The sequence below is a fragment of the Hymenobacter psychrophilus genome (assembly GCF_900107135.1).
GTDB classification, from domain to species: Bacteria; Bacteroidota; Bacteroidia; order Cytophagales; family Hymenobacteraceae; genus Hymenobacter; species Hymenobacter psychrophilus.
Genome location: NZ_FNOV01000007.1, coordinates 240349 through 294529 on the forward strand (window position 1 = coordinate 240349; position 54181 = coordinate 294529).

The following is a 54181-nucleotide window of genomic DNA, read 5'->3' on the forward strand; positions in this document are numbered from 1 at the left end:
AAAGAGGAGTGATAAAAAAGCACGTCATTCTGAGCATGTGGCGCATAGAGCCAGTGTCCGGAGAATCTCTACCGCTTCGTTGCCGCCGCTATGCTTACCATTGCTAGAGATTCTTCGGTTTCGCCTCCGGCTACACTCAGCATGACGTTCGCTCCCTAATCCCTAATCCCTAATAAATGACTGACCTCCCCCTTTATGGCCTGCGCGTGCTGGAACTGGCCTCGGTGCTGGCCGGCCCCCAGGTGGGCCAGTTTTTGGCTGAGCTGGGGGCCGACGTGCTGAAGATTGAAGCGCCGGCCGGCGACGTAACCCGTACCTGGCGCACGCCGGCCGAAGCCCCCGACGCGCCCATTTCGGCCTATTTTAGCGCGGCCAACTGGGGCAAAACCAGCCGCGTACTCGACCTGACTGCCGCTACCGGCCGCGCCGAACTGCATGCGCTGGCCGCCCGCGCCGACATCGTGCTGGCCTCCTACAAGCCCGGCGACGCCGCGAAGCTGGGGGCCGACTACGCCACGCTCGCGGCCCTGAACCCGCGGTTGCTGTACGGTTCCATTACCGGCTACGGCCCCGAGAGTAGCCGCGCCGGCTACGATGCCGTGCTGCAGGCCGAAACCGGCTTCATGCACCTCAATGCTACCGGCCCCGGCCAGCCAGCCCAGAAAATGCCGGTAGCCCTCATCGACCTGCTCACCGCGCATCAGCTCAAAGAGGCGCTGCTGCTGGCCCTCTACCAGCGCGAACGAACCGGCCGCGGCACGTTGCTCGAAGTATCGCTGCACGACAGCGCCCTGGCTTCGCTGGCCAACCAGGCCACCAGTTGGCTGGTAACGGGCCACGAGCCCCAGCCGCTGGGTTCGGGCCACCCCAGCATTGTGCCCTACGGCACCGTGTACACCGCCGCCGATGGCACCCGGCTGCTGCTGGCGGTGGGGTCCGATGGGCAGTTTCGCCAGCTCTGCACGGTGCTCGAACAGCCTGCCTGGGCCACCGACGCCCGTTTCAGCACCAACCCCGCCCGTGTGGCCCACCGCCAGCAGCTGGAGGAGCTGCTGCGCCGGCGGATAGCGCAGGTAAGCGGGGCGGAGTTGCTGGCCGAGCTCGAAAAGCGGGTTGTGCCGGCCGGGGCCGTGCGCACGGTGGGGGAGGCCCTAACCCAACCTGCGGCCCCGGCCATGCTACTACCGCCCACGGCTGATTTTCCGCACTCGGGCCTGCGCACGGTGGCTTTTCGGAGCAGCACCTGGCCCGTAGCGGAGGTACTGCCGGGGCCGCCGCGGTTAGGTTGCAGCTAAGTTACCAGCCGCCGTTTTGTGGGCGGAATGGCCGGTCGGCTGCACCAAGAACAGTGAATTTTGCGTAAGTAGGGCATTCCCACTTGATTTCCATCCGCGCTTCCAGTCGCGCCTCAATTTTTCTCTGCTGCATGGACGACGAAATTTCCCGCCCCACCAAGCTCACCCTCTCCCCGGGCCCACCGCCCACCAGCGCCCGCAAGCCCATCCGGACAACGGCCGATGCCAGCCTGGCCGGTGCGCCCAATACCGACGGGATGGAGCCCCAGGCCCCCGGCGACCCGGCGGCCGCCCCCGCCGACCGCCTGAACCAGATTTTTGAGGGACTACGGCAAAAATCCTCGGCCAAGCAGGCAATCTATCGTCAGACGCAATCAACCTTCGAGCTGCTGCGGCAGGCCTCGCAGCTGCTGGTTGAGGAGCTCAGCAACAAGGTGGCCGCCATCGATTCGACGGTGATAGTTGAGTATCGACCGGTTAACGAGATGGAGTTTCACATCCGCTTCAGCGGCGACTTGCTGGTGTTTGTGCTGCACTCCAACATCGTCACTTTCCCCGACGATTACGGCCCCATGCCCACCAAATACGTGGAGGAGGACTTCCGGCGACGGTTTTTCGGCCACATCATGGCCTACAACTTCATGGCCGACAGTATCAAATACCAGCGTCTCAACGACCCAGGCTACCTGGTCGGCCGCCTGCTCATCAACATCGACCGGCACTACTTTCTTGAAGGCGTGCAGCAACTCGAACTGCCCGACAACGATATGTCGGACAACCTCGTGACGGAGGATGCGCTGCGGCTGTTCGTGGAAAGCGCCATGATTGCGGCCGTCAACAACGACCTGATTGCCCCGCCCATGACCGATATCCAGAAAATCACCGTCAAGCAGAAGCTGGAAAACCAGCAAGTGAGCCGGGGTAGCAAAGTTGGATTCAGCTTCGGCAACCAGCAAAAAACCTACAACATCGACGGCCTGCCATACTGATTCGAGCAGCAAGTGGCCTGTCATCGTGCGCTTACTTTGGATAACAGGCCGCTTGCTGGTTACCGCGGCGAGTAGCCTACTTTTTCGCGCACTTTGTTGAGTACGCCGGTACCGTAGGCTTGGGCTTTGCTAGCCCCCTCGGCCAGTTTCTTATCCACTTCGGGCAGGTTCTGGCTGAAGAAGGCGAACTGCTCGCGCTCCTGAGCGAAGCGGGTGCGGATGGCCTCGAACAGTGCCTGCTTGGCATGGCCGTAGCCGTAGCCACCATTCAGGTAGTTCTGGCGCATTTCGGCCACTTGGTCGGCACCAGCTACCAGCGAGAACAGCTTGAAGGTGGTGTCGGTATCGGGGTTTTTGGGCGCTTCGAGCGGGGTGCTGTCCGAAACGATGGTTTTGATGGTTTTGAGCAGTGTTTTATCATCCACGAAAATGTCGATGGTGTTGCCGTAGCTCTTGCTCATCTTCTGGCCATCCACGCCGGGCACCAGCATCACCTGCTCATCCACCCGCGGGCGGGGCAGCACGAAGGTCTCGCCGTAGCGGCTGTTGAAGGCCTGGGCCATGTCGCGGGCAATTTCGAGGTGTTGCACCTGGTCTTTGCCCACCGGCACAATGTCGGCGTCGTAGAGCAGGATGTCGGCGGCCATGAGCACGGGGTAAGTAAACAGGCCCGCATTTACGTCGCTCAGCCGGTCGCTCTTGTCCTTGAAGCTGTGGGCGTTGGCCAGCATCGGGTAGGGCGTGAAGCAGCTCAGGTACCAGGTCAGCTCCGTTACCTGCGGCACATCCGATTGCCGGTAGAACAGATTTTTGTCGGTGTCGAAGCCGCAGGCCAGCCAGGCGGCGGCCACGGCGTAGGTGTTCTCGCGTAGCAGTGCCGGGTCGCGCACGGTGGTGAGCGAGTGCAGGTCAGCAATGAAATACAGCGAGTCGTTGGCCGGATTTTTCGACAGTTCGATGGCGGGCAGAATGGCGCCGAGCAGGTTGCCTAAATGAGGACGGCCAGTGCTCTGGATGCCGGTAAGGATGCGGGACATGGGAGGGAAAGGGGTTAGTACAGCTGGCTGGCTGGTAGTATCGGGGCTTTATAAGGCTCTCCACTATTGAGGGCGCGCACAAACGGGGCCAGATTTTCAATAGAAATTTTACGGTCGGCGAGCAGCTTTTGTAAATCGGGACGAGCGGTAATAAAGGGCGTCAGAATTTCACGAAAGTTCTTGCCGGCCCCGCTGAGGCGGTTGGCAGTCACCACTGTAAATTCCTGCTCGCCCGGGCGCTGCAGTAAATGCACCGACGTCCAGGAGGCGCCGCCCCCATATACCATACCGCCACTGCCGGTTCTGGGCGGATTCGAAACGTAGTAACTGTATTCGTACAGCTTTACTTGGCCGCTGTCGAGAACTTCGGCAAAGCCGCGTTGTACGTCGGTACCCCCCAGCCCTTTCTTAACATGAAAGCCGCCAATGGGAACAAACTTCCGGTTGGCCACCTGAAACCAGAGCACCTCTTCCAGGTCTATTTTTTCCTTTTTGCTATTGCCTTCCTTAATAAGAAGCGTGTTTTCATCGCGTAGCTTTAGTTTGGCCGAATAGCGCACCTGACGGTTGTCTACCAGTACATACGTGCCTGATTCGTAAGATCCGAACTGCGCAAAAAGGGCCTGGGGCAGGAGTAGGGCAACGAACAGTACTAAAAAACGAATCATAGGGTCAGTAGAAAAACAGTAGTTATACACTCACATCGGCCTGGGCCTGTTGCTGGAGTACCTCGGATTCGTCCTGGCCCAGGTACCGGTCGATGAGGTAGTGGGCGAGGTAGAGCACGGGCGTAAGCAGGATGGCCGCCGCAAATTTATACCAGTAATTGGTGTTGGCCACGGCCAGCACCTGATTCAGCGTCCAGTTGCCGAACACGTAGAAGGCCACGAACAGGACCACCACCGAATCGACGAGCTGGGAAACGAGCGTGGAGCCAGTGGCCCGCAGCCAGATGTAGCGCCCGCCCGCCACGCGCCGGAACCACTGGAAAATGCTGGCATCGAGCACCTGCCCGATAACAAAGGCCACGAGCGAGCCGATGATAATGCCTAGTCCCTGCCGAAAAATGCTGTGGTAAGCAAAGTCGATATCAAACGGCCGGCCCTGCGAGTCGGTGCGGTTTACATCGAGCCAGAACTGGGCCGGTGGCAGCTCGGTGGTGGCCAGAATCACGAGGAAGGCGTACAAAATCAGGCCCACCGTGAGGAAGCTGATGCGCAACACCCCCGCGCGCCCAAAGTACTCGTTGATGATGTCGGTGGTGATGAACACCACGGGCCAGATGATGACGCCCGCCGTGAGGTTGCCGGGCAGCCCCATCAGCTTATCAACCGAAAAAATCTTCACCCCAATGATTTCGGCCAGCAGCGCATTCACGATAAAAATACCGCTGAGCACCAAGTAGAGCTGCTGTTTTTTGTGCGCGAAGGTTTTAGCGGGCATGGGGGGTAGAATGAAAAAAGGGCCCGGCCGGAGGCAGCCGAAGAGCAGGACCGGGCGAGTGCTTAACCAGGCAGGGGAGAAGCTAAGGCCCGAAGGTATAGTCCTTAGCCAGCATCGTGCGTAGCTGCTTGGCCACGCTGGTTTCGTCTAGGGGCTCGTGCTCGATGGGGGACGTGTGGCAGTAGTAGACAATGGCTCGCTGTTGGGCGTCGTACACGAACACCCCAATTTCCGACCTAGCCTTCACCGAAACGGGTACCAGCATCCCCATCGTCAGCAGGCCCACGCCGATGCTTTTGGCTACCTGGCCACCGTAGTTACCGGGGCTGCGGGTGAAGCCTCGCGCCGCCGTAACGAAAACGTAGCGCTGGCCCTGTTGCTGCAACAAATAATCGAGTACCGGCAAATTGGCCCCGCCCCCCAACTGCGGCCGGCTGTTAAGCGCCGCCACGGCCCGGCCAATTTCCTGCTCGGCCTGAAGACGCAACGAGTCCGGAATTACTAGTTCGCCGCTCAGACGCAGTCCGGCTTGCTGGGCCCGCAGCTGCCGACGCAGCAGCCCCACCGAAGCGCGGGTTGCGGCACTGTCGAATACTACTTGGTTGCCGCGCTGGATAGAGCCGATAGCCGATATGGGCGTAGTAAACGGCATGGCCGGGGCTTCGGTGGGCTGAAAACCAGCTTGAGTGAGGCTATGTGCCGAGGCACAACCAGCCAGCAGCAGAGCCAGCAGGTAATACAGCAAACTTCTAATCATAAGTAGCGGGAGCCGTTCATAAAAGCCGGCCTGAAGAAGCAGATCTAAAGTAGATAAATCAATTCACTTCAAACCCCACCAACGGCTGGGGGCAGCCTCCGGCCCGCCGAGTACTACTCAGCCACCGAAAACGTGCTGCCTTCTATGGCCAGGCTGGTCCAGGGAAACTGGGTGCGCGCCTCGGTTAGCAGCGGTTCCAGGTCGCGGTAGCGGCTGCTGAAGTGGCCGATGATCAGGCGTTGCACTTCGGCGCGGCGGGCCAGCAGGCCGGCTTGGCGGGCGGTGCTGTGGTGGGTGGTGGCGGCCCGCTCACGCATATCGTCCAGAAATGTAGCCTCGTGGTAGAGTAAATCTACTCCGTGCACCAGCTCGGACAGGGTTTCGGTGTAAAGTGTGTCGGAGCAGAAGGCGTAGCTGCGGGCGTGCTTGGGCTCGGTGGTAACGGCCGCGTTGAGGGCCAGCACCTGGCCGGCCGCGTCGCGCACATCTTCGCCCAAGGTAAGCGCCGTAAGCTGGGCGGGCGTCAGGCCGGCGGGCAGCTGTTCGGCCAGCAGCCGGCGCCGCTTGGGTTTCTCGCGGAACATGTAGCCGCAACACGGAACGCGGTGGCGCATGGGCAGCGAGTGTACCGTCAGATTTTTATCCTCGAAAATAAGCCGGTGCTCAGTGGTATCGACGGCCGTGAATTCGAGCGTAAAGTTGAGGTGGGTATGCGAGTGCCGGAACTGGGTGGTCAGGATTTCGTCGAGGCCGGCCGGGCCGAACAGGTGCAGCGGCTCGGTGCGGCCAGTCAGGTTCATGGTACCCAACAGCCCAAACAGCCCGAAAAAATGGTCGCCATGCAGGTGGCTGATGAAGATGGTGTGCAGCCGCTGGGGCCGCAGCTTGTACTCCAGCAGCCGCCGCTGGGTGCCCTCGCCACAGTCGATGAGGTAGGGCGTGCCGTTCACACTCAGCAACTGGGCCGTGTGGTGGCGGTCGGGAAACGGGGTGGCCGAGGCACTGCCCAGAATTTTCAGCTCAAACTCCAAAATTTTCAGCTATTAGCTGACAGCTATTGGCTGTTAGCTTTTTTGTGAGGGTAAGGAATGGGCAGTGGCCGCTTTGCAAGCAACCATAAAAAAGCTGTTGGCTGTTGGCCGTCAGCAAAAAGCTAACAGCTAACAGCCAACAGCTAATAGCTTACCAAGCGCTATTCTTTGCTGGTGAGGTCGCGCTCGATGGCGTGCAGGAAGATGCGGTCGATACCTTCTTCCACGGTGGGCAGAATGTGCAGCACCGATTCGAGCTTGCTGATGGTGATGAGCTTCATCACGTGGTCCTGCAGGCCGGTCATTACCAGCAGGCCGCCAGTGGAGTTGCACAGGCGGTTGGCAATCAGAATAGAGCTCAGGCCCGACGAATCGGTATACTTCACGTTGCTCAAATCCAGAATCAGGTTGTTGATACCCTCGGCGTTAAGCTTCACGAATTCCGATTTCAAATCGGGCGCAACAGTGGTGTCGAGCTTTTTTTCGTCAATCGTGATGATGGTGTAGGTCTCTTTTTTATCGATGGAGTACTTCATACCGCAGGTCGGTTCGGTTGTTTTGGGAGTAGTTGCGAAGGTAGCAAAAAAAGCCGTTGGGTGTGAATCCTGGATGAAGTCCCAAAAAGGGTCTGACAAACGCTACAACCGGGCTTTTCCCGGTAGTCCGAAGGTCAGCGTGCTCCAGGTGCTCTGCCAGTCGGCTCCGGCAGCGGCCGGCGCACTCTCCATGCGCACGGTGCTGACCAGATACTGGCCGGGGCCGGACAAATGTAACAACACCCGACCGTTTTGGTTGCTGCGGATTTTTTGCAGCAGCGCCTGGGGCTGTGCGCCGCGCCGCCACAGCACCACCAACTGGCCCGCAACGGGCTGTCCGGCCCGTAGCACGCGCACCGTCATCGGGGCCTCGGGAGCTAAATGATAGGGGTTTTGCTCGGGCACCAGCTCCAGGGGCAGGCCCACCGGCCGGGCCCAGGCGCGGGCGGTATCGGCGGGGTTGGGCGGACCGGCCTGCACCAGCGTTTTGGCGCAACGCCGGTAGGCCTCGCGGCCGGGCTCGGTGGTCTGGCCCCGCTGTTCGCGCAGGGCCAGCACGTTATCGAGCCCTTCCTGCTGCAGATATGCAGAAAACCTAGCGGCTTCCAGCGTGATGATGGCATTATTGGTGACCAGCGCCACGAGGTGAGTGCCGGGCTGGTGGAGCGTAACGGTGCTCTGGATGGTATCGGTAGTGGCGGTAGGGTTGGCAGCAGAAGCGGAAGCAGTCAGTAAATCGAGGAAAGGCGCGCCGGGGGCGTAATGGCGTAGCAGTTCGAGGCGGGCGCGGCGGCCAGCCCAGGGTTGGCCGCGGAAATCTTCGCCCGACAGCCGCCGCAGATGCACGCGCGCGCCCGGCGCCACCACAAACCGCGTTGGTTCCAGCCAGAACTCGTTGGCTAGCAATGCAGTGCTGGCCGTTAGCAGCAGAACCAGCAGAACAGACAGGAGGTGTTTCATGCGGCGGGACTCAGGTGGGACGGCTGACTGCAAGATAATCGACTTTGATCGGGCGGGCCCGGCAAATTGTGCGGAACCGTTGGAGTAGAATATTTTTAATCAAATATTAATGTATCAAGATATAACAAAATTAAAAGTGGGCCGTTAATGATGGCAAATGTTTAATCTTTTCACCCAAAAACTTAAACAAATGCACACGCCCTTCCTTTCTTTCCGTCTGGTTCGAGGTCTGCTCGCTATGGTGGCTCTCGCTTCTGTCACTCTCCTCACATCGTGCGACGACGATGACGATAACAACGTCATTCCCGCGCAGAACATCGTGCAGGTAGCGCAGGGCGATGCCCGGTTTTCGACGTTGGTAGCGGCCGTTACCAAGGCCGACCTAGGCACCACGCTTGCGGGCACGGGGCCGTTTACGGTATTCGCGCCCACCAACGATGCCTTTGCCAAGCTGGGCTCGCCCTTCAACTCGGCCGCCAGCATCACGGCCATTACCGATCCGGCCCAGATTGCCACACTGAAAGATATTCTGCTCTACCACGTAGTAGCCGGCGACATAAAGGCGGCTGATATTTCAACCGGTGCCAGCTCGCAGAAAACCGCCCGGCCAGCCAGCTCTGCCATTGTCAACGACAATACGATTTACCTTACCAAGAATGCCAACGGCGTATTCATCAACGGCCTGACTAAAGTGGTAGTGGCCGATGTTGATGCCTCCAACGGCACGATTCACGCCATCGACAACGTGCTGATGCCGCCGACCCAGTCGATTACTGAGATTTTAGCAGGTTTTAACACGGGACCTACTCCCGAATTTAGCCTGTTGCTACAAGCCCTAAGCCGCCCGGCTGCCGCCAGTATTCTGGCCGCTGCCGCCGACCCGGCCGCCAACATAACGGTGTTCGCGCCCACCGATGCGGCTTTTCGCACCCTGCTCAGCGGTGCTGCCCTTAGCTCCGTCTCCGATGCCAACCTTGTGGCCATTCTTTCGCGCCACGTAATTACCACGGGCCGGGTATTCTCGTCTGACTTAGCCGCCGGCCAGATTGCTACGGCTGCCGGAGCCAATACGGTTACCGTTGCTGCCAGCGGCACCGGCTTCACGGTGCGTGGCGGAACGGGTACGGCCGCCAATATTACGAACGCTAACATTTTGGCTGATAATGGGCTGGTGCATATCATCGATCAGGTGTTGCTGCCCTAGTTGCCGGCTGCTCGTCTTGCCGATGGGCTGCTACGCAGAAAAGCCCGGTTCCGCTTTGGCGGGGCCGGGCTTTTTTTTAGCTGAAGCTGAAAAGAATAGGGCAATACCCCTCGTTTCGCTGTTCAGCTGCGCTCCAGGGCCAGCTGGTAGGCGTGCTCGTAGTACACACGCAGGTTTTTCCAGTCGAACATTTCGGCCGAGCTTTCCACGTTGTTGCGTTGCATAATTCGCTCGCGGCGGTTGAGCTGCACGAATTCCCAGAGCATGTCGGTCAGTTCCTCGGCGGCCTCCTCGAAGCTCTTTTCCTGGCGATGCACCACAAAAATTCCTTGCTCTTCGTGGGTCGGCACGTTCTGCAGCACGTAGTCGCCGAAGCCCGACAAGTCGGAAGTAACGGCCGGCACGCCGCGGGCCACGCACTCCAGGGGCGTGTAGCCCCAGGGCTCGTAGTAGCTCGGAAACACGCCCAGGTGGCAGCCGCGCACAAACTGCCCGTACTCCATGCCAAACAGGGGCGAAGTGGGCGACACAAAATCGGGGTGGTACACGATTTTCACCCGGTCGTGCTGGTTGTTTACCAGGTTGGCCTGCCGCAGGAAGTGAAGGATGTCGTCGTTCTGGTCATCGACCAGGTTGTGGGTGATGACGGGGGGCAGCGCTTTGGTTTTCCAGCTTTGCAGGGTGCGGCGGTAGCGCAGGCGCCAGTAGTCGTCGACCATCGTGCTCAGGTCGGGCAGGCGGTTGTCGTCGGAAGCGGCGGCGGCAAAAAACAGCCGCTCGCCCACCTGCCGCTCAATGGCCTGGCAGGTTTCGCGCACTTCCTCCAGCACGGCCCGGCTATGCAGCACCTGGGGGTTGATGCTGTGGAAGGGCCGCTTGGTGATGAAAAACATGACCACGTTGGTTTCCAGCCCGCTTTGCTGCAGGCGGTAGTTGAGCCGGGCCAGGGCTTCCAGCGTCAGGTCGAAGCCTTTGTTGTGGTACTCGTAGCGGCCACTTGTAAACAGGTACAGCGTTTTGTCGAGGTCGAAGGAGTAGCTCTGGAAGAAATGCGCCATCACGAACTCGTGAATCTTGTTTTTGTACTGCTGGTGCAGGTTCTGGAACTCGTGCAGGGCCACAAACCGCTCGATGTTGAGGCCGTTGGGCAGCACGGCATCCGGAATCCGGTCGAGCAGGTAAATGCACTCGCGCACCGTCAGCTCGCTCACCGTGGTAAACACATGGGCCCCGTGCGCGGCGGCGCGCTCCATGGTTACGGCCGGCTCGATATTGAAGCGTTGCGCCTCCGCCTGCCAGTTCACCTGCATGAGGTGGTCGTAGAAGTTGGGGTCGTTCATGGCCAGATAGCGGCCCAGCAACGTAGCGTGGGTGGTGAACACCACCTGCACCGGCACCTGCTCGCGGCGCAGGGCCGGAATGGCCACGCCGGTCATCCACTCGTGGAAGTGGGCAATCAGCCGTTGGGGCGGATTCGTTTCGGCGGCCAGTAGCTGCAAAAATACCTTCGCCAGCTCGCCGAAGGCTACTACCTGGTGCAGCAGGTCGTCGGTGGCGGGCACCGGAATGTGGTGATGCTCCCAAAGGTCGGCCTTGATGGCGTCGAGCCGCGGGTAAGCCTGGTAGGGGTCGATGAGCACCACGCGGGGGCGCCCCGTTATAAGCCAGGTGCCCAGCTGCACCTGGTAGCCCAGCGCACGCATGGCCCGGACGGCGGCGGCAAATGGGTCGTCGGAGGTGGAAGAGGCCAGCTGCTCGTCGTCGTAGGGCTCGAACTCGGCCTGGGCCTGCTGCGGAAAGTAGGGCCCCAGCAGGCAGTACTGCTCGCCCCATACCTGCCGGGTAGCCGGCACCTTGCTGCGAATAACCGTATAAATGCCGCCCACCTGATTGCAGACTTCCCAAGCCACTTCCACCAGTAGGGTATTGGCAGCAATAGCGGCGGCGGTAGGAGCGGGGGCAAGCGAAGAAGTAGGCATTGACAGGGAATAAAGCGACGAGCCGCAAGCTACAAGCTTCGGGCTGTAAGTTGCAAGCTTTGGTTTTGAGCGGTAAACTAAGCTTCCTACGCTTGCGGCGTACAGCTTATAGCGTACGACTACCCCGGTTCCTGCGACAGGATCAGGACGGAGTAGGGCGCCAGGCCGAAGGTGCCGTGGAAGGGCTGGTCGTCGTATATGCCGGTTTCGGCCTCGCAATCCACGCTTTCGAAATTGCCAAACTCCTGGTCGTAGCCCTGCCAGTCGGAGTTGAAGCGCACGTGCCAGCGGCCGGCGCGGGGCAGACCGATGCGGTAGTTGTCGTGGCTCTGGTCGGCAAAGTTGCACAGTACCACCGTCGTGTCGCCCGGTCCGCCCTGTTCGCGGCGGATAAAGGCCAGCACCTTCTGCTCATCGTTGAGATGGTGTACTTCGGCGTGCTGGCCCAGCAGGCCGCGGGTATTACCTCCAAAGTTGCGGCGCAGCGCAATCAGGTCGCGGTAAAGGCGTACGAGGCCGGCGTGTTCCTCGGCGCGGCCCCAGTCGAGGGGCTGGTCGTCGGAGAACGAGCCGTCGGCCAGCATGGTCTGGCCCTGGAAAATCATCGGGATGCCTGGCACGGTCAGCACCAGCGCCGCGCCTAGGGTCGAGCGCTTTTTAGGAAACCAGGAGGCCGCCATACCGGGCATAATTTCCTCGGGTACCCGGGCCTTGCCGTTGGCCACTTCGTCGTGGCTTTCGGTGTATACCACCCGCTGGAAGGCCTCGCCGTTGTAGTGGTGCAGCACGGCCTCGGCCACGGCCGCCATGCTGCGGTCGGCGTCGTCGGGCGCGGTCAGCGCGTCGCGGACGGGGTACACGAAGCGGGCATCCCACTGGCTCGAAAAGCCTTGGCCGTCCTCTTCGGGGGCGCGGGTGATGTATTCGTCGCCCAGCAAATCCTCGGCAATCATGATTTTCCAGGGCATGCGGGCGCGCACCTCCTCGTTTATCCAGCGCATCAGGCTCCAGCCGTCGGGCAGGTCGTGGGCCGGGTCGGTGGTGCCGTTTACGTTGCGGATGTGCGCAATGGCGTCGCAGCGCAGCCCGTCGAGGCGGTAGTCTTCGAGCCACATGAGCACGTTGTCGCAGATGTAGCGGCGTACCGCCTCGCGGCCGTAATCGGGGCGGTTGTGGCCCCAGGGCGTTTCGGCGCGCCAGTCGTTGTAGAAGTAGATGCCGCCGCCGTCGTTTTCCTGCCAGCCATCAAATTGCCACAAATCCAGGTCGCCGGGCCCGAAATGGTTGTACACCACATCCAGAATAACGGCAATGCCGCGGCGGTGGGCCTGCTTGATGAACTCCTGAAAGCCCGCCGGCCCGCCGTAGTCGCCATCAATAGCAAAGGGGTGAGCGGGGTTGTAGCCCCAGCTCAGGCGGCCCGGAAAGGCCGCGGCGGGCATAATCTCCACGGCATTGATGCCCAGCTCGCGCAGGTGGTCGAGCTTTTCAATGGCGTCGTAGAACGTGCCGGGCCGCTCCGGGTCGGGCGTATAAAACGTACCAATGTGCAGCTCGTAAATTACCAGCTCGTTCCAGGCCGGCATCTGAAACGCATCATCTTCCCAGTCGAAATTGGGGTCGACCACCACCGAATGGCCGGCCGAATGAGTTACCTGGCGGGCGTAGGGGTCGTTTTTGGTCAACTCACCGTGGGGCGTGGTCAGGTGGAATTTGTACCCGGTGCCGGGGCCGAGTCCGGCGAAGTCGGCGGTCCAATAGCCTTCGCCTTCAGACGTGAGCGGGTGCGTGGTGGCGTTCCAGTCGTTGAACGGGCCCACCAGGGCCACGGCCGTAGCCGCCGGCGCCCACACCCGGAATGTGGTGCCACCGGCGTAGGGGCGGGCCCCCATACCGCCCAACACAGTGGGCGTAGGGTTGCTGTTGGAAGGAGCGGGAAGCGGGGTAATAGCAGTTTCAGGCATGAAGTCTATGAAAAAGGCCGCCACTGATAACCGAGGCGGCCAAAGTTTCTTTACTGCTGGGGTTGCGTGAAGGTTATGGGCGGGACTACCTGAACGGGCCAGGCGCGCACGTCGCTTTGCCGGGAATGGGGCCGTTTGGCCGGCAGCATTTACAGGCGTTCGGCAACAACCAGTTGCCCGGCCAGAGTTGGCGCTGCGTTTAGCTCCGTACTTGTCCGATGGTCAGGAATTACCAGGGTCGTTCTACCCCAAGTAGCCCCGGCAGTAGCAGATTTGTCTGCTACTGCCGGGGCTACTTGGGGTTTGTAATCCAGCGCTTACGTGTTCCAGGGCTTACTTAACGATAGTGGGCTTAAAGGTTTTGATGATGCGGACCGGCGCACTGCCATTGGTAGGCACCACCTCAAACGAAACCCGCACCCCCACAATGCGCAGTTCGGCCGTGGCTTCGAGGGTTGTGCCGGCATAGAACTGCGGGCTTATGGAGTTATCGTCGCTGGCGGCGGCAATCAGGGTCTGTTGAACGTCGCGGATGGTTGCGGCGCTGGTAGTAGCCGGATTGAAGAGGTAGCGCACCGAGGGCACATCCAGGCTGTAGCGGTAGCGGTACGTCTGGCCGGGCTGCTCCTGCGCCTGCACCACTGGTGGCTGGGCCAGATTGAACACGCCGGCCGCATCGTTGTAGAGCGGGGCCAGCCCTTTGGTAGCTGCGTTGTTGTACCCCGGCACGGGCAACGACGGGCCTAACACCGGCACCAGTGGCCCTCTGGTAATTTGAGCGGGCGCCTTCCATTTTAAAGCAGTGCCGGCCGTCTGGGCTGCCTGGGTTACCACTCCATCGAGCAGGTCGCTGTTAACCGGGTCGGTTAGGGCCCGGCGCAGGCCTTCGGTACCGAAGCCTGCGTTCTGTAGCCGGTCGATGCCGCCTGCCCCGTACACCAGCAACTCGGCCTGACCACTAAACGATAATGATGCGCCGGGACTGTTGAAGTCGGTTCCCGTATTGCGCAAGCCCACAGGCAGCGTCGAAAAGGGTACTCCACCCAACAGGCCCGTAGCAGAGGCATTAGCCAAGTCCCACTGAAACAATAAGGTTTCGGCCGATTGCTCCCGCAGGAAGGGGTCGTAAGCTAACTCCACCTGGGTGGCGAACCAAATAGACCTATTAAGCGGCTGCGGCTCGAGTGCTGAAGCGAAGGGTGCGTTCTGCGCGAGGTCGATGATGCTCTGACCACCAAAGTTGAGTAGCGAAGATTGGGCCGCATAGCTGCCAGTCAGCCGCAGAGTGCTGGCCAGTATCCCCGACGGGGGCAACTGGCTGGTGCTACTATCCAGATAATAGTACAGCCGCATTACGCCCCGAAACTTGTTGTAGAAGACCAGAATTTTTGAGCTTGAGGAACTGGTTTTGGAATTGTTATTCAAAAAGAGCTCCCAGCCATCAGTACGCTTATAATCATTGGCCCATTCAACTGGAAACGTGCGGCTGGCATTAGGTGCCCACGGCAGCGGCACGGCTGGCTGGTTGGGCGGGGCGGGCAGGATTAAATCGGTTTCCCAATCGAATTTATACTCCGCGTCGTTCTTGGTCGGCGGAGTTGGTAACACGGGCTGCGGCACTATAGTAGCCTGGCCGGTAGTGTTGGTGCCGGTCCGAACTGAAATGACGGGCTGGGCTTCCTGCCGGTCTGCGCAACCGGCAAAGGCCAGGGTTGCCAATAGGGTAACAGCGGATAGTTTAAAATGAAAAGTCATAAGTAAGGAGTGGAAAGAGCATGAACTCAAATATATATTCCAGATTCTGGAATTGAAGGAACTGCCGAAGGCCGGGCCAGTTGTGGGGTTTGCGTATTTTAGCGGCTCACCTCAATCATTTAACCTGTTTACAAGTTGGATAAGGCGTAGTAACCCGGTTCCCCATCCACTTTTTATGCCCCGACCCAAACCCGTGGTGTTCGGCCTCTATGGCTGGACGCCCGAATACGGCTACTCCTACATCCATCCCGCCAACCGCCGCTCCTTCGAGTGGCTGGAGCCGCTGGGCAAAGTGTTCGAGAAAATCGACGAAAACGACGACTGGATTATCCTGCGCTACGACGAGCAGCAGTTCTTCGTCAGCGCCGAGCTGTTCAAGGAGCTCTACCAGAAACCGGCCTTCAGCTTCGGCGACCAGGTGAAAACCACCGCCCCGCCCGCCCACCAGGGCCTTATTTCCGACGTGTACTTCGATGAGCGCGCCGACACGTTTCAGTTCCAGCTGGTAGAGAAGAAGCGCAAGGTGCAGCGCGTGTTTGAGGCAGCGGAGTTGGTGGGAGAGTAGAGGAGAAGTGCAAAAATAACGTGTCATGCGGAGCGTAGTCGAAGCATCTCTACCGCAATGGTAGCTCTGACGCTGGGTTTACTACTGCGGTAGAGATGCTTCGACTACACTCCGCATGACACGTACTTTTTCCTCACCATTTCACCGCTAAAGCCCCACCACAATACCGATTACCACGGCCACCGCGCCCAGGGCCAGTAGCAGCAGGTACAGCGGGAAGGCAAACTTCCACCACTCGTCAAACCGCACGCCGCAGGCAGCCACAATGGCGACCAGGGCGCCGTTGGTGGGCGTTATCAGCTCGCAAAGGCCGGCGCCATATTGGTAGGCCAGCACCGTAACCTGGCGCGAGAGGCCGATGAGGTCGGAGAGGGGCACGAGCAGTGGCATGGTGAGCACGGCCTGGCCGCTGACCGAGGGCACGGGCAGGTGCAGGGCCGTGTGTACGCCCATCATGCCCAGCGCCGCCACCCAGGCGGGCATCCCGGCCAGCGGGGCCGAGAGGGAATTGACGATGGTATCGACAATCTGGCCTTGCTCCAGCACCACGAAAATGGCGCGGGCAAAACCAATCAGTAGGGCCGAAAAGGCAATGTCGCGGAAGCCGGCAATGAAGCCCTCGGCGGTGCCCGTGAGGCCCAGGCCGCCCACGAGGCCGGCCAGCACGCCCATCGTGAAGAACAAGGCCGCCATCTGCTCGAAATCCCAGCCCAGCTTTAGCACGCCGTAGGCGAAGAACGCGAATCCGCCCAGCAGCAGCGCCAGCACCAGCCCATGGTTGCGGCCCGTGACCAGCGTGCCTTTCGGATCGGCTTCCTCGCTGGTTTCGGGCGTTATGCGGTGGCGTTGGGCGTAGCGCACGGTGCCGCCAATCCAGATAATCAGGGCCAGCAGCAGAAACACCAGCCGAAAGCCGCCGCCCGAGAGCAGCGGCAGCTGGGCCAGCTTCTGGGCAATGCCCACCTGAAACGGGTTGAGCGGGCTGAACGCCGCGCCCACCGCCGCCGAGCCGATGCTGACAGCGGCAGCCGTGACAACCGGGTAGCCAATGCGGCGCATCAGAATCAGGAGCACCGGCACCAGGGGTACGATTTCCTCCTGCATATTCTCCAGCGCGCCCATAGTGGCAAACAGCACCGAAATAATGGGAATCACCACCGCCTCGCGCCCCCGAAACTTCTCCAGCAGCCAATCCACGCCCCGGCGCAAGGCCCCCGTGAGGTCGACCACGGTAAAGGCGCCGCCGGCCAGGAACACTAGGAAAATCACGGCCGCCGCGTCTACCAGTCCTTTCGGAATATCGACCAAGGCCTGCAATGGGCTGACCGGCGTGGCGGGCACGCGGTGGTAGGAGCCGGGCACCACTACGTCGCGGCCGGTGGCGGCATCGGGGATGCGCTCGAATACGCCGGCCGGCAGCACATAGCTCAAGGCGCAGGCCAGCAAAATAAAGCCCACCAGCAAAACCAGCGGGTGTGGAAATCGAATCGTCTTCATGGGAGCGAAGGTAGGGGGTGAGATGGTGATGAGGCGAAAGTTGATAGGGTGAAGACGTGTCATTCTGAGCGAAGGCGAAGCCCTAGTCGAAGAATCTCGCGTGCTGACGTTGCCAGACAAACCCTGCTATCGGGAGTACTTTGGCCCGCGAGGTTCTTCGACTAGGGCTCCGCCTTCGCTCAGAATGACAAAGCTCATCACCCCGTTATCTTTGCCCCGCCATGAAGTACCCCGAGTTCAAAGCGCTGAACATGTTTCGCCAGGCCGAGTACCTGGCCGGGCACGGGCGGCTGCTGGCCGAGCGGCGCGAAGACAGCTTCCGGTTGCGGCTGTTCGCGGTGGCCGATTTCTACGCCGAGCAGTGGTGCGAGTACGATAACGAACACCTGCTCTTCATCCACCTCTTTCGCCACCCCGCCGGCCTGCGCGATTATCTGCCTGCCATCCGGCTGCCCCGCGACCTGTAACCAGTATCCGCAAAATTATATATTTGGGGGATGAAAAGTCCTTGCCTGCTGCCGGCGCTGCTGGCCCTGCTCAAGTTTGCCACCGGCTACGGGCTGGCCAGCCGCGCCTACGAGCTGCACCGCGACGAATACCTCTACCTCGAATACGGCCGCCACCTAGCTTGGGGCTACCTGGAGGTGCCGCCCCTCACGGCCCTGCAAAGCTGGGTTACGCTGGCACTGGGCGGCAGTTGGTTCTGGGTGAAATTCTGGCCGTTGCTCTGGGGCAGCCTCACTATCTACTTGGTGGGGCGGGCCGTGCAGCGCCTAGGCGGCGGACCCTGGGCGGTGGCGCTGGCCGGCCTGGGCTACCTGCTGGGGGCCTACGCCCGGCTCAACTTTCTGTTCCAGCCCAACGCGTTCGAGGTGCTGGCCTTCACGGCCGTTGGCTACTGGCTGATTTGCTACGTGCAGCAGCCGGCCCCGCGCTGGCTCTACGCCATGGGGGCTGTGCTGGGGCTGGCGCTGCTGAACAAGTATTCGGCTCTCTTCTACATTGGTGCGTTGCTGGCGGCGCTGCTGCTCACGCCGTTGCGGCGGGTGCTGGCTACGCGGCATTTCTGGCTGGCGGCGGGCCTGGCGCTGCTGCTGTGGCTGCCCAACCTGACCTGGCAAATTGGGCACGGATTGCCGGTGCTCCACCACATGGCGCTGCTGCGCGAAAGCCAGTTGGTGCACGTATCGGTGGCCGGGTTCTGGCAAAGCCAGCTGCTGATGAACGCGCTGAGCCTGTGGGTGTGGGTGCCCGGGCTGCTGGCGTTGCTGCTGAGCCGGCGGCTGCAACCCTACCGGGTGCTGGGGCTGGTGTACGTGGGTGGCCTGCTGCTGCTCACGCTGCTGCACGGCAAAGACTACTACGCCTTGGGCTACTACCCGCTGCTGATGGCCGCTGGCGCCGCCTGGTGGCAGCAGTGGCTACGCAGCCGGCCGCGCCTAGGCCGCGTGCTCCGGCCCGCGCTGCTGGTGCTGCCCCTGGCCCTCAGCCTTCGGATGCTGCCGCTGCTGTTCCCAATTGAGCCCCCCGCCGGCATGCTGGCCCACCGGGCGCGCTACGAGCGGGTGGGCGCGCTGCGTTGGGAAGACGGCCAAAACCACCCGCTGCCCCAAGACTACGCCGACATGCAGGGCTGGCGCGAGCTGGCCGATAAAACCTGGGCGGCCTACGCGGCGCTGCCACCCGAAGCGCGGGGCCATACCCTCATTCTGGCGGACAACTACGGCCAGGCCGGCGCCATCAACTACTACAACCGCCACCGCCGCAACTTACCGCCGGCCAACAGCTTCAACGGCAGCTACCTGTTCTGGCAGCCCCCTGCGCCACCCGGCGGCTGGCAGTACGTGCTGCTGGTAGAGGAAGACCCCACGCCGGGCCTGGAAAAGCACTTCCAAACCCTGCAAAAGGTGGGGCAGGTGCGCAACCCCTACGCCCGCGAGCAGAATACCCGCATCCGGCTCGGCACCCACCCCGATGCTGCCATTCTGGCCTACGCCGCCGAGGAGCACCGCCGCGAGCTGGCCGCCTGGGGGCAGTTTTAAGGTGGGTTTTGGGTTGATATGGTGCACCCCAGCCCCCAGGTTTGGTTTCCGCGCATTTTGAGCGAACTTCACGGCTTCCCACCCAATGCAATCCGTTATGAAAAAACTTCTGTTTGGCCTGCTGCTACTCGGCTCGCACGCGCTGCTAGCCCAGGACGCCGCCACCTACCAGATGCCCCCCAAAGCCCTGGCCGACCTCGTAACCGTGGCGCCCACGCCGGGCGTAAGCGTCGATTCGAAGGGCCAGTATATGGTGATTCTGGAGCGAGCCGCCAACCCCACTATCGCCGAGCTGTCGCAGCCCGAAATGCGGCTGGCGGGTGTGCGGCTAAACCCCGCCACCAACGGCCCCAGCCGGGCCCAGTACCTGACCGGCCTGAAGCTGAAAAAGCTGCCCGCCGGCGCTGAAACAGCCGTAACCGGCCTGCCCGCCGAGGCCCAGCTCAGCTACCTGCAATGGTCGCCCGACGAAACCAGAATCGCCTTCACCAACACCACCGACGGCCAGATTGAGCTGTACGTGGCCGACGTGGCGACGGGCGCGGCCCGGCGCGTGGGTAGTGTGGCCCTGAACGCCGTGCTGGGCACGCCCTACAACTGGCTGCCCGATGGCCAGGGCTTTATTGTGCGGGCTGTGCCGGCTGAGCGCGGGGCGGTACCGGCCGCCGGCCGGGTGCCCAGCGGGCCTACGGTGCAGCAGAACCTGGGCCGTTCGGGCCAGGCTCCTACGTACCAGGATTTGCTCAAAAACCCCTCTGATGAGAAGCAGTTCAACTACTACGCCACGGCGCAGGTAATGCGGCTGGGGCTTGATGGCCAGACCAAGGCCATCGGCCAGCCGGGCATCATCACCGGCGCGCAGGCCTCGCCCGATGGGCGGTTTGTGCTGACGGAAACGGTGCATGCGCCGTTTTCCTACCTCGTGCCGGTCTACCGCTTCCCGCTGCGCACCGAGGTGTTCAGTATAGATGGTACACTGGTGAAAACGCTGGCCGACACGCCCGCCCAGGAAAACGTGCCCTATAGCCCCGACGGCGCCCCCACCGGCCCCCGCGACTACGCCTGGCGCACCGACGTGCCGGCCACGGTATTCTATACCGAAGCCCAGGACGGCGGCGACCCCAAGCAGAAAGCGGATATCCGCGACAAAGTATTCGCGCTCGACGCGCCGTTTACCAGCGCCCCCCAGCAGATTTACGCCGCCCAGTATCGTTTTGGGGGTTTCGAGTGGGGCGATGATAAGGTGGCCCTGGCTACCGAGCGGTGGTGGCAGTCGCGCAAGAGCCTGACCAAAGTGGTGAACCCGCGCACCTGGCAGACCCGCGTGTTGTTCGACCGCTCGTACGAGGACCGCTACTCCGACCCCGGCCAGCCCGACACCCGCCGCAACCAGTACGGCCGCGACGTGCTTAACCTGCTGCCCAACGGTGAGCTGCTGATGCTGAATGGCACCGGCGCCTCCAGCACCGGCGACCGGCCCTTCGTGCGTGTGCTCAACCTGAATACCGGCCAGAGCAAGGAACTGTGGCGCTCCGAAGCCCCGCGCTTCGAGCGCCCCGTAGCCGTGCTCGATGCCAGGAAGCGCGTGCTGCTCACCACCCAGGAGCAGCCCGACGAAAACCCGAACTACTACATTCGCAACTTAGCCAAGCGCAGCGCCCCCCAGCGCGTCACCAACTTCCCGCACCCGTACCCGCAGCTCAAGGGCATCCAGAAAGAGCAAATCCGCTACAAGCGCGCCGATGGCGTGGAGCTGACGGCCATGCTGTACCTGCCGGCCGGCTACAAGAAATCCGACGGGCCGCTGCCCACCTTTTTGTGGGCCTACCCGGCCGAGTTCAAGAGTGCCGCCGCCGCCGGCCAGGTGAACGGCTCGCCCTACCAGTTCAACCGCATCAGCTACTGGGGCGCGGCCGCTTTCGTCACAATGGGCTACGCCGTGCTCGACAACGCCAGCATCCCGATTGTGGGCGAGGGCAGCAAGGAGCCGAACGACACCTACGTGACGCAGCTCGTATCGAGCGCCCAGGCTGCCATTGAAGAGGGCGTGCGCCGGGGCGTGGTGGATGCCAACCGCGTGGCCGTGGGCGGCCACTCCTACGGGGCTTTCATGACGGCCAACCTACTCACCCACAGCAACTTGTTCCGGGCCGGGGTGGCTCGCAGCGGTGCTTACAACCGTACGCTCACGCCCTTTGGTTTCCAGAACGAGCAGCGCACCTACTGGCAGGCCCCCGACGTGTACAACACCATGTCGCCCTTCCAGAATGCCGATAAGATGAAGACCCCGCTGCTGCTCATCCACGGCGAGGCCGACAACAACACCGGCACCTTCCCGATGCAGTCGGAGCGCTACTACACGGCTCTCAAGAGCTACGGCGCCAGCACCCGCCTAGTGCTGCTGCCCTACGAAAGCCACGGCTACACGGCCAAGGAGTCGCTGCTGCACATGCTCTGGGAGATGAACAGCTGGCTCGATAAGTTCGTGAAGAATGCCCCGGCCGCTACGCCCGATAAGTCGGTTGGGCAGGCGGGTAACGGCACGAAGTAACATCTCCCCGTCGCCTACTAAAACGGCCTCATCCACAATGTGGGTGAGGCCGTTTTAGTAGGCGAAGCTTGGCGCAAGGCCAGTTGTAGACGAAAGGCCTATCTGCGTCTCGTCGTTGAACGAAATCGTCCGAGCGGCACGAACGGCGGGACACGAATAGGCGTCTCTACAACCCCCCGAACTGCCGGCCGAAATAGTCGCCGGGGTTCCAGCGGGGGCGTTCGGGGGCCTGGGCCACCAGGTAGCCGACCAGGAAGTTGAGCTGCACGTAGGTGCGGCCGGCCTCGAAATCGAAGGTGCCGCTCATGTCGTCCTGGGGCTTGTGGTAGGTGAGGGCCCGCCACTGCTTCACCTGCTCGCTGAGGTTGTTGCGGCCGTCGGGCGTGCGGTTGCCGTACTTGAGGTGCAGCGCCGGAATGCCCTGGGCCACGAAGCTGTACTGGTCGGAGCGGATGAAGCGGTTCTGCTCGGGTTCGGGGTCGTCCTCCACCGTCAGTTTCAAATACGCTGCCGCCTGGGCTACCGGCGCGGCCAGCGTGGAGTGCTGGGCTCCCAGCGGCACTACGGCCAGCAGGGGCGCAATCAGGGTGGGCATGTCGGTGTTCACGTTGGCTACGAGGCTGGCGGCGGGCACAGTGGGCCGGGCCGCAAAATAGGCCGAGCCCAGCAACCCCAGCTCCTCGCCGGTTTGCAGCACGAACAGGATGCTGCGGAGAGGCTTTTGCTTGAGCCGCGAATAGATGCCCGCAATTTCAAGCACCGAGGCCACGCCCGTGGCATTGTCGTGGGCGCCGTTATAGATGGAGTCGCCGCGCACTGGCGCGCCCACGCCCAGGTGGTCGAGGTGGGCCGAATGCACCACGTACTCATCGCGCAGCTTAGCATCAGAACCCGTGATTTTGCCCACCACGTTGTAGGAATCAAAATCTTGGTAAGCCGATTCCCAACGGGCCGATAGCGTGCCGGGCAGCGCCACCGGCGCGGGCTGACTGGCGCGCAGGCGTTGCATAATCTGGGTCGTGTCGGAGGCGGCGGCGCGTAGCAGGGTTTGCAGGCCGGCGGCCGAGAGCGTGCCGACAAGGGCCACCCCGCCAGGTCCGCTCACAAAGCCCCGGCTAGCGGCCACCTTGCCATCGGCCCCCAGCACGCTGGTGCTCGAAGCCAGCCGCGCCGGATTGCCCGAAGCGGGCCGCAGCGTGGCAAACAGCACGCCCACCGCCCCGTGGGCCGCGGCGGTACGCACAATTTGGGTCTGGTCCTGGCTGGCCGCGGCCACGGTGCTCGGGAAGGCGGGCGGGGCTCCGCGCAACACGACCACCACCTTGCCGCGGGCGTCGAGGCCCTGGTAGTCGTCGTAATTTTCGGCCGGGGCCGAGATGCCGTGGCCGGCAAACACGAGGCCGGTGGCCGGTAGTTGGGCGGTAGGCTGCTCGGGGTGAGGCAGCAGGCCGATGGCATCAAGCGGTAGCCCAGCCTGGCCGGCCGCTGACTGGTAGCTCACGCTGGCTCCCGGCCGCACCGTGGCCCGGCGCAGACGCACGCGCTGGGTGAAGCCGCCGTTTTCGCCGGCCGGCTCTACGCCCCGTTCTTTCAGCTGGGCCACCACATAATCGACGGCCAGCTGGTAGCCGGGCGTGCCGGGCTTGCGGCCCAGCAGCCGGTCATCGGCCAGATAGGCCACGTGGGCCCGCATGGCCTCGGGCCGCACCTGTCCCAAGGCCCGGCGCACGGGTTTAGGCAGGTTAAGTGAGGAGGGCGAGCTGGTCTGGGCGGCCGCCCCGAAACCGGGCAGCAGTAGGGCAGGCAACAGGAGCAGAGTCGAGAACTTCATCAGGCGAACATACGCCGAAAGTCCTGGCCTGCCGCGCTGAAAGGGTGCCGAATGGTTGTAGAGACGCCTCTTTGCGTCTCGTCGTTGCTGGTGTTGCTGACCATTCAACGCCGAGACGCAAAGAGACGTCTCTACAACCGCACCATATGAATGTGCGGGATGTCGTCCTCCAGATACCCTTCGCCCACCTGCCGGAAGCCGAAGCTTTCGTAGAACGCCTGCAGATACAGCTGGGCCCCAATTTGGATGGGCTGGGGGCTAAACTGGCGCGCGATACCGGCAATAGCCTCACGCATCAGTTCGCGGCCCAGGCCCGTGCGGCGGTGGCGCGGGCTGCTCACCACCCGCCCAATGCTGGCCTCGGGAAAGGCAATACCGGGCCCAAACAGCCGGGCGTAGGCGGCCAACTCGCCGTTGGATGCGTGGCCTAGCAGGTGCCAAGCTGCCTGGTCGAGCCCGTCAATGTCCTGAAATGGGCAGGTTTGCTCCACCACGAATACTTCGGAGCGCAGCTGCAGCTGCGCGTACAGTTCGGTGGTGGTCAGGTCGGCGAAGGGCTTGAGGGTCCAGATTAGGGGCATGGGGCAAAGGTACGGCGCTGGGCCCAGCGGGCCCAGCGCCGTAAACCGGTCCGGTCCGCCGGCTTTAAACATTAATATATAGTTTTTATTGGATATTGTAGCTAATTCGGTGGGATTGGGCCCGGTAGCTGCCCGGCAGGGGGCGGGTAAGCTTAGCAATATTGAGAATATGAGGCTTTTGGGCCGGTTGGTACTAGGGTGCATATTGGGGCTATTTGCCCTAGGTGAAGCCCGCGCCCAGCCCCCGCGGCCCCCACGCTCATCCGTCGACAGCCTGCAGGCACTCCTGGCGCAGGCCCGCACCGACAGCAGCCGGGTGGAGCTGTTTTACTTGCTCAGCGACCAGCTCTGGGCCTCCGATACCGAGGCCGCCGCCGTGTATGCCCGCCGTTCGTTGGCCCTAGCCCGGCGCACCGGTAACCGCCGGGGCGAGGGAGCGGCCCTCAACCGGCTGGGCGCAGCCCTGCGCGAAAGCAACCTGAGCCAGGCGCTTCAGCTGTTTCAGGAGTCGCTGCGCATCGGCGAAGAGCTAAAAGATTTGGGCCTGCAGGCCCAGAACCTGCGCAGCATTGGCATTATTTACGTGTACCTGCGCGAGCAGCAGCTGGGGCTATCCTATTATTTCCGGGCTCTGCGCCTCGATCGGCTCATCCGCGACCAGCGGCGCGAGGTGGTGGAGCTCAGCAACATTGGGCTGGCCTACGACCTGTACGGCCAGGTAGATTCGGCCGCCTACTACCAAAATCAGGCCTACGCGCTGGCCCGGCAGCAGGGCTCGCTCACCAACTACATTCTCTATGGCCTGGGCAATGTGGCCCGGCAGCGCGGCCAGGTGGCACAGGCCCGTGCCTACTACCGCCACAGCTTGGCCGAGTCGCGGCAACGGGGGCACTTGCGCAGTCTCAACTTTTCGTACCTGGGGCTGGCCGCATTGCACCAGCAGCTTGGCCAGCCCGATTCTGCTATTTACTACGCCCGGCTGGGCACGCAGGCGGCCCGGCAAAACGGCTTTCTGCGCGGCGTACTCAATGGCAGCCTGATCCTGACGCACGAGTTTGCGCAGCGGCAGCAGGCCGATAGCGCTTTCCGGTACCAGACGCTGCTGGTGGCCATGAAAGACACCCTGTTCGGGCAGGAGAAGGTAATGCGCCTGCAAAACGTGAACTACCAGGAACGGCTGCGGGCCCAGCAGGCCGCCGCGGCCCAGCGGGTGCTCAAAACCCGCTACCAAACCTACGCGCTGCTGGCCGGGGTGGGCGGGCTGCTGCTGGTGCTGGCCCTGCTCGTGCGCCACGACCGGCAGCAGCAGCGCACCAACGCCGCCCTGCAAGCCTCGCTGGCCGAGCTCCGCGAAGCCCAACTGATGCTGGTGCAGCGCGAGAAAATGGCGTTTCTGGGCGAAATGACGGCCGGTGTAGCCCATGAGCTGCAAAATCCGCTGGGCTTCGTGAAGCAATTTGCGGCCGTAAGTGCCAACCTGATCGACGAAATCAGCGGGGCCCAGCGGCTGGCCCGCGACGAATACCTGGAGCGCGACCTGTTTGAGGGCCTGAAGGAAAATCTGCGCGAAATCAGCCAGCACGGGCAGCGGGCCACGGCCATCATCAGGGGCATGCTCGACCATGCCCGCACCGGCCAGACCCCGCACGAATCCGCCGACCTCAACGAGCTGGCCCGCCAGAACCTCGCGCTGGCCTACGAGGGCGTCCGCCACCAGCTGCCCGGCTTTGAAGCCACCCTTGTTACGGCCACCCTCGACCCGCACCTGCCGCCGCTGCCCGTAGTGGCCGCCGACCTGGGCCGGGTGCTGCTCAACCTCTGCACCAACGCCCTGTACGCCGTGCGCCAGCGCCAGCCAACGGCGCCGGCCAACTACGCGCCCACCGTGGAAATCGGGAGCCGGGCGCTACCCGGCGGCGGGGCCGAGCTGTGGGTGCGCGACAATGGCGGGGGCATTCCGGCCGAGGTGCAGGCCCGCATTTTCGAGCCCTTTTTCACCACCAAACCCTCCGGCGAGGGCACCGGCCTGGGGCTTTCTCTCTCCCACGACATCATCGTGAGTGGTCACGGCGGCACGTTGCGGGTCGAGTCGGTGGTGGGGGAGGGCAGCCGGTTTGTGGTGGAGCTGCCGGTGGGGTAGCGGTGAGCAAAACAGGATAGGGAAATAGCAGTGGCACTTTGGTTTACGACCGACAAACCAGCAGCTTGAAAAAACAACCATATCTAACCACCCGACACTATGCAATCCAAGAAGCTTCCAGCGGATTTCTTCTATCTGGTAGATATGTATCAGGACGACTATTTTCCTGCATTTCTGGTTGATAAGATCAAAGGCGCAATCGAAGAGGTAGTGGGCTTTCTGGAAAAGGGCCAATCTTCTGAAACGGAGATTCAGGCAGGGCTTGACCAGATGACGTCGAAAATCAATGACTTGCAGGACGAGTTCGAGGAAAATGACAGCGAAATAGAAACGGGGGCCAGAGAATCCATTGCAGCGACGGTAGAAGAAATTCTGCGCTTTTTCGAGGTCGGTATTGCTACTGAGGAAGCAATAAGAGAATGGGACTGGTAGGGTTGCTGGCGGAATGAGGCGCCTTTCCTGGCCAGTGGAAACGCTTCATCCTCCTCATCCGACGCTTCGGTAACGGCGAGTTTCAGCGGGCCCGGCGGCGGCGCACATTTGGGCATCACTTCACCGCCCCGCCATGAAACGCCTGCTGCTGCTCCCGCTACTACTGTTGCTGACGCTCGTTAGCCTCGCCCAAACCACCACTACCCTGCGCGGCACCGTGCGCGACGCGGCGGGGCTGCCGCTGCCGGGCGTGAACGTGTTTCTGCGCGGCACCTTCGACGGAGCCAGCACCGATTCGGTGGGCCGGTTTCGGTTTGAGACTACCGCCGCTGGCAGCCATGTGTTGCAGGCCAGCCTGTTGGGTTTTATTACCAGCGAGCAGCCCCTCACGCTGCCCGCGCCGGCCGCACCACTGCATTTCATCCTCAAAAGCACACCCCACGCCCTGGGCTCGGTCATTGTAACGGCCGGGGCCTTCGAGGCCAGCGACGAGCACCGCAGTGCCGCTCTCAACACCCGCGACATCCAGACGACGGCCGGGGCGCTGGCCGATGTGGCAGCGGCCTTCAACACGCTGCCCGGCACCACTCGCGTGGGCGAAGACGGGATGCTGTTTGTGCGGGGCGGGGCGGCCTCCGAAACCAAGGTGTACCTGGATGGCATGCTCGTGCAGAATCCGTTTAACGCCACCGTGGCGGCGGTGCCGGCCCGCGGGCGGTTTTCGCCCAGCCTGTTCAAGGGCACCGTGTTCAGTACCGGCGGCTACTCGGCGCTGTATGGGCAGGCGCTGTCGGGCGTGCTGCTGCTGAATTCGACCGACCTCGCGCCCGAAACCCAAACCGGGCTGTCGGCTACCTCGGTGTTCCTGGGGGCCTCGCGCACCAAGCGCTGGGAGCGGACTTCGCTGGCCCTCACCACCGACTACACCAACCTGGGCCCCTACACCGGCCTGCTGCCCCAGAACGTGCGCTGGGACCAGGCCCCGCGCGGGCTCGCCTCGTCGCTGAGCCTGCACCACCGCACCGGCCAGGCTGGCATGCTGAAAGTATACGGTACCTGGACGGGCCAGCGGCTGCAAATCGGGCAGCCCAGCCCCGAGCCGGCCGGCATGCAGACGGTGGGCCTGCGCAGCGGCAACGCCTACCTCAACGCCACCTTCCGCAGTCCGTTGCGCCGGGGCTGGAGCCTGCAGAGCGGCCTGGCCGCGAGCCGCGACGACCAGCGGCTGCGCCCCGATTCGGTGCGGCTGCGCACGCTGGAGCAGGCGCTGGTGGGCCGGGTGGTGCTCACCAACGATTCGGTGCATGCCCGCTTCAATGTTAAAATCGGGGCCGAGGGCCTGGTTCAGCAGGTAAACCAAACGGTGCAGCCCCACGTGGCCGACCCGCTGACGTACCGGCCGGAGTTTGGTGAGCAGCGTGCTTCCGGGTTCGTGGAAAGTGATTTTCAGCTGACCGACCGGCTGGCGGGCCGGGTGGGCGGGCGCACCGAGTATTCGGCGCTGCTGAACCGCTGGAATGCAGCGCCCCGGCTGGCGCTGGCCTATCAGACCACCGAAAACAGCTCCCTCTCGGCTGCTTACGGCCACTTCTACCAAACGCCCGACAACAGCCTGCTGCTGGTGGCCGCGCCCCGGCTGAACTTCGAGCGGGCCCGGCATGCGGTGCTTACCTACCAATACACCCACAACGGCCGGCTGTTGCAGCTCGAAGGCTACCAGAAAACCTATTCCCAGCTCGTGCGCTTCGACGGCCGGAATTTTCGCAATCCGCTGGGCTACAACAACGGGGGGGCCGGCTATGCCCGCGGCCTCGATGTACTCTGGCGCGACCGGGCAACGGTGAAAAACCTGGAATACTACGTCAGCTACGGCTTTCTCGATACTAAACGGCAGTACCGCCAAGACCCGGTGCCGGCCGTGCCCACCTTCGCGGCCCGCCACAATGTGTCGGGGGTAACCAAGTACTGGGTGCCGGCGCTGCACACGCTGTTCGGGGCCACCTACAGCTACGGCAGCCCCCGCCGCTACCACGATTTCAACCAGCCCGAGGCCGGCTACAACCAGGGCCGCCTGCCCGCCTTCCAGGATCTGAGCCTGAACGCCAGCTACCTGACGCGCATTATGGGCCAGTTTGCCATCGTGCATTTATCGGTGAACAACGCCTTGGCCCGCCCCAATGTGTACGGCTACCGCTACGCCCAGCAGCCCAGTGCCGCCACCGGCCAGCTCAACCGCGTGGCCATCACGCCCACCGCCCCGCGCATGGTGTTCCTGGGCGTGTTCGTCTCCATCAACAAGAAAAACCCCGGCAGCGTGAGCGAGCGGCCGGAGTAGATGAGCCACTGAGAACTAGGTAGGGGCGGAGCTTATCCCCGCCCGCTGTTAACACGAGCTGATTAGGTCCGGTCGCACTCGTCCAACGGGGCCGTTCGAAGGTGGGCGGGCACAAGCCCCGCTCCTCCACCGTGCTTCTTCCCCCACGCTTCATCCGGCTTATCCGACGCTTCGGTAACGGCAAGTTTCGGGCGTGGCGGCTAGTAGCCACCTTTGAATCAGTAAACCAAACACGCATTTACACGCACCCTTTTACTTCCTTTTCATCCATGAAAAAGCCTCTGCTCATCCTCGCCCTCGTTGCTGCTTCCTGCGCTGCTCTCGCCCAGAAGCCGGCCACCGCGCCGGTCGTTGCCACCACCACCGCTGTGGCCGCGCCGACTGACCCGTACACCACCATGATGACGGCCGCTATTGCCGAGCTGATGAACACCGGCGACCCGGCTGCTCTTAAAGCCAGCGCCGCCAAAATGGAGCGTGCTGCCTCCGCGAAGCCCCAGGATTGGCTGCCTCGCTATTACCAGGCCTACGCGCTGCTCATCAACGTGTTCCAGAGCAAGGAAGATGGCGACGCCAAGGACAAAACGCTCGATCAGGCCGAGGCGGCTCTGGCCCAGGCCCGCAGGCTCGGCGGAGCCGACGAGTCGGAGCTGCTGGTGCTGCGGGCCTACATCCACCAGGCCCGGTTGGGTATCTCGCCCATGCTGCGCTCCATGAAATATTCGGGCATGGTGAACGAGGCCGTGGAGCAAGCCATCAAGCTCAACCCCGCCAACCCCCGCGCCTACCTCGTGCAGGCCAACAACGTGTACTTCACGCCCGCCATGTTCGGGGGTGGGGCCGACAAGGCCAAACCGATTTACGAGCAGGCCAAGGCCCGCTACGCCGCCTTCCGGCCCGCCTCCAGCCTGGCCCCCGGCTGGGGTGAAAACCAGGTAAACGGCCGCCTGAAAAAGTACGACACGGCCATTGTAAAATAGCGCTGCCCGCGCGCCGTGCTGCCACGACTCTTGTAGGCGTGGCCCCACCGCTGCCCGTCGCGCTGGTTTCGTCCGCTTTTGATACCTTCCAGTACAAACGCCGCCAAGGCCCCCACCCGTGAAAGCCGAATCCATCCCCGCCTATGCTGCTTCGGCGGCCCCGCTTCCGACTACGGCCGACGAACGTAACGACCTTTCGCGGTATTATCCGCACCGGAATTTGTGGAAGGGCCTGGGGCTGATGACGCTTATTGCGTTTGGGCTGGCGCTGATATTCAACGCAGGGGAGCACCCTGTCTGGAGCGAGCAGTTCCTGGTAACCTTTGCCTACAACTTCTTCTATACCACCGGACTATGGCTGGTTAACGGCTATCCTTCGGAGTGGCTTAACCGCCACGTTGACTGGACCAGGCATCCCATCCGGCGGTTTCTGCTGACGATTGGCCTTTCGATGGTGCTGTCGTTGCTGGTTATTGTCGTTGTTGCGGGCGGGTTTCGGGTGTTTTATCACCATAAAACACTTGGCTCACTGAGCTGGCTGGAATTTATTATGCCGCTGCTGATAACGGTGGTTGTGTCGCTGTTCATGCACAGCCGGGCGTTTCTGATGGGCTGGCGCGAAACGGCCATCCGGGCCGAGCGGCTGCAAACCGAAAACGCCCGGGCCCAGGCCGACTCATTGCGCCGCCAGCTCGATCCGCACTTTCTGTTCAACTCGCTCAACGCCCTCACCTCGCTGGTCGAGCAGCACGACCCAGCCCGTGCTTCCCGCTTCATCCGCCAGCTCAGCCAGGTGTACCGCTACGTACTCGACCACCAAGACCAGGAGCTGGTGCCGCTGACCGAGGAGCTGGCCTTTGCCGAGAGCTACCTGTTTTTGCAGCGTACCCGGCTGGGCGAAGGTGTACAGGTAGAAATGCGCCTGCCCCCGGCCCCCGAGCTGCAGGAGCTGCTGGTGCCCCCGCTGGCCCTGCAGCTGCTGCTCGAAAATGCCCTCAAGCACAACGCCACCTCCCGCCACAACCCGCTGCGCCTCGTTATCGAGTTCGATGCGGAAACCCGCCAACTTGTAGTGCGCAACTCCCGCCTGCCCCGCCTGGTGGCCGAGGGTGAATCGACGGGTCTGGGCCTGCCCAACCTCCAGGCCCGCTACGCCTTCCTCACGCCCAAACCGGTGCTCATCACCGAGTCAGAAACCGAATTTGCCGTAACGCTGCCGGTGCTGGAGCTGCGGTAGGGGCGGGGCTTGGCTGCGCTGTCCTACGGTTGCCCCCGCCCCTACGATAACCGACTTATTTTCAGTTCCTAAATTCTTGATCTTCCATTGAAACCTCTCCGCGCCCTCATTATCGAAGACGAGCCGCTGGCCGCCACGCGCCTGGCCGGGTTGCTGCAAAAACAGCCGATGCCGGTAGAAGTGGTGGGCACGGCCGAATCGGTGGCCGAAGCCGAGGCGCTGCTACGGAACTCCGGCACTGCGCCCGACGTGCTGCTGCTCGACATTCATTTGGCCGACGGGCTGAGCTTCGAGCTGTTCGAGCGGCTGGAAATCCGCTGCCCGGTCATCTTCACCACGGCCTACGACAAGTACGCGTTGCGGGCTTTCAAGGTGAACAGCATCGACTACCTGCTGAAGCCAATCGACCCCGAAGAAATCACGGCGGCCCTGCAGAAGCTGGTGCAGCGGCGCGAAACGGCCGCTCCGGCTCCGTTTGATACGGCCCTGCTGGCCCAGGTGCTGGCGCAGGTCCGGCAGCCGGCCCACGAGTACAAGTCGCGCTTTGTGGTGCGGGTGGGCGAGCACCTGAAGGCCGTGCCAGTCGAGGATATTGCCTACTTCGCCAGCCTCGAAAAAGCCACGCTGCTGCACACCCACGAGGGCCGCCGCCTGGTGGTCGATTACACGTTGGAGCAGCTCGAAGCCCTGCTCGACCCGCGCGAGTTCTTCCGCCTCAACCGCGCCTACCTGGCCCGCGCCACCGCCATCCGCGACATCATTCACTACACCAACTCGCGCCTGCAAACCATCCTCCAGCCCGCCCCGCCCGACAACGACACGGTGCTCGTGAGCCGCGAGAAAGTCAGCACCTTCAAGGAGTGGCTGGACCGGTGAAATGGTGAATGGCCGTTCAATGCTCCTGGTTATGCCGCCTGCGCTAATAGGCTCCTCGAACGGCCATTCACTCATTCACCAAGTCACTCATTCACTGCTCCAGCCACTGTTTCACCAAAGCCGCCTTCTCCCGGCTCACCAGCACCTCTTCACTCGGGGCTGGCTGTAAATCAACCAGCAGTTTGCCGTTGAAGTGCGGATGCAGGCGCAGCACGGCGGGCAGCTGGGCGATAAGCTGGCGGTTGAGGCGGAAAAACTGGATGGGGTCGAGCAGACCTTCGAGCTGCTCCAGCGTGTAATCGACCACGAAGCGGCGGCCGTCGAGGGTGGCGAGCGTGGTGGTTTCGTGGCGGCTCTGGAACCAGGCAACCTGGGTGGCGGGCAGCGGCAGCAGCTGCTCGCCGTGGCGCACCAGAAACCGCGTTTTATGCTGGCGTTCAGGGCGGGGCAGCGCGTCGAGCAGGCGCTCCAGGCGCTGGGCCGGAGCAGTAGTGTCGGGCGCTTCGGTGAGTTTAGCCGGGGTGGTAGTGGGCCAGCGGCGGAGCTTTTCGAGGGCGGCCGTTAGTTCAGTCAGCTTCACGGGCTTTAGCAGGTAGTCGATGCTGTTGGCGCGGAAGGCGCGGATGGCGTAGGCGTCGTAGGCCGTCGTGAAGATAACCGGGCTGCTGACCACCGTCTGCTCGAACACGTCGAGACTCAGGCCATCGGCCAACTGGATATCGGACAGAATCAGGTCGGGCGCGGGGTTGGTATCGAGCCAGTCGAGGGCGCCGGCCACGGTATCGAGCACGGCCAGCACCTGCGCCTCGGGCGCCGCCTGGCGCAGCACCCGTTGCAGCCGCTCGGCGGCCGGATACTCATCTTCGAGCAGCAAAACAGTCATTGACGATGGGAGGGAAGGTTAGGAGGTGGTAAAGTTATTATGGGGTGATAATGGTAGGAGGCAGTGGAGCAAGAAAGAACGTCATTGTGAGCAAAGTTGAAGCATCTCTACCGCAGTGCTAATCCTGTCAGCCGCAACGAAGCGGTAGAGATTCTTCGACTTCGCTCAGAATGACGTTCATTTTGCGCCCGGTTCGCGTACCGTTGTTCACTGTTCACTGTTCACTGTTCACTGTTCACTGTTCACTGCTCACTGCTCACTGCCCAACAGCGGCAGCCGCACCCGAAACCAGCCAGCTTCGGCGGTTACCACTACGGGTTGGGGCGCCTGCAGCAGCGCGTAGCGGTGGCGCACGTTGCGCAGGCCGGTGCCGGTGCCCGCTACCAGACCGGCCGGGCGGGGGCGCAGCGTATTTTCGACGGTGAAATAGCCCGTAGTTGCGTCGGCGCTCAGGTGCAGGGCCAGCGGCTGCTCGCGCGAGGCTACGTTGTGCTTGAGCGCATTTTCAACCAGCAGCTGCACGCTGAGCGGCGCCACCCGACGCCGGTGCAGCTCCGGCGGTACCTCCGTTCGCACCTGCAGGTTGTTGCGGAAACGGGCTTTGTGCAGGGCCAGGTAGGTATCGACGAAGGCCAGCTCTTCGGCCAGCGAAACCGTGGGCTGCTCGCGGGCCAGCAGCACGTAGCGGTACACGTCGGCGAGTTGCTCCACGAAATCCTGGGCGGCTTCGTTTTCGGGTTCGATGAGGGCCGAGAGGGTGTTAAGTGAGTTGAACAGGAAGTGCGGGTCGAGCTGGCTTTGCAGGGCTTCGAGCTGACTTTGCACCCCGGCGCTCTGCAGCTGCTCGGCCCGGCGCACGTTTTCCTCCCACTGCCGGAAAGAATGCCAGCTCTCATAAAGCAGCTGCACCACCACTGCCGGCACCATGTTCAGACCGAACTCGCCCAGGTAGCCGCTCAACGAAAAGTGCCCCTGCTGCAACCAGGCCGATGCTACGTGAATGAGCAGCGTAACCAGCGCGGTGGTAGTGGTATTGATAACGGCCAGCCACCACAGCCGCTGCCGGGTTTGCCCGACTGCCGGAAACCGGCGAAACAGGGCGAACCATAAGGCGCGGCCCGTCAGCCAGAACGCGGTGGTAAAGACCAGCGAGATGCCCCAGTTCAGGAAAAACACCGGCACCGTGCGGATGTGCAGCAGGCCCCGGGGCAGCAGTACCAGCACGGCCAGCACCGGGATGCCCACCAATAGAAACCGACGGTCGTTCATGCGGCTAAAAGTAGCAGTTTAGCGGGCAGCCCCAGCGGTTAGCGGCCGCGGGGCAGCTGGCGCACGAAGGCATGCACGGCCTGCTGCAGCTCGCGGGGCGCATCCAGAAACGGGGTGTGGCGGCCGGGCAGCACCACTACTGTTTGGCGGGGGAAGCGGAAGCTGCGGTAGTGTTCGGGGCCGGTCAGGTAGTCGGCGGCGCCGGTAAGTACCAGCACGGGCATCGTGAGAGCGGCCGTGGCGGGCGTGTAGTCGAGCACGTAACCGCCCGGATTCTGAAACAGGTGCGCGGCAAAATCCTGGTTGGGCTTCTGGCCGCGCAGCACCCGGTTTACTCGTGCGGCCGACGAGTCGGATGTGTACTGCAGCTGGTTGTAGAGGCGCTGCTGCTGAAGCATTCCCATCACCATGAAGTAGCGCTGGGGCAGGGGTGCGGTGGCATCGAGGGGCGGGCGGGTGGCGGCGGGCAGCAGGGTGTAGCCGTAGGCCGTGGTAGCCTCCATGGCGGCGGGCAGGTTAAGGATGCTGTTCACCAGCATAAGGGCCTGCACATGCTCCGGGTACCGTTGGGCGTAGGCCGTAGCCAGAATCCCGCCGAAAGAATGGCTCATCAGGGTCCATTTTTCGAGGTGCAGGTGCTGGCGTAGCTCTTCCATATCCTGCACCTGCCGCTCCAGCGAGTAGTTGGCCCGGGGGGCGCTGGCCGAGCGGCCGCTGCCGCGCTGGTCGAAGTAAACCATCTGCAGGTCTTTCTCCAGCGCCGCACCGGCCAGTACTTCAATGGCCTGGCTGCCTGCACCGGGGCCGCCGTGCACGAACAGGCAAACGGGGCCTTTGCCGGCTACCCGCACATAGAGCTGCACGCTATCGGAGGTCGTGAAATCCTGGCGGCCGGCGGGCAGTGCCCCGGCCATAGCGGCCGACAAGGGAAGCAGCAACAGCAGGGTGAGCAAACCGGCAAGTAGCGTAGTCAGGGGGCGAAGCAGCGTTTTCATGGGAGAAGGGAGAAGTCGTTGTTGATGCTTCAAATCTCCACAAACCCTTGCGGCGAAACCACCCTAAACCGGGTGAACCGGCGGTGGGCCCGGGTGAACCGGCAAAAGCTGCGGGCCAGCCGGCACACCCGGCGCGGTGGTTCAGGCGGGCAGCAATGGCACCCCGCGCAGCGCCAGCACAAACAGGCTGGCCACGACCATGGCGTACAGGGCCGCCCCCAGCCAGGTAAGCAGTACGGCGCGGCGCGGGAGCCAGCGGCTAAGCACCCAGCCGAGCAGCGGCACGAGTTGCAACGAGTGCAAGCCCAGGAAGTGGGCCGGGCGCAGGTCGCCGGCGCGGGTGCTCCAACCCAGGCCCGGCAGGCCGGGGCCGCCATCGGGGGCGCCCACGGTATGCTGGCTCAAATGAATCATCATGCCACCTAGCACCGAGCCCACCAGAAACAGCGCCAGACCCAGCCGCACGCCCCACACGTAGCCAGCCGGGCCGGCCGGCCGATACCGCCATACCAGATACACCGCCCAAAAGGTGAGCAGCGTATTCACCAGAATAAACACGCCCATGAGCCCGAAAACCACACCGTCGAAGAGGCTGGCGGCGTTGTAGTGCGAGGTAGTGCCGCGGGCCGCCTGTAGGAAAACGCAGCCGATTTCCACCACCATGCTCAGGCCCACGCCCCAGCTTAGCCCGCGCACGGCGCATTGAGCCCGGGCGGGCAAACCGGCCAGCAGCCAGCCCAGCGTCCAGACATACAGCGTTATCGAGACGGCGAATTTGGCCGGTTTCAGCCACACTGCCAGGCCCGTTACTGCCCGCCCATCGAAGGGCAGCAGCGCCAGCGCCATTAGCAGCAGGGCTACGTGCAGCCAACCCACCAGGCTCAGTACCGGGTTGGCGCGGTGCAGGTGCCGAAATCGGGCCGTCAGCCAAAACCAGCGCGGGCCACTTGCTGGAAATAAAGCGTGGGTTGAGAGCTGGGTGGTGTCCATGGCAGTGGGGTTTTACTGGATGAGGGACGAGCCGGAAACTGCTGCGGGCCGATAAAAGCGCCGCAGCCCCGCGTAGAGCAGCAGCCCTACCGGCCCTAACATGAACGTGAGCAGCAAGCAGGGTACCAGCAGTGCGTGGGGCACCCCGCGCCGCCGTGCATCCAGGCTTTCCCAAATGCCCAGGCACATATCAAAACACAGGTAATGCACCCAGCCGGCCAGCAGCCCCCAGGGGTTGCGGAACAACACCGCCACATCGGCCAGTGAGTTGAAGCCACCTTCTACCGCACCTGGGGCCAGTAGCTGGAAGCCAATTAGCAGGGCGTAGGCGGTGGCTAGCAGCAGCGGCAGTGCCCCGCTCAGCACCAGCCACCGCGTAACGCGCCAGTTCGGAGCCAGCACCAGCAGGGCCCAGCCCAGCAGCGCAATCGGGTTGGCTACGGAAAACAGAAAATCGGGGGAGAGCGGCATGGGTGGCGGGGTTGGTTGATAAGCCAAAGGTGTTCATCGAACCCCATGAAACCTACCCCTTTGCGGGTGAGCCGCAGTCAGCCCGGGGCGAAGCAGCGGTCCGGCGGGGGCGAACCAAAGCCCTGCGGCCAACCACCGTCCCGTCCGCGCCGTACCTTTAGGCTGTGAAAGCCCGTTCCTTTTTTGCTGTGTTTCTCCCGCTGCTGGCCGGGGCACTGGCCGCGCTGCCAGCCCGGGCCGACAGCCCCCCCGATACCACTTTTGTGCGCGAGCGTCACCGCCGGCCGGTATTCCAGATTGACCAGCGGTTTTCCATTATCAATGGTAAAGTGGCCGGTATCAACGGGCTGCGCGGCGGCATCGAGTGGCGCGGACGCTGGCGGGCGGGCCTGGGTTTCTACCGCCTTTCGGGCGGGCTACGCACGCGCCAGCCCCTGCCCGAAGGCCTACCGGCCGGCACCCGCGACGAGGTGCGCTTCCGCTACGTGGCTGGCTACGGCGAGTATGTTTTTATTGGCAACCGGCGCTGGGAGCTGAGCGCCCCGCTGCAGGTGGGCGTGGGCTACTATTACACCCGCTTCTTTTTGCCCAATGGCGACAGCCAGCGCAGCGGCCGCAAGGTGTTGTACCTGGTCGAGCCCTCGGTGGCCGCTCATTACCGGATATTCCGGTGGGTGGGCATTGGGGCCGGTACCGGCTACCGGCAGGTATTCGCGTCCGGCCAGCAGCCCGAAGATCAGATCAGCGGCTACATCTTCTTTGCCCGCGCCAAGCTCTTCCTGGGCGACCTTTACAAAGTCGTGCGCGGCCACGAGCGCCTCCTCAACCCGGACTGGGGCTCGGATGAGTAAAAGGGGAAACAGGAAACTGGTGAGCTGACCTTCGGGAAACCTAACGGCGCAAGTGGCGCAATCAGGTCTTCCGAACATCAACTCACCAGTTCACCGAGCGTAGCTTTTCGGTCGAGCTTGCCGGAGGCGGTCGTCTGGAATTCGGGCACGAAAACCAGCTGCCGGGGCACCTCGTAACGGTCCAGGCGCTGGCCAAGCAGCTCGCGTAGCTGCTGCTGACCGGCTTCGGGCAACGGCTCGCCCTCCACAAAAGCCGTTACCTGCTGGCCCAGGCGCGCATCGGGCTGGCCGGCCACGAAGGCGCGGCGGTTCAGGCCCAGTTCCATCAAGCCCAGTTCCAGCACCCGCTCCACCTTTTCGGCTGCCACCTTTACGCCGCCGCTGTTGATGACGAAATCGGCCCGCCCCAGCCACTCGAAGCTGTGGCCGTCGGGCGCGAGGCGGATGAGGTCGTTGGTGACGATGAGTTCGTCGTTGGTGACGTCGGCGCGCACCGTGAGGCAGCCGCGCTCATCCTGGCCCACCGCAATGCCGGGCAGCACCTGGTAAGTGGGGCTGGCCTGCGGGCCGTTGAGGCGGCGCAGGGCAATGTGCGAGGCCGTTTCGGTCATGCCGTAGGTTAAGTACACGGGTACCTTCAGGGCCTCAATTTCGTGGGCCTGGCTGCCCTCCACCGGGGCGCCGCCCACCAGAATGGCCCGCAGCTGGTTGAGGCGCGGGGCCTGGCCGGCCGCCAGCAGCGCCTGCATCTGTAGGGGCACGAAGGCGGCAAAATCGAAGGTAGCGTCGGGCGCTACCAACGCCAGCGGGTTGGCTTGCGGCTCCACAATGGTCAGGTGCATGCGCCGTTCCAGCCCGCGCACCAGCATCATCAGCCCGCCCACAAATTCGCAGTTCAGGCACACCAGCAGCCGCTCGCCGGGGCCCAGGTCGAAGTAGTCGCCGGTGCGGCGGGCCGAGGCTTCGAGCTGCTGGCGCCGGAAATGCACCGGCTGCGGCGGCCCCGTCGAGCCCGAGGTAGTCAGGCTGAACTCCTGGGCCCCGTTAAGCCACTCGCGCACAAAATCGAGCACCCGGGCCTCGTAGCCATTAAGCTCGGCCGGAGCCAGGGCCGGGTATTGCTGAATATCGGCGTAGCGAAACTCGCGGCCGTTGAGCAGCAGCGAGTCGGGCAGTAAGCTGGTGGTAGCGTTCATAAAATTTGGAGCCGTATTTTCTGCCAAAGGAGCGGCGGCAGTAAAGCAATTGAACAAAAAAAGAGCGAATAGCTTGCCGCTAACAGCTCAGGATTGAAGCAGCCAGCGCTGGTACGCCTCGGCCGACGGAGCGGTGAGCCGGGCCAGCAGCGGCAGCAGCACTACATACGCGCCAAGCGCCGGGAGGCTGCCCACCAGCCCGTAAGCCAGCAGCAACGGCAGGCCCGACAGCAGCAACAGGCTGTCCTGTAATAAAATGCGGCTTTGGTAGATGCGCAGATTTTCTTCGGCCAGCCGCCGCAGGTTGGGCACCATGCGCCGCCGTAACCATAGCAGCCCCAGGCCGGCCAGCACCCCGCCACCGGCCAGCAGCGCCATTCTCCCACCCGAAGCCAAGGGTGCCGTACCCACCCCGCCAGTGGCCAGCAGCCGGTTGATTGCCAGCACTAGCGTCCCCATCAGCAGGCTCTGCACTGCATAGTGCAACCAGTGCCGCCGCCGGATGCGGCCAATAGCGCGGTGAAAATTGGGGTTGTTCATCGGGTGGGCGGAGTGATGAAGACAAGTTGTTATCGACCAACCAAAGCCACCGGAAATAGTCTGAGCCCGAACTAAAGAAACTTTCAAATTGTGGAATACCGGCGAAATTGATTGTATATTAAGGTGTTCACTAAGCCCTGCTGCCATGTCTGCCTCCGCCCCTAAATCTCTGCTGCCGGCCCGAGCCCTCATTTTTCGCCGCTACCTTACCTTCCGCAACCGCATCCAAGGGCTACGCCTGACGGCTGAAGCCATTCAGGAGGCCCGCCAGCGCCGCCAGCAGGCGCGCCACGACCAGCGCATGGTCAACTTCTACAGCTGGTGCGAAGCCTGCCGCGGCCTGGGCTCTATCTTTTAAGCGCCGGTAAGCGTTGTGCTTATGGTTTCAGCGGCCACACCTCGTTTCTTTTTCGGCCGGATTCTTTGCGTGGCAGCCACCCGGATTACCGGAAACCAACAGCGCCACCGGGTGAGGGTGGCGCTGGAGCGGGACTGTTTACAAGGTGAATCCTCGGGCAGTTATTGGGGCTTGGCTACCTCCGGCAGGAGCCGGAAATACGTGGCCACAAACCGCTCGTTTACTACTGCGCCCTGCACCTGGGCCTGCCGGATTTTTTGGCAGAAACCATCTTTTGCGTGGGCGTCGCCGTGGGAGTCGATGTGGGTGCCGTCGACGAAATAGGCCTGGCCATTCAGGCGTACAGCTAGGTCGCAGCTTTTGCCGGGCAGGCCCAGCTGGCACTGCCCGCACGATGCTTCTACTACCTGCACCGGCCGGGTCTGGTCGGGGCCGGCCGTGGCAACCGCTGGTTTAGCGGCCGATTGGGCCAGTACCTGAACCGGCATGACTACGCCGAGAAGCAACAGATGCAGCAGTTTTTTCATCAAGAGTAATAGTTGAAAACCAAGGAAACAGAAACCACAAAGAACGTTACGCTTCGGCAGGCTCGGCATAACGTTCTTTTGTCAGTCGTTCAGCGACCCAACAGCCGTTACGGAAACTTGGGGTATTTGTCGAAATCGGGCTGGCGCTTCTCCACGAAGGCATTGCGGCCTTCTTTGGCTTCCTCCGAGAGGTAGTAGAGCAGCGTGGCGTTGCCGGCCAGCTCCTGAATACCCGCTTGCCCATCCAGCTCGGCGTTGAAGCTCGACTTGAGCATGCGCAGCGACAGGGGGCTTTTCTGCAGAATTTTGTTGCACCATTCCACTGTCGTTTCCTCCAGCTTATCAAGCGGCACTACCTTGTTTACCAGGCCCATATCAAGGGCTTCCTGGGCGTCGTACTGGTCGCAGAGAAACCAGATTTCGCGGGCTTTCTTCTGGCCCACCACGCGCGCCAGGTACGAGGCGCCGAAGCCGCCATCGAACGAACCGACTTTCGGGCCGGTCTGGCCGAAGCGGGCGTTGTCGGCGGCAATAGTCAGGTCGCAGACCACGTGCAGTACGTGGCCGCCGCCAATGGCCCAGCCGGCCACCATGGCAATTACGGGCTTGGGCAGCGAGCGAATCAGCTTCTGCAAATCGAGCACGTTGAGGCGGGGCACGGCATCTTCGCCGATGTAGCCGCCGTGGCCGCGCACGCTCTGGTCGCCGCCCGAGCAGAAGGCCTTGCCGCCCTCACCCGTGAACACCACTACGCCGATATCGGTCCGGTCGCGGCAGATGTGCATGGCCTGAATCATCTCATCCACCGTGAGTGGCGTGAAGGCATTGTGCACCTCGGGCCGGTTGATGCTGATTTTGGCGATGCCGCCATGCTGGGTGAAGAGAATTTCCTTGAACTCCTTGATGGTAGTCCACTCGATTTTTTCTGACATAGTAAAGGTGAGGTAAAGGGTAGTTGTAAATGGGTTTGCTCAGGTTGGCAGCGCGAAAGAGGTGCGCACCAAGGTACGGTACTGCTCAAAAAACGCGGCGTTGGTTTGCGAGTCGGTAAAGACTTCGAGCAGCGCCGCGCCGCCTTCGGTCGATAGGAAAACCGGCAAGGCGGCCTCAAGTTCAGCAAAAGTAGAAACGGGGAAGTAGCGCAGCCCAAAGTCGCGCGCCGTATTCTCGGCCGTCAGGGGTTGGCGCGTTTCGAAAAACTCCTCCAACTCCGGCTGCTGGCGCGGGCCATCAATGAGCCGGAAAATACCGCCCGCGTGGTTGTTGAGCAGCATAACGCGCAGGTTGGGCAGCGGGTAATTGTGCCAGAATGCGTTGCGGTCATAGAAAAACGCCACGTCGCCGGTGATGAGCACTACCGGCCGCTCCGGCTGGGCCAGCGCCGCCCCCACGGCCGTGCTCGTGCAGCCATCAATACCGCTGGTGCCGCGGTTGGCAAACACCCCGGCCCCGTGCCCGGCCGGCAGACCCAGAATGTTGGCGTAGCGCACGGCCATGCTGTTGGCCAGGTGCAGCGCCGCGCCATCGGGCAGCAGCTGCAGGGCCTGAAATATGGTCGTAAACTCGTTGAACTGCTGGTTGGGATGCTGCATAAAGTCAGCCAGAAAGCCAGTCGCCCAGTTCTCAGCCGCCAGCCAGGGCCGCAGGTAGGCTGCTTTGGCGGCGTCGGCCTCCGCCGGTGCCGGCCAGTTCAGACGGGGCCGCGGGGCCACGCGGGTGACGTCGGCGGGCAGCACGTTCCGGCCCGGTTCGGTTTGTCCGGGAGAAGAAGGCGCATCACTCAGGCTATCCGTATCCTCGTTTCGGGAGGCGAGGGCCGCGAAGAAATCGGTCGGCTCCATCCGAATAACCTGCGTGAGCGACTGAAAGGTATCGGCCACCGGGCCGGCAGCCTGGATGTGCCAGTGCCGCGCCGGGCGATGCTGACGCAGGTAGAGCTTGAGGGCCTTGGAAATGAGCGACTGGCCGAAAGTGATGAGCAGATCGGGCCGTAGCGCCTCTTTCAGGCCGGGTTCGGGCACCGCCAGAAACACATCTTGGCGGCCCACAAAGCGCGGGTGCTGGTTGTGGCTGGCGGCGGTGGGTTGGTGCAGGTTGGCAATCAGGTCACCTACTACCGGCAGCTGCCAGGCCGTGGCAAATTCGCGCAATGCGAGCTGCAGCGGCACATCGGCCGGGTGCTGACCGGCTACCACCAGCACGCGGGCGGTGCCGCGCAGGACTTCGCGCAACTCCCGGAGCGTGGCGGCGGGCAGTTGGGAGCGGCCGGGCAGCTCGTGCATCACCTTCACCGGCCCAAACGTCAACTCCTCGTCCGGCTTGGGGTAGAACGGCTCCCGCAGCGGCACATTCACCTGCACCGGTCCGGCTGGGAACTGCTGGGCCAGGTTGATGGCTTCGCTCACGAGGCGCGCCGCGTGCCACTGGGCGTCGGGGTGGCTGGTATCGGTAGGAAAGGTGAACGAACCCTTGGCGTGCCGGCCGTACAAGTCGGTCTGGCGGATGGTCTGGCCGTCGAGCTGGTCAATCCATTCCGGCGGGCGGTCGGCCGTGAACACCACCAGCGGAATCTGCTGGAAAAACGCTTCGGCCACGGCCGGCGCGTAGTTGAGGCCGGCCGTGCCCGAGGTACACACCAGCGCCACTGCCCGCCGCTGGGCCTGCGCCAGCCCGAGCCCGATAAAGGCGGCGGCCCGCTCATCGGGTACCGTGCGCACTGTAATGGCCGGGTGCCGGGCGAAGGCAATAGTGAGCGGCGCGCACCGGCTGCCCGGCGACAACACCACATCGGTAATGCCCAGTTGCGCGCAGATTTCGGGGATGTTATGAACGGCCTGGAGGCTGCTGGGCATAGATGAAAATTAGAGAGGGATGTAAAAACGGAGGCATGCTGAGCATGTGGCGCATGGAGCCAGGGTCCGGAGGCGCAGTCGAAGCATCTCTACCGCAACAGGTAAATCCATGCGTTGGGGTAAGCACTGCGGCAGAGATGCTTCGACTTCGCTCAGCATGACAACCACTCAGGTCTGTAATCACTCCAGAACCGCCCCGATCGTGCGCAGCTTCAGCTCGGTTTCCTGCCACTCTTTGGTAGGGTCGGAGTCGGGCGTTAGACCGGTGCCGGCATACAGCACGGCCTGGTTGGGGCGCAACTGCAGGCAGCGCAGGTTTACGTAGAGGCGGGCGGCGCCGGGTTCGGGCAGGTTTACGGGGCCTAGGAAACCGGCGTAATAGGCGCGGTCGTAGCCTTCGTGCTGCTTTATAAAATCGAGGGCCGCCTGCCGGGGCATGCCGCTCACGGCCGAAGTGGGATGCAGCAGCCGTAGCATATCGGTGCCCAGTGTGGCGAAGGGTACGTTGCCCAAATCCACCGCGAAATCGGTGCGCAGGTGCAGCACGTCGCCGGCGGCCACCGTGCGCGGGCCGGTTTCGTGGTACTCGCGCAGCCGCAGCTGCTTGAAGCAGTTGACGATGTAGCGGGCCACCAGCGCCTGCTCCTCAATTTCCTTCTGCCGCCAGATGGCCTCGCTCGGGACGTGGCCCGGCAGCAGCGGCTGGGTGCCGGCCAGCGCCATCGTCCGGAACACCTGGTCTTCGCCCACCTCCGCCAGCACCTCGGGCGTGGCCCCCAGCCAGGTGCCGGCCCCCGGCGCACTCACCAACGACACGAAGGCCGTGGGGTAGCGCCGTTGCAACCCTTCAAAGGCCCGCAGCGCATCAAACCCGGCCGGCAGTGCCTGATGCACCGCCCGGCTCGATACTACTTTCTGCACCTTGCCAGCCCGCATAGCCGCTATGCCGGCCCGCACCAGGGCCTCGTACTCGGGCTGGCTAACGGGGCGCGGGGCATGGCGGGGCCGCACGTGCCAGGCCAGCGGTGCCGGGTCGGGTAGCGCCGCGAACTGCTGCCGCAGCTCGGGCAGTCGGCTGGCGGCCCCGGAACTCACGCGTACCTCGTCGGGCCGGGCCAGGTCGAAGTACAGATCGGCCGGTAGAAACAGGGGCGGGTTGTGGTCGGAATCCTGGAAGGGAAAAAAGGCGAACCCGGCCGGGGCGCTGGCCTCCAGCGCGGGTGGCAGGCCCACATAGGCTGCTTCCACCCGCAAACTCAGGCACAGCCGGGCCGACTTTTCGCCGGGCAGCCGCCACAATGCCACCGGCCGGCCGCTGCTTAAAGCCAGCGCCACCAGTCGCCGCAGCCGCTGGGCCGGCGGCAAATCAGGGTTCCAGGCAACGGTTTGGAGCATATGCAGGGGCCGGTAGGGGTAGGGTTGAGGGTGATTGAGGTAATAAAAGCATGTCATGCTCAGCATGACACCCTTTTGCGTGCTTCACTTCTCCACATCAATAACCGCCATCGTAATGCGGCTGATGCAAACCAGGGCGCCGGTTTGCTCGTGGGTGATGCGGATTTCCCAGACCTGGGTGCGGCGGCCAACGTGCAGGGCCGTAGCCCGGCCGATTACGTGGCCGTCGCGCACGCCTTTTATGTGGTTGGCGTTGATTTCGAGGCCGACGCAGGCTTGTGTGGTGGGGTCGGGCAGGCGGGTGTGGGCGGCAATGCTGCCCAGCGTTTCGGCCAGCGCCACCGAAGCCCCGCCGTGCAGCAGGCCCATGGGCTGGTGGGTGCGGCCATCAACGGGCATGCGGCCCTCCAGGTAGTCGGCGGTTATGGCCGTAAGCTCGATGCCCAGCGCATCGGCCAGGGTGGGGCGGGTACTAACCCATTGCTTAAGTTGGTCGAGAGTCATGCGCAGAGCAGGGAAGAGGAAAGACGCTGGTAGAACGAACCTGGACGGCTGCCGGCCGGCAACAAAAAACGCCCAAAAACTTGCAGCTTGCGGCCTGAAGCTTGTAGCTTTAGAAGCGCTTCAAGCGTAAACCGCAAAACTAGGGGGAAAGTGAGCGTCAAAAAAATATACCTGATTCGCCACGGGCAAACCGACTTCAACGTGCGCGGCATTGTGCAGGGCAGCGGCATCGATTCGTCGCTCAACGAGGCCGGGCGGCGGCAGGCCGCGCGCTTTTTCGCCGCCTACAGCCACGTGTCCTTCGATAAGGTGTACACCTCGCTGCTGCGCCGCACCCACGAGTCGGTGGCTGGTTTCCTGGATTTGGGCTTGCCCCACGAAGCCCACGGCGGCCTGAACGAAATCGGCTGGGGCACCCGCGAAGGCACCCGCATCACGCCCGAAGAAGACGAGGAATACCACCGCGTACTCCAGGATTGGCACGCCGGCCGCACCGCCTCGGCCCTCGAAGGCGGCGAAAGCCCGGATGAGGTAGCCGCCCGCCAGCGCCCGTTCATCGAGCTGCTTACCGGCCGGCCCCACGAGCAGACGGTGCTCGTGTGCATGCACGGCCGGGCTATGCGGGTGCTGCTGTGCCAGCTGCTGCATTACCCGCTCAGCCAGATGGAAAACTTCGAGCACCACAACCTGGGCCTCTACGAGCTGGAGTACACCAACTCGCTGTTCACGGTGCGTAATTTTCTGGATACAAAACACCTGTACGACAGTCCGTGAAAATGGCCAGGGCAGCTATAGCTGGGCTACTATTGAGCGCGGCAGTTGCTTCTTCTGCCGCGGCCACAGCCCGACCGCTGCGTGCCCGGACCGGTAGTGAACCGGATACTACCCGCGGATTTGTCTGTTATTTTCCAGCGAATTGCTACCGGCTGGTAGAGCCTGCACCCGCGCCACCGACTCTCCGGCACCCGGCGTTGACGGGCAGGGTTTTCGTAGGCTTCGTGGTCGATTCGCTGCTCCGGAAGCGCAATTTTACCGTCGCCTGTGCCCGGCTAACATGGCGAAAAACGGGTAAAAAGTATGCGCCCGATTGCCAGCAGCTTACCGCGGCTCAGCAGCAGGAGTTGCTGGCGCTGGTAGTTCCCTTGCTAAAGTCCTTGCGCTTTGTGCCCGCCCGCGCCGACCGCCGGGGCTGTGGGCAGGAGCGTTGGGCAATGCCGGTAACCTTCCGCTGACCGTGGAGTACGCCTTTGTGGGGTACACACTTGCCAGCTGGACCGTAAAACTACGGCCGGCGAAAATTCGCCCTTTTCCTGGTCAATCATAGCAAACCAGTTTCGTTTGCTCCCCCGAAATTTCGGGCTAATTTTGACCCTATTCAATCCAACGACGACGACGCAGATGGCCGAACTCATAAAAATGCCCAAGATGAGCGACACGATGACCGAAGGGGTTATTGCGGCGTGGCTCAAAAAAGTAGGCGATAAAGTAAAATCCGGCGACGTGCTGGCCGAGGTGGAAACCGACAAGGCCACCATGGAGCTCGAAAACTACGAGGACGGCACGCTGCTCTACATCGGCCCCAAGCAAGGCGAGGCGGTAGTAGTAAATGGGCTGCTGGCTATTGTAGGCAAGGAGGGCGAAGATATTGCCGCTTTGCTGAGTGATGCCCAGGCCGAAACCGCCCAACTCGCTACCGGCGAAACGGAAGAGGCTCCGGCGGCCGAGGCCCCCGAGGCGCCCAAGGCTGTTGCGCCGGCTCCGGCTGCTCCTGAGGCGGTCAAGGCCGAGGCCCCCAAGCCGGCGGCGGCTCCGGCCGGCAACAGTAAGAAGGCAACCGTTATCCGGATGCCCAAAATGAGCGACACCATGACCGAAGGCACCATTGCTGCTTGGCTGAAAAAGGTGGGCGACAAGGTGAAATCGGGTGATATTCTGGCCGAAGTGGAAACTGACAAGGCCACCATGGAGCTGGATAACTACGAAGACGGCACGCTGCTCTACATTGGCCCCAAGGAAGGCGAGGCAGTGCCCGTAGATGGCGTGCTGGCTATTATCGGCGAAGAAGGAGCCGACGTGCAGGCCCTGCTCGGCGGCCAGTCGGGCGGGACTCCCGACGCGGCTCCAGTTGCCGCCGCCGAAGCCGTTGCTCCCGCTTCTGCGTCTACTTCGGCTCCGGCTCCGGCTCCGGCGGCCGAAGCTGCGCCTGTTGCTGCCGGTGGCCGCATCTTCGCTTCGCCGCTGGCTAAAAGCATTGCCAAGGATAAAGGCATCGACCTGAACACTATTAAAGGCTCGGGCGAAAACGGCCGCATCGTATCGCGCGACCTGGAAGACGTAGCCGCTTCGGCTGCCCAGCCCGCCCAGACTACCGTGCCGGCTGCTGCCCCGGCTATTCAGCCCGCCGCTAATCCGTCTCCGGTGGCTGCCCAGCCGGCTCCGGCCGCCGCGCCAGCCGCCCCGGCTGCCCAGCCCGCCAACGGTACCTACACCGATACGCCGGTGTCGCAGATGCGCAAGGTAATTGCCCGTCGCCTCTCCGAAAGCCTGTTTACGGCCCCGCATTTCTATCTGACGATGGAAATTCAGATGGACCGGGCCATGGAAGTACGCACCCAGCTCAACGGCCTGTCGCCCGTTAAGCTCAGCTTCAACGACCTGGTCATCAAGGCCGCCGCCGTGGCCCTCAAGCAGCACCCGGCCGTAAACTCGTCCTGGTTGGGCGACCGAATCCGCCAGAACCACGTGGTCAACATCGGCGTGGCCGTGGCCGTGGATGAGGGCCTGCTCGTGCCCGTCGTGCGCAACGCCGACGGCAAGGGCATGTCGCAGATTGCTACCGAGGTGAAAGAGCTGGCCGGCAAGGCTAAGAGCAAGAAGCTGCAGCCCGCCGAGTGGGAGGGTAGTACCTTTACCATCAGCAACCTGGGCATGTTCGGCATCGACGAGTTCACGGCCATTATCAACCCGCCCGATGCCTGCATCCTGGCCGTGGGCGGCATCAAGCAGACGGCCATAGTGAAGGATGGCGAACTGGCCGTGGGCAACCTGATGAAAGTAACGCTCAGCTGCGACCACCGCGTGGTCGACGGCGCCACCGGCGCGGCCTTCCTGCAAACGCTCAAGAGCCTGCTCGAAGACCCGCTGCGGATGCTCATTTAATCTTTAGTTGTTAGGTAATGGTTGTCAGTTGTCAGTCCGATTACGGAATGGCAACTGACTTCCGTTTTTACTGACAACCACCAATTATCAACTGACAACTATCATGAAAATTCGCTCCACTACCGTCCTTGGCATCCGCCACAACGGCGAAGTTGCCCTCGGCGCCGACGGCCAGGCTACCATGGACAAGCACGTGGCCAAAAGTAACGTCCGCAAAGTGCGCAAGCTGCACGATGGCAAGGTGGTAACCGGCTTTGCCGGCTCCACAGCCGATGCGTTTATGCTGCTCGATAAGTTCGAAGAAAAGCTCGCGGGCTACAATGGCCAGCTGCGCCGCGCCGCCATCGAGCTGGCCAAGGAGTGGCGCAAAGACCAGTACCTGCGCAAGCTCGAAGCCATGATGGTGGTCTGCGACAAGGATGAGCTGCTCATCATTGCCGGCACCGGCGACGTGCTGGAGCCCGACAACGACGTGGCTGCCATCGGCTCGGGCTCAATGTACGCCCAGGCCGCTGCCCTGGCCCTGAAAAAGCACGCGCCCCACCTAACGGCCCGCCAGATGGTGGAGGACGCCCTGCACATCGCCGCCGACATTTGCATCTACACCAACCACAACCTCATGATTGAGGAGCCGGTATAGGTGTTGGAAGAACAAGAAAAAAGAACGTCATGCTGAGCGAAGGCAGAGCCGCATTCGAAGCATCTCTACTGCAGTGGTAATCCTGCTATCAGGTTAGCATTACAACGAAGCGGTAGAGATGCTTCGACTATGGCTCTGCCTTCGCTCAGCATGACAAATAACGAACAATTGACAACCCAACCCATGCAAATCACCAACTTCCTCAAGCACCACTACCGCCACTTCAACGCCGCTGCCCTGATTGATGCCGCCGAAGGCTACAACAAGCACCTGGCCGATGGCGGTAAGATGATGATTACCCTGGCCGGCGCCATGAGCACCGCCGAAATGGGCATTCAGCTGGCCGAGCTCATCCGCCAGGACAAAGTACAGATCATCAGCTGCACCGGCGCCAACCTGGAGGAAGACATCTTCAACCTCGTGGCCCACGACTTTTACGAGCGGGTGCCCAACTACCGCGACCTGACGCCCGCCGACGAGCAGGCCCTGCTCGAGCGCCACATGAACCGCGTAACCGACACCTGCATTCCCGAAGAGGAGGCCATGCGCCGCCTGGAGCACTCGGTGCTCAAGTTCTGGGAGAAGGCCGACAAAGCCGGCGAGCAGTACTTCCCCCACGAGTTCTTCTACCAAATTCTGAAGTCGGGCGAGCTGGAGCAGTACTACCAGATTGACCCCAAGGACAGCTGGATGCTGGCCGCCGCCGAGAAAAACCTGCCCATCATCTGCCCCGGTTGGGAAGACTCCACGCTGGGTAACATCTTCGCCGGCCACGTTATTTCGGGCGACATCAAGAACGTACACACCGTGCGCACCGGCATCGAGTACATGATTTACCTGGCCGGCTGGTACACCGAGCAGGCCACCGACGAAAGCCCGGTCGGCTTCTTCCAGATTGGCGGCGGCATTGCCGGCGACTTCCCCATCTGCGTGGTGCCCATGCTGCACCAGGACCTGGGCCGCACCTCCGTGCCGCTGTGGGGCTACTTCTGCCAGATTTCGGACTCCACGACCAGCTACGGCAGCTACTCGGGCGCCGTGCCCAACGAGAAAATCACCTGGGGCAAGCTGGGCCAGGACACGCCCAAGTTTATCATCGAGTCGGACGCTACCATTGTGGCCCCGCTGGTGTTTGCCATGGTGCTGGGCCAGTAATTGCCGCTTCTGGCTGAACAAGCTACTATGTAAAAGCGCCTGCTGCTCTCGGAGCGACAGGCGCTTTTGCGTTAGGCAGACAGGTTACTTTTTTGCGGTTCAGGGCATCAAACAGAAAGACGCGATGAAACGTGAAAAGCCACCGTTCTACTATCTATTAGTCCTCATCGTCAAGGCTATAGTATTCATTGTGGCGGGCGGCGTGATACTGATAATTCTGCTCTTGATCTGTCTATCAATGAATGACCCTCGCAAGAGGGAGATATACCAGCAGGTGGTTGTCGCTCAGGATATTTCGGAAGTGTACTTGCGCAACCAGACCAATACCGAGCTTTTTATGACGCTAAAGGTCCCACGCTTTTCTTTACAACTAGATACTGTTTGGTGGGGAATCGAAATTGCCCCGGAGGCCGTTGGTCGCGCGGTGGTAGGGCATTATTTGAGTCCAGAAAGAGCCAAGTATCCATTCAAAGCCCCCATTCTGCTTCAGGGTTCTGGTGATACGCTGGTGGCAGATAGGGCAATCGACCTCCCGGCAACGGGCCAGGTTGGCAAGCGCAAAGTGTTCTACCCTCATCAAAATCTGCCGCTCTGGAAAGAGCGCGTGCGACACTACAAACCTACTTTTGAACCCAAGGTACTTATCCAGTCTTTTTCCGGGCAACCAGATTCTATAACGGTGGTAGTGCGGGTTGCTTCTTATGGTACTTTTTTACTGGCTCACGAGGAAAGAACCAAAGTGCGGGATGTCAATGTGGAAGATTTAGATGAAGAGGCACCGGCGGGTAGTGAAGTGTATGAGAAAACCACTTCTTTTGCCCTGCTACCTACCGTGCGATGGACGGATTCATTCCATCATTCCCACAAACGGCGCATTACTTCAACCGACATCCAGCAGGCCCGCACCACCCAACCTGTTCGTGATTCAACTGAGCCCAATAAGCTGGGTTATTATCTGGATTGCCAATAGTTGGCTGCCACATGGCAAGCGCAACGCTGCTCATCGCCTCACATACAAAGGCCCACCGCTTAGTATCAGCGGCGGGCCTTTGCATGTGAGGTGATGGGGAGGAAATTATTGCCACGCCAAGCGGCAATACACGGCCGGATGGTCAGATACGCCCACACTGTGCGGAATGAAATCTACGCTTCGGGGCTTGAAACGACCGACGGAAAAGTATATCCGGTCGATACTGATGAATGGGGGCGAAAATGTATTCAGTACATCCGCATAGTTGGTGGACGGCAGCTCGGGTACCTCAAACATATTAAAATCGCCCAGAATAAGCTGGGCTTCGTTCTGCCGCTCCTGGAAATACGTGGCGGCCGTGGCGGCAGCGGTGGGTAGTGGGTCGAAATGGAGCGAATATACCCGCACCGGCCGGCTGCCCACCAAAATTTCGGCGGCCAGGATGCTGCGTCTTCGCCATTTGCTGACGTATTCGTTCTCGTGGTTTTCGATGCTGTTGATGGTAAAGCGGGTCAGAATGGCATTGCCCCACTCGCCCTTTGGGGGCTGCACGCCCCGCGGCTCGTTGTGGGCGTGGGCCCCAAAAGCATAGTTCATGTGTAGCCGGGCGGCCAGCTGCTCGGTGAAATCCTGGGTAGCGGAATTGGAGCGGTTGCGGGGCACTTCCTGCAAGCAGATAATATCGGGCTTCACCCGGCTCAGAACGCGCGCTATACTATCGAGCTGAGCAGCCGAGCCACCGCTTTGAGCAGCATCCCAGGGGTCTTGTCCGTCCCGGAATCCCAGTTGGATATTATACGTCACGCACGTCAGCAGACTATCCGGGGCGCTGCCAGCTACTGGGTTCCGGAAGTAAGATGTGCGGGTCTTATAGTCCGGGAACAGTTTCTTACAGCCACACAAGAGCACAATAGCTGCCAACAGAATTGGTCGGATTGAAATCATACAGGTGTAACGTACAAGTGGAAAAGCTAGCAAAGACAGAAGTATTGGAAACCGATAGTACGTCATTTCTGCCTCTTCTGCAGACTGTCTAGCCCACCCGTCTTGCGTTGTTTGGACACCCGATTTTTGTAGCCCCGCTGGTATCTGCTATGGTGCTGGGGCAGTAAACGGCCGCTTAGCGCTCCGTAAAAAAAAGGTCCGCCGCTGATGTTCAGCGGCGGGCCTTTTTTGCGCTGGATAAGGCTGGTTCAATCCTGCCAGGGCCAGTGCCAGCGGAACAGACGCGTTTTGGCTCTTTCGCGCTGGGTTGGTGCTTCTCCCTGAACCTGCACGTCCCAAACCAGGCCCAGGGCGCGGAGGCTGGCTACCAGGTACCACCCCAAATCCAACTCATACCAAGCCGTGCTCATTTTGGCGGAGCTGGGGTGGGCGTGGTGGTTATTGTGAAATCCTTCCCCAAACGAGAGGGCCCCTAATACCCAGTTGTTGTAACCATGCTCAGCGGCATCGTCGATATCGTAGCGGGCGTAGCCGTACTTGTGCGATATAAAGCCTACCACCCAGTGGCCCATAATAGTAACGCTGATGCGTAGGGGCACGCAGACAATCATGGCCTCAAAGCCGAAAAAGGCCCAGATAAGGCCGGCTGCCGCCAGTACGTGCAAAAACCAGGTCTTCTCCAGGAACAGCAGCCAGGGGTCGTGCAGGTCCTCGGCCGGAATTTCGTAGCGCCCGATATCGGCCGGCTTTAAGGTGAAATGCAGATTCCAGTAATAGTCCCGCCCGATGGAGTGGTCGTAGCGGAAAAAGGCCGGGCAGTCGAGGCGGTTTTGCCAGTAGTCGCGGAAATAATGCACCCGTATCCAGGACAGTGGACCTCCCAGGCCGGTATGCACGAACAAGTAGGCCAGTACTCCCCGCGTGATGCGGCTACACCGATACGACCGGTGGATAATGCCCCGGTGCAGTCCAATGGAGTGCCCCAGCCCAACTGTTACTACGGTAAGCAGGACGGACGCCAGACTGCGCGGGCCCGATAAACTCGACCAGCCCCAAATCAGGGCGGGAGCCAGCATCAGGTACAGCCAAAAAATCTTCAGCCAGCCCGGTATAATTTGGTCGCCGGGGGCCACCGGAGTAATAGGTGCGTTCATAGAAATAAGGGTAATTGCTGCACGAATTTACGACGGCGGGTTCACTATTTGTATCACAAAAACAGCGGTTAATTAACCCAGGTTGCGGACTTATGCTCCTAGCTCGGTGAGGGTGTGGGTAAGGATGGATAGCAGCAGCTTGAGGACAAAACCTTCGGCCGTTACGGCGTGGATGGACTTGGGAAAGCGGCATTCTGCCGTTCATGCATAGGCTGCTGCAACTGCTATAGTTAGATGAGTAGTATATTTTTCCAGATTGAATTACGCTCTTACTGTAACTCAATCTTGTCTATTTCCAGCCTGAAATTTTCAGCTTTTTCATTGCCAATCAAAAGCCGGACTTCCTGAATCTCATTGGCAGTGAAGTTAGGCTGATTCAGCTTATTTCCGCGGTAAGTCGGTTCCATTTGGTTAAGCGGAATCTCGATGGTCTGCCATTCTCCGCTGGTTTTGAAATTATATATGTAGGATGCCTTTTCATTAAGCCGGGCTTTCATCCTGAACTGGTATTTCTTGCCATCTCCTTTTAAGCGAATAAGTGCCTTCGTACAGCCGCTTATGTCTTTGGAAGCGAAATGATATTGCATGGAAGCAAATCCACCGTTGTTTTCCAGGGAAACATCGCCAGTGAAAACTGCATTGCCCGCGTCGCTACGCGAGAGTTTGCTGGAGGATTTTCCGCCCATTACCACGTCATTCTCTATCTCCCACACTGACCAGTCGGAGGAAGCGCTAAAATCAAAAAGCAGTAAGCTATGCATGAATAGTACGGTTAGAAATGAAGCTTTCATCAGGGTATTATTGGTATTTGCACGTAACTCCTTCGGATTCAAATAGTTTTGAAGCCATTTCGGGTGCACCGTCAGCTGGCAACGGATGCTGTATGCCAGCGCCAGCCCGCCGTTGCGGTGCAGTGGCGGGCCCGTTTTATTGGTACGGCTTCAGCGTTGCGGTGCTGGTACACTGCTGGGTGCCGTAGTTTTTGACTTTCCCTTGGAGTGTGTGGACAGTCATGTTTAAATTTGCGGGATGCGACGCCACGAACTTACTGAGCGTGAATGGGAACTGATTCAGCCGCACACACTTGGGCAGGCCGGTACGGCAGGCGGCACAGGCCGCAACAACCGCCATTTTGTCAACGCCGTGGTCTACCGGGTGCGCACGGGCTGCGCCTGGCGCGACCTGCCCGAACGGTTTGGCCCTTGGAACACGGTAGCCCGACGCTTTCGCCGCTGGGCGCTGGCTGGGGTCTGGGAGGGCCTGTTCCAGGCGGTGCAGGAGCCGGATTATGCTTGGATGCTGGTCGACTC

The 54181-nt window shown here is 61.9% G+C and carries 49 protein-coding genes and 1 pseudogene; 21 read left to right on the forward strand and 29 right to left on the reverse strand.

Translation table 11 applies throughout. The annotated features are described in order from the left end of the window. Positions 1-176 precede the first annotated feature (176 nt). Positions 177-1295 (forward strand): CaiB/BaiF CoA transferase family protein, encoded by a 1119-nt coding sequence (locus BLW21_RS12505; RefSeq protein ID WP_245711885.1) that lies wholly within the window; start codon positions 177-179, stop codon positions 1293-1295. Between the two features lie 131 nt (positions 1296-1426). Then, positions 1427-2284: a hypothetical protein gene (locus BLW21_RS12510; protein WP_092740493.1), complete on the forward strand. Its 858-nt coding sequence runs from the start codon at positions 1427-1429 to the stop codon at positions 2282-2284. Between the two features lie 59 nt (positions 2285-2343). Here BLW21_RS12510 and trpS read toward each other — a convergent pair whose 3' ends face one another. The 7 genes from trpS to BLW21_RS12545 form a co-directional block, all read right to left on the reverse strand. Continuing rightward, positions 2344-3321: a tryptophan--tRNA ligase gene (gene trpS, locus BLW21_RS12515; protein ID WP_092740495.1), complete on the reverse strand. Its 978-nt coding sequence runs from the start codon at positions 3319-3321 to the stop codon at positions 2344-2346. Positions 3322-3335: 14 nt separating this feature from the next. Continuing rightward, positions 3336-3989 (reverse strand): hypothetical protein, encoded by a 654-nt coding sequence (locus BLW21_RS12520; RefSeq protein ID WP_092740497.1) that lies wholly within the window; start codon positions 3987-3989, stop codon positions 3336-3338. A 22-nt stretch (positions 3990-4011) separates the two neighbouring features. Further along, the gene (locus BLW21_RS12525; protein WP_092740499.1) at positions 4012-4764 is read right to left on the reverse strand and encodes a queuosine precursor transporter; all 753 of its coding nucleotides are present in this window, start codon (positions 4762-4764) and stop codon (positions 4012-4014) included. Positions 4765-4846: 82 nt separating this feature from the next. Further along, a complete protein-coding gene (locus tag BLW21_RS12530) occupies positions 4847-5521 on the reverse strand; it encodes a hypothetical protein (RefSeq protein WP_139255199.1) in 675 nt (224 codons plus the stop codon). A 113-nt stretch (positions 5522-5634) separates the two neighbouring features. After that, positions 5635-6552 (reverse strand): ribonuclease Z, encoded by a 918-nt coding sequence (locus BLW21_RS12535; RefSeq protein WP_092740503.1) that lies wholly within the window; start codon positions 6550-6552, stop codon positions 5635-5637. Between the two features lie 161 nt (positions 6553-6713). After that, positions 6714-7088: an STAS domain-containing protein gene (locus BLW21_RS12540; protein ID WP_019947928.1), complete on the reverse strand. Its 375-nt coding sequence runs from the start codon at positions 7086-7088 to the stop codon at positions 6714-6716. 102 nt (positions 7089-7190) lie between these two features. Then, a complete protein-coding gene (locus tag BLW21_RS12545; protein ID WP_092740505.1) occupies positions 7191-8048 on the reverse strand; it encodes a DUF4198 domain-containing protein in 858 nt (285 codons plus the stop codon). Between the two features lie 238 nt (positions 8049-8286). On the opposite strand from BLW21_RS12545, the gene BLW21_RS12550 reads away from it, so the two are divergent. Then, on the forward strand, positions 8287-9252 hold the full coding sequence (locus tag BLW21_RS12550; RefSeq protein ID WP_092740507.1) for a fasciclin domain-containing protein: 966 nt from the start codon (positions 8287-8289) through the stop codon (positions 9250-9252). Between the two features lie 122 nt (positions 9253-9374). On the opposite strand, the gene BLW21_RS12555 is transcribed toward BLW21_RS12550, so the two are convergent. The 3 genes from BLW21_RS12555 to BLW21_RS12565 all read right to left on the reverse strand — a co-directional run bounded on the left by BLW21_RS12555 (position 9375) and on the right by BLW21_RS12565 (position 14950). Beyond that, positions 9375-11231, reverse strand: a complete 1857-nt coding sequence (locus BLW21_RS12555) for a glycosyltransferase (protein ID WP_092740509.1) — start codon at positions 11229-11231, stop codon at positions 9375-9377. Between the two features lie 119 nt (positions 11232-11350). Continuing rightward, the gene (locus BLW21_RS12560) at positions 11351-13195 is read right to left on the reverse strand and encodes an alpha-amylase family glycosyl hydrolase (RefSeq protein WP_245711887.1); all 1845 of its coding nucleotides are present in this window, start codon (positions 13193-13195) and stop codon (positions 11351-11353) included. Positions 13196-13528: 333 nt separating this feature from the next. After that, complete coding sequence (locus BLW21_RS12565) at positions 13529-14950, reverse strand: hypothetical protein (protein WP_139255200.1); 1422 nt, start codon at positions 14948-14950, stop codon at positions 13529-13531. Positions 14951-15125: 175 nt separating this feature from the next. On the opposite strand from BLW21_RS12565, the gene BLW21_RS12570 reads away from it, so the two are divergent. Next, positions 15126-15515 carry a DUF6960 family protein gene (locus BLW21_RS12570; RefSeq protein ID WP_092740513.1) on the forward strand — a complete coding sequence of 130 codons (390 nt, stop codon included), beginning with the start codon at positions 15126-15128 and terminating at the stop codon, positions 15513-15515. 147 nt (positions 15516-15662) lie between these two features. Here the strand turns inward: BLW21_RS12570 and BLW21_RS12575 are convergent, their stop codons facing one another. Further along, on the reverse strand, positions 15663-17012 hold the full coding sequence (locus BLW21_RS12575) for a YfcC family protein (RefSeq protein WP_175470956.1): 1350 nt from the start codon (positions 17010-17012) through the stop codon (positions 15663-15665). A gap of 221 nt (positions 17013-17233) precedes the next feature. Here BLW21_RS12575 and BLW21_RS12580 point away from each other — a divergent pair, with 221 nt between their 5' ends. From BLW21_RS12580 to BLW21_RS12590, 3 genes are all read left to right on the forward strand, one after another. Next, a complete protein-coding gene (locus BLW21_RS12580; protein ID WP_092740517.1) occupies positions 17234-17479 on the forward strand; it encodes a hypothetical protein in 246 nt (81 codons plus the stop codon). Between the two features lie 30 nt (positions 17480-17509). Continuing rightward, positions 17510-19054, forward strand: a complete 1545-nt coding sequence (locus BLW21_RS12585) for a glycosyltransferase family 39 protein (RefSeq protein ID WP_092740519.1) — start codon at positions 17510-17512, stop codon at positions 19052-19054. A 97-nt stretch (positions 19055-19151) separates the two neighbouring features. Next, positions 19152-21605 carry a S9 family peptidase gene (locus BLW21_RS12590; RefSeq protein WP_092740521.1) on the forward strand — a complete coding sequence of 818 codons (2454 nt, stop codon included), beginning with the start codon at positions 19152-19154 and terminating at the stop codon, positions 21603-21605. Between the two features lie 166 nt (positions 21606-21771). Here the strand turns inward: BLW21_RS12590 and BLW21_RS12595 are convergent, their stop codons facing one another. Together BLW21_RS12595 and BLW21_RS12600 are read right to left on the reverse strand one after the other, a co-directional pair. Beyond that, positions 21772-23436: a M28 family peptidase gene (locus BLW21_RS12595; RefSeq protein WP_092740523.1), complete on the reverse strand. Its 1665-nt coding sequence runs from the start codon at positions 23434-23436 to the stop codon at positions 21772-21774. Between the two features lie 131 nt (positions 23437-23567). Continuing rightward, complete coding sequence (locus tag BLW21_RS12600) at positions 23568-24017, reverse strand: GNAT family N-acetyltransferase (protein ID WP_092740605.1); 450 nt, start codon at positions 24015-24017, stop codon at positions 23568-23570. A gap of 169 nt (positions 24018-24186) precedes the next feature. On the opposite strand from BLW21_RS12600, the gene BLW21_RS12605 reads away from it, so the two are divergent. The 6 genes from BLW21_RS12605 to BLW21_RS12630 all read left to right on the forward strand — a co-directional run bounded on the left by BLW21_RS12605 (position 24187) and on the right by BLW21_RS12630 (position 32017). Continuing rightward, positions 24187-26157, forward strand: coding sequence for a tetratricopeptide repeat-containing sensor histidine kinase (locus tag BLW21_RS12605; RefSeq protein WP_139255201.1), 1971 nt, complete (start codon positions 24187-24189; stop codon positions 26155-26157). Positions 26158-26256: 99 nt separating this feature from the next. Beyond that, positions 26257-26589, forward strand: coding sequence for a DUF5713 family protein (locus BLW21_RS12610; RefSeq protein WP_092740527.1), 333 nt, complete (start codon positions 26257-26259; stop codon positions 26587-26589). Between the two features lie 133 nt (positions 26590-26722). Further along, positions 26723-28924 (forward strand): TonB-dependent receptor, encoded by a 2202-nt coding sequence (locus BLW21_RS12615; RefSeq protein WP_092740529.1) that lies wholly within the window; start codon positions 26723-26725, stop codon positions 28922-28924. 269 nt (positions 28925-29193) lie between these two features. Further along, complete coding sequence (locus BLW21_RS12620) at positions 29194-29904, forward strand: hypothetical protein (RefSeq protein ID WP_092740531.1); 711 nt, start codon at positions 29194-29196, stop codon at positions 29902-29904. 118 nt (positions 29905-30022) lie between these two features. Beyond that, a complete protein-coding gene (locus BLW21_RS12625; RefSeq protein WP_139255202.1) occupies positions 30023-31141 on the forward strand; it encodes a sensor histidine kinase in 1119 nt (372 codons plus the stop codon). A gap of 87 nt (positions 31142-31228) precedes the next feature. Then, the gene (locus BLW21_RS12630) at positions 31229-32017 is read left to right on the forward strand and encodes a LytR/AlgR family response regulator transcription factor (protein ID WP_092740535.1); all 789 of its coding nucleotides are present in this window, start codon (positions 31229-31231) and stop codon (positions 32015-32017) included. Between the two features lie 91 nt (positions 32018-32108). On the opposite strand, the gene BLW21_RS12635 is transcribed toward BLW21_RS12630, so the two are convergent. The 5 genes from BLW21_RS12635 to BLW21_RS12655 form a co-directional block, all read right to left on the reverse strand. Continuing rightward, the gene (locus BLW21_RS12635) at positions 32109-32900 is read right to left on the reverse strand and encodes a LytR/AlgR family response regulator transcription factor (protein ID WP_092740537.1); all 792 of its coding nucleotides are present in this window, start codon (positions 32898-32900) and stop codon (positions 32109-32111) included. A 249-nt stretch (positions 32901-33149) separates the two neighbouring features. After that, the gene (locus BLW21_RS12640; RefSeq protein ID WP_092740539.1) at positions 33150-34169 is read right to left on the reverse strand and encodes a sensor histidine kinase; all 1020 of its coding nucleotides are present in this window, start codon (positions 34167-34169) and stop codon (positions 33150-33152) included. A gap of 38 nt (positions 34170-34207) precedes the next feature. After that, the gene (locus BLW21_RS12645) at positions 34208-35164 is read right to left on the reverse strand and encodes an alpha/beta fold hydrolase (RefSeq protein WP_092740541.1); all 957 of its coding nucleotides are present in this window, start codon (positions 35162-35164) and stop codon (positions 34208-34210) included. A 141-nt stretch (positions 35165-35305) separates the two neighbouring features. Beyond that, positions 35306-36154, reverse strand: coding sequence for a hypothetical protein (locus BLW21_RS12650; RefSeq protein ID WP_092740543.1), 849 nt, complete (start codon positions 36152-36154; stop codon positions 35306-35308). A gap of 12 nt (positions 36155-36166) precedes the next feature. Continuing rightward, positions 36167-36625: an ABA4-like family protein gene (locus BLW21_RS12655; RefSeq protein ID WP_092740545.1), complete on the reverse strand. Its 459-nt coding sequence runs from the start codon at positions 36623-36625 to the stop codon at positions 36167-36169. A gap of 188 nt (positions 36626-36813) precedes the next feature. On the opposite strand from BLW21_RS12655, the gene BLW21_RS12660 reads away from it, so the two are divergent. Next, a complete protein-coding gene (locus BLW21_RS12660; RefSeq protein ID WP_092740547.1) occupies positions 36814-37476 on the forward strand; it encodes a hypothetical protein in 663 nt (220 codons plus the stop codon). Between the two features lie 77 nt (positions 37477-37553). Here the strand turns inward: BLW21_RS12660 and BLW21_RS12665 are convergent, their stop codons facing one another. Both BLW21_RS12665 and BLW21_RS12670 read right to left on the reverse strand, forming a co-directional pair. After that, positions 37554-38672 carry an AMP-binding protein gene (locus tag BLW21_RS12665; protein WP_092740607.1) on the reverse strand — a complete coding sequence of 373 codons (1119 nt, stop codon included), beginning with the start codon at positions 38670-38672 and terminating at the stop codon, positions 37554-37556. Positions 38673-38759: 87 nt separating this feature from the next. After that, positions 38760-39212 carry a hypothetical protein gene (locus BLW21_RS12670; RefSeq protein WP_092740549.1) on the reverse strand — a complete coding sequence of 151 codons (453 nt, stop codon included), beginning with the start codon at positions 39210-39212 and terminating at the stop codon, positions 38760-38762. A 145-nt stretch (positions 39213-39357) separates the two neighbouring features. Here BLW21_RS12670 and BLW21_RS12675 point away from each other — a divergent pair, with 145 nt between their 5' ends. Then, the gene (locus tag BLW21_RS12675) at positions 39358-39570 is read left to right on the forward strand and encodes a hypothetical protein (protein WP_092740551.1); all 213 of its coding nucleotides are present in this window, start codon (positions 39358-39360) and stop codon (positions 39568-39570) included. Positions 39571-39731: 161 nt separating this feature from the next. Here BLW21_RS12675 and BLW21_RS12680 read toward each other — a convergent pair whose 3' ends face one another. The 5 genes from BLW21_RS12680 to BLW21_RS12700 form a co-directional block, all read right to left on the reverse strand. Next, a complete protein-coding gene (locus tag BLW21_RS12680; protein ID WP_217633867.1) occupies positions 39732-40097 on the reverse strand; it encodes a DUF6370 family protein in 366 nt (121 codons plus the stop codon). A gap of 107 nt (positions 40098-40204) precedes the next feature. Then, the gene (gene menB / locus BLW21_RS12685; RefSeq protein WP_092740553.1) at positions 40205-41029 is read right to left on the reverse strand and encodes a 1,4-dihydroxy-2-naphthoyl-CoA synthase; all 825 of its coding nucleotides are present in this window, start codon (positions 41027-41029) and stop codon (positions 40205-40207) included. A gap of 39 nt (positions 41030-41068) precedes the next feature. After that, the gene (gene menD / locus BLW21_RS12690; protein ID WP_092740555.1) at positions 41069-42949 is read right to left on the reverse strand and encodes a 2-succinyl-5-enolpyruvyl-6-hydroxy-3-cyclohexene-1-carboxylic-acid synthase; all 1881 of its coding nucleotides are present in this window, start codon (positions 42947-42949) and stop codon (positions 41069-41071) included. 180 nt (positions 42950-43129) lie between these two features. Then, a complete protein-coding gene (locus BLW21_RS12695; protein WP_092740557.1) occupies positions 43130-44344 on the reverse strand; it encodes a chorismate-binding protein in 1215 nt (404 codons plus the stop codon). 84 nt (positions 44345-44428) lie between these two features. Then, a complete protein-coding gene (locus tag BLW21_RS12700) occupies positions 44429-44848 on the reverse strand; it encodes a hotdog fold thioesterase (RefSeq protein WP_092740559.1) in 420 nt (139 codons plus the stop codon). Between the two features lie 150 nt (positions 44849-44998). Here BLW21_RS12700 and BLW21_RS12705 point away from each other — a divergent pair, with 150 nt between their 5' ends. The 5 genes from BLW21_RS12705 to BLW21_RS12730 all read left to right on the forward strand — a co-directional run bounded on the left by BLW21_RS12705 (position 44999) and on the right by BLW21_RS12730 (position 50772). After that, complete coding sequence (locus tag BLW21_RS12705) at positions 44999-45622, forward strand: histidine phosphatase family protein (RefSeq protein ID WP_092740561.1); 624 nt, start codon at positions 44999-45001, stop codon at positions 45620-45622. Positions 45623-46246: 624 nt separating this feature from the next. Further along, complete coding sequence (locus tag BLW21_RS12715) at positions 46247-48007, forward strand: pyruvate dehydrogenase complex dihydrolipoamide acetyltransferase (RefSeq protein ID WP_092740565.1); 1761 nt, start codon at positions 46247-46249, stop codon at positions 48005-48007. Positions 48008-48110: 103 nt separating this feature from the next. Then, positions 48111-48647 carry an ATP-dependent protease subunit HslV gene (gene hslV / locus BLW21_RS12720; protein ID WP_092740567.1) on the forward strand — a complete coding sequence of 179 codons (537 nt, stop codon included), beginning with the start codon at positions 48111-48113 and terminating at the stop codon, positions 48645-48647. Between the two features lie 183 nt (positions 48648-48830). Next, positions 48831-49802, forward strand: a complete 972-nt coding sequence (locus BLW21_RS12725) for a deoxyhypusine synthase family protein (protein ID WP_092740569.1) — start codon at positions 48831-48833, stop codon at positions 49800-49802. 124 nt (positions 49803-49926) lie between these two features. Continuing rightward, entirely contained in the window at positions 49927-50772 is an 846-nt protein-coding gene (locus BLW21_RS12730; protein WP_092740571.1) for a hypothetical protein, read from the forward strand. A 105-nt stretch (positions 50773-50877) separates the two neighbouring features. Here the strand turns inward: BLW21_RS12730 and BLW21_RS12735 are convergent, their stop codons facing one another. From BLW21_RS12735 to BLW21_RS12745, 4 genes and pseudogenes are all read right to left on the reverse strand, one after another. Beyond that, a complete protein-coding gene (locus BLW21_RS12735; RefSeq protein ID WP_175470957.1) occupies positions 50878-51576 on the reverse strand; it encodes an endonuclease/exonuclease/phosphatase family protein in 699 nt (232 codons plus the stop codon). Positions 51577-51965: 389 nt separating this feature from the next. Next, positions 51966-52871, reverse strand: coding sequence for a fatty acid desaturase (locus tag BLW21_RS12740; protein WP_092740575.1), 906 nt, complete (start codon positions 52869-52871; stop codon positions 51966-51968). A gap of 90 nt (positions 52872-52961) precedes the next feature. Next, positions 52962-53060: pseudogene (locus tag BLW21_RS22205) on the reverse strand (IS982 family transposase); the annotation flags it as partial. An 80-nt stretch (positions 53061-53140) separates the two neighbouring features. Next, positions 53141-53632 (reverse strand): CIA30 family protein, encoded by a 492-nt coding sequence (locus BLW21_RS12745; protein WP_245711888.1) that lies wholly within the window; start codon positions 53630-53632, stop codon positions 53141-53143. Positions 53633-53900: 268 nt separating this feature from the next. Between BLW21_RS12745 and BLW21_RS12750 the strand changes: the two genes are divergently transcribed. Beyond that, positions 53901-54181 (forward strand): transposase (locus tag BLW21_RS12750; RefSeq protein WP_139255203.1); only part of this gene is annotated, 281 nt, incomplete at its 3' end.

What these genes read in the sequence shown, in the direction of transcription:
- BLW21_RS12740 (WP_092740575.1), bottom strand. Translation starts at nt 52,871, where the DNA reads ATGAACGCACCTATTACTCCGGTGGCCCCCGGCGACCAAATTATACCG.
- BLW21_RS12565 (WP_139255200.1), bottom strand. Translation starts at nt 14,950, where the DNA reads ATGACTTTTCATTTTAAACTATCCGCTGTTACCCTATTGGCAACCCTG.
- menB (WP_092740553.1), bottom strand. Translation starts at nt 41,029, where the DNA reads ATGTCAGAAAAAATCGAGTGGACTACCATCAAGGAGTTCAAGGAAATT.
- BLW21_RS12680 (WP_217633867.1), bottom strand. Translation starts at nt 40,097, where the DNA reads ATGAAAAAACTGCTGCATCTGTTGCTTCTCGGCGTAGTCATGCCGGTT.
- BLW21_RS12605 (WP_139255201.1), top strand. Translation starts at nt 24,187, where the DNA reads ATGAGGCTTTTGGGCCGGTTGGTACTAGGGTGCATATTGGGGCTATTT.
- hslV (WP_092740567.1), top strand. Translation starts at nt 48,111, where the DNA reads ATGAAAATTCGCTCCACTACCGTCCTTGGCATCCGCCACAACGGCGAA.
- BLW21_RS12530 (WP_139255199.1), bottom strand. Translation starts at nt 5,521, where the DNA reads ATGATTAGAAGTTTGCTGTATTACCTGCTGGCTCTGCTGCTGGCTGGT.
- BLW21_RS12635 (WP_092740537.1), bottom strand. Translation starts at nt 32,900, where the DNA reads ATGACTGTTTTGCTGCTCGAAGATGAGTATCCGGCCGCCGAGCGGCTG.
- BLW21_RS12510 (WP_092740493.1), top strand. Translation starts at nt 1,427, where the DNA reads ATGGACGACGAAATTTCCCGCCCCACCAAGCTCACCCTCTCCCCGGGC.
- BLW21_RS12555 (WP_092740509.1), bottom strand. Translation starts at nt 11,231, where the DNA reads ATGCCTACTTCTTCGCTTGCCCCCGCTCCTACCGCCGCCGCTATTGCT.
- BLW21_RS12585 (WP_092740519.1), top strand. Translation starts at nt 17,510, where the DNA reads ATGAAAAGTCCTTGCCTGCTGCCGGCGCTGCTGGCCCTGCTCAAGTTT.
- BLW21_RS12700 (WP_092740559.1), bottom strand. Translation starts at nt 44,848, where the DNA reads ATGACTCTCGACCAACTTAAGCAATGGGTTAGTACCCGCCCCACCCTG.
- BLW21_RS12675 (WP_092740551.1), top strand. Translation starts at nt 39,358, where the DNA reads ATGTCTGCCTCCGCCCCTAAATCTCTGCTGCCGGCCCGAGCCCTCATT.
- BLW21_RS12645 (WP_092740541.1), bottom strand. Translation starts at nt 35,164, where the DNA reads ATGAAAACGCTGCTTCGCCCCCTGACTACGCTACTTGCCGGTTTGCTC.
- BLW21_RS12550 (WP_092740507.1), top strand. Translation starts at nt 8,287, where the DNA reads ATGGTGGCTCTCGCTTCTGTCACTCTCCTCACATCGTGCGACGACGAT.
- BLW21_RS12525 (WP_092740499.1), bottom strand. Translation starts at nt 4,764, where the DNA reads ATGCCCGCTAAAACCTTCGCGCACAAAAAACAGCAGCTCTACTTGGTG.
- BLW21_RS12670 (WP_092740549.1), bottom strand. Translation starts at nt 39,212, where the DNA reads ATGAACAACCCCAATTTTCACCGCGCTATTGGCCGCATCCGGCGGCGG.
- BLW21_RS12600 (WP_092740605.1), bottom strand. Translation starts at nt 24,017, where the DNA reads ATGCCCCTAATCTGGACCCTCAAGCCCTTCGCCGACCTGACCACCACC.
- BLW21_RS12570 (WP_092740513.1), top strand. Translation starts at nt 15,126, where the DNA reads ATGCCCCGACCCAAACCCGTGGTGTTCGGCCTCTATGGCTGGACGCCC.
- BLW21_RS12610 (WP_092740527.1), top strand. Translation starts at nt 26,257, where the DNA reads ATGCAATCCAAGAAGCTTCCAGCGGATTTCTTCTATCTGGTAGATATG.
- BLW21_RS12715 (WP_092740565.1), top strand. Translation starts at nt 46,247, where the DNA reads ATGGCCGAACTCATAAAAATGCCCAAGATGAGCGACACGATGACCGAA.
- BLW21_RS12695 (WP_092740557.1), bottom strand. Translation starts at nt 44,344, where the DNA reads ATGCTCCAAACCGTTGCCTGGAACCCTGATTTGCCGCCGGCCCAGCGG.
- BLW21_RS12595 (WP_092740523.1), bottom strand. Translation starts at nt 23,436, where the DNA reads ATGAAGTTCTCGACTCTGCTCCTGTTGCCTGCCCTACTGCTGCCCGGT.
- BLW21_RS12505 (WP_245711885.1), top strand. Translation starts at nt 177, where the DNA reads ATGACTGACCTCCCCCTTTATGGCCTGCGCGTGCTGGAACTGGCCTCG.
- BLW21_RS12520 (WP_092740497.1), bottom strand. Translation starts at nt 3,989, where the DNA reads ATGATTCGTTTTTTAGTACTGTTCGTTGCCCTACTCCTGCCCCAGGCC.
- BLW21_RS12640 (WP_092740539.1), bottom strand. Translation starts at nt 34,169, where the DNA reads ATGAACGACCGTCGGTTTCTATTGGTGGGCATCCCGGTGCTGGCCGTG.
- BLW21_RS12590 (WP_092740521.1), top strand. Translation starts at nt 19,152, where the DNA reads ATGAAAAAACTTCTGTTTGGCCTGCTGCTACTCGGCTCGCACGCGCTG.
- BLW21_RS12615 (WP_092740529.1), top strand. Translation starts at nt 26,723, where the DNA reads ATGAAACGCCTGCTGCTGCTCCCGCTACTACTGTTGCTGACGCTCGTT.
- menD (WP_092740555.1), bottom strand. Translation starts at nt 42,949, where the DNA reads ATGCCCAGCAGCCTCCAGGCCGTTCATAACATCCCCGAAATCTGCGCG.
- BLW21_RS12745 (WP_245711888.1), bottom strand. Translation starts at nt 53,632, where the DNA reads ATGCATAGCTTACTGCTTTTTGATTTTAGCGCTTCCTCCGACTGGTCA.
- trpS (WP_092740495.1), bottom strand. Translation starts at nt 3,321, where the DNA reads ATGTCCCGCATCCTTACCGGCATCCAGAGCACTGGCCGTCCTCATTTA.
- BLW21_RS12545 (WP_092740505.1), bottom strand. Translation starts at nt 8,048, where the DNA reads ATGAAACACCTCCTGTCTGTTCTGCTGGTTCTGCTGCTAACGGCCAGC.
- BLW21_RS12620 (WP_092740531.1), top strand. Translation starts at nt 29,194, where the DNA reads ATGAAAAAGCCTCTGCTCATCCTCGCCCTCGTTGCTGCTTCCTGCGCT.
- BLW21_RS12580 (WP_092740517.1), top strand. Translation starts at nt 17,234, where the DNA reads ATGAAGTACCCCGAGTTCAAAGCGCTGAACATGTTTCGCCAGGCCGAG.
- BLW21_RS12730 (WP_092740571.1), top strand. Translation starts at nt 49,927, where the DNA reads ATGAAACGTGAAAAGCCACCGTTCTACTATCTATTAGTCCTCATCGTC.
- BLW21_RS12575 (WP_175470956.1), bottom strand. Translation starts at nt 17,012, where the DNA reads ATGAAGACGATTCGATTTCCACACCCGCTGGTTTTGCTGGTGGGCTTT.
- BLW21_RS12655 (WP_092740545.1), bottom strand. Translation starts at nt 36,625, where the DNA reads ATGCCGCTCTCCCCCGATTTTCTGTTTTCCGTAGCCAACCCGATTGCG.
- BLW21_RS12665 (WP_092740607.1), bottom strand. Translation starts at nt 38,672, where the DNA reads ATGAACGCTACCACCAGCTTACTGCCCGACTCGCTGCTGCTCAACGGC.
- BLW21_RS12725 (WP_092740569.1), top strand. Translation starts at nt 48,831, where the DNA reads ATGCAAATCACCAACTTCCTCAAGCACCACTACCGCCACTTCAACGCC.
- BLW21_RS12560 (WP_245711887.1), bottom strand. Translation starts at nt 13,195, where the DNA reads ATGCCTGAAACTGCTATTACCCCGCTTCCCGCTCCTTCCAACAGCAAC.
- BLW21_RS12650 (WP_092740543.1), bottom strand. Translation starts at nt 36,154, where the DNA reads ATGGACACCACCCAGCTCTCAACCCACGCTTTATTTCCAGCAAGTGGC.
- BLW21_RS12540 (WP_019947928.1), bottom strand. Translation starts at nt 7,088, where the DNA reads ATGAAGTACTCCATCGATAAAAAAGAGACCTACACCATCATCACGATT.